The following is a 55,806-nucleotide window of genomic DNA, read 5'->3' on the forward strand; positions in this document are numbered from 1 at the left end:
CGAGACGGTCACGCCCGTGACCTGATGCTCGAATCGTGCGACGAGTTGCAGCCGCGCGCCGCCGTGGTGCTCGCTCGCGGCGACATCGCCCGTTGGGTCCTCTGCGAGCGCGGATTGCGCGACGAATGCAAATGCGAGGCTTGCGGCGGCGACACAGCGGCTCAGTCGGTACATGGTCGACTCCTGGTTAGTCAATAAGCGTCGCGCGTCTGGCGCACATAGCGCCGCGCCATCATCACGAGCAGCACGGCAGCCGCGCCGGTCAAGGCCGCGCGCGCGCCCGCCGGTTGCAGGCGCGCGCCGGTGTACAGGCTGAATTCGCGCACGCGGCCGTTCTTGCCGGAGCGTTCGCGCAGATCGCCGCCGCCTTCGTAAAGCGCATCGCCGCTTTGCTTCGGTTCGCCCTTCGATTGCGCCTTCACGCCCAACAGGCTCGCGATCGCGTCGTAGAGACGCGGCGCGCTCTGGCCGAAGCTCGCCATCGCCCGCGACGCGCCGCCGACATAGATATCGCGCTCCGGACGCACGGCCGCGTGAAGAATCGCCTTCGCGACGACGTCGGGCGCATAGACCGGCGGCGGCAGCTTCGGCTCTTCGTCGAGATAGTTCTTCGCGTGTTCGACGAATAGCGTGTCGATGCCGGCGGGCTTGATGAGCGTCACCGAGACCGGCACCTTCTCGTTCTTCAGTTCGAGGCGCAGCGAGTTCGTGAAGCCCTTTACCGCGTGCTTCGATGCGACATACGGACCTTGCAGCGGCACCGCGACATCGGATAGTTCGCTGCCCAGATTGATGAGCGCGCCGCCGCGTTCGCGCAAGTGTTTCACCGCCACGCGCGAGCCGTTCACGACGCCCCAGTAGTTCGTCTCGAAGAGCTTGCGCTGGTCTTCGAGCGAGACATCGGCGATGCGGCCGTAGACCGAGACGCCCGCGTTGTTGATCCACGTATCGAAGCCGCCGAAGCGGTCGATGGCGGCATCGGCGGCGGCCTGAAGCCGGCTTTCGTCGGCGACGTCGGCGGCCGTGTACGCGACAGCGGGCGCGCCGTCGCTCGTTAGTCCGTCGGCGAGAACGGCGAGCGCCGTTTCGTCGCGCGCCACGAGCATGAGGCGCGCGCCGGCCTTCGCCGCGCGCCGCGCGGTGGCAAGACCGATCCCGCTCGTCGCGCCGGTGAGGACAATCGTCTGTTGATCGAGAGGCTTGAGTTTGATTCGCATGGCATGTCCGGAAGGTTGGAGATCCGGTTGCATGCAGCATCCCGCGTTCCTTGGCGGGTCTGACGGTTGGCGCCTCAGCCCGCAATAAGTGCTGAAAATGCTTGGCGCATGTCGCTGACGAATGCATCGCATGCGACGGAGAGCGGCTGCGACGCGGGCGTGACAATGTAGAAATGATCCGGCACGGCGGGCTCGAACGGCTTCACGGCCACGCGTTGACGCGCATACGCGGCGGTGACCGGATCGATCAGCGCAACGCCTGCGCCGTTCGCCACTAGTGCGACGATGGCTTGCGAAAGCTGCGCCTCGATGACGAGGTCGCGGCTCACGTCATGATCGACGAAGACGCGGTCGATCGCGCTTCGCGCATCGAAGCTCAGTGGAAACGAAATGAAGCGCTCGCCGCGCAGATCGGCGGGGCGTAGCGCAGGCTTGCGCGCCAGCCGATGTCCGCGCGGCACGATGCAGCGCATGACGGCATCGGCAAGACGCTCGCTGCGTACCGCGTGATGCGGTATCGGCTCTGCGATAAGCCCGACATCGCACTGTCCGGACGCCACTTTGTCGACCACCGTGGTCGCGCTGTGCGCGAGCAGCGTCACGTCGATGCCCGGATGCGTCTCGACGAAGCGGGCGATCACGGCCGGCAGCAGATCGAGCGCGACCGCGGGCGACCCGGCCACGCGCAGCGACCCGCGCCGCATCGCGCGAATCTGCTGCGCCGCCTGCGTGATGCGGTCCAGTCCGACGAAGGCCCGCTCGACTTCCCCGAAAAGCACGCGCGCCTCGGCAGTCGGGACGAGCCTGCCCTGCTGACGCTCGAACAGCACGAACCCGACGCGGCTTTCCAGATCGGCGATCAGGCGGCTCACGGCGGGCTGCGAGACATGCAGCGATGCCGCGGCGCGCGTCACCGTGTGGCGCAGCATCACGGCGCGAAAGGCTTCGATCTGGCGCAGTCGGAGGTCAGAGGCGGTCATAACAGTGGATTATAGATGACGAAAAATTCGTCATTTGACGCCGATTTTTGCAGGCAGCACCCTTGCGTCCGACACATAACGGATGCGGGAACAAGCAGCGAATGCAGGAATCAACGCGCCATAACACCGGACGACTCGCCTTCGATGTCGTCGTGATCGGCGGCGGCCTCGTCGGCATGGCGATCGCCTACGGGCTCGCGCGTGGCGGCCAGCGCGTGGCCGTCTGCGATGGCGCGGATTCCGCGTTCCGCGCGGCGCGCGGCAACTTCGGCCTCGTCTGGGTGCAAGGCAAGGGCGGACGATGCCTGCCGTACGCGCAGTGGTCGCGCGAATCGTCCGAGCGCTGGGGCGCGTTCGCCGCGCAGTTGCACCGCGAAACCGGCGTCGAGACCGGTTTCGAGCGGCCGGGCGGCATCGAGCTATGCGAGACGGTCGAGGAACTCGAAGCCGGCCAGCGCCTGCTCGAATCGCTGCGTGCGCAGGACGCCTCGCTCGACTATCACGTGCTCGACCGCCACGCGCTCAAGCAGCGCATTCCGGCGGCATCGAGCGCGCTGGCGGGCGGCCTCTACTCGCCGAATGACGGCCACGCGAGTCCGCTCTACACGCTGCGCGCGATGCAGCAGGCGTTTCAGCGCCACGGCGGCGTCTACCTGCCGAGCAACGAAGTGCGCGAGATTCGTCCGCGTGCGGGCGGATTCGAGGTCGTCGCGGCGTCGGGCGGGCTGGACGCCGGGCGCGTCGTGCTCGCCGCGGGCCTCGACAATCTGCGCCTCGCGCCGATGGTCGGCATGCACGCGCCGATCACGCCGTTGCGCGGACAGATCATGGTGACGGAGCGCCTCGCGCCGTTTCTCGATTATCCGACGCTCGTCGTGCGGCAGACGCCCGAAGGCTCCGTGCTGCTCGGCGACTCGGCCGAGCACGCCGGCTTCGACGACGGCCAGACGCGCGCCGTCATGGCCGACATCGCGCGCCGCGCCCGCACGGCGTTTCCGGTGCTCGCGCACGCGCGCATTGTGCGGGCGTGGGGCGCGCTGCGGATCATGACGCCCGACGGCCTGCCGGTCTACGAGGAATCGCGCGTGCATCCCGGCGCGTTTCTCGCCATCTGCCACAGCGGCGTCACGCTCGCCGCCGCGCACGCCGACGTCATCGCGCCGTGGATCGCGGGCGGCGCAAAGCCGCCCGTCTTGCAGCCGTTCGTCGCCACGCGCTTGTCGAATTCGACCGATGCAAACCATGTTTGAAGCTCTCACCGCTCGCCCTGCCGCGACTGTCCGCATTCATATCGACGGCGCGGCGCGGCACGTTCCGAGCTACTACTCCGTCGCCGCCGCGCTGCTGGAAAGCGGGCAGGCAGCTTGCCGCGCGACGCCCGTCACCGGCGCGGCGCGCGGCCCGTTCTGCATGATGGGCGTGTGCTTCGACTGCCTTGTGGAAATCGACGACGTGCCGAACCAGCAGGCGTGCATGACCCGCGTGCGCGAAGGCATGCGCGTGCGCTCGATGGCCGGCCGCGCGAGGCTCGCATGACGCAGACGTCCTGCGATCTGCTGATCGTCGGCGCGGGGCCGGCCGGCATGGCCGCCGCCATTGAAGCCCGCGCGGCAGGCCTGTCCGTCGTCGTCGCGGATGAAGGCGAAGCGCCCGGCGGACAGATTTATCGCAATGTCGCCGAATCGCCGCTCGCCGACGCACGCGTGCTCGGCGACGACTACGCCGCCGGACGCGCGCTCGTCGAGCATTTCGTGGCAAGCGGCGCGCGGCATCTCGCGCGGTGCGTCGTCTGGCAGATCGCGTTCGAAGAGGGCATCGTCGCGATGCTCACGCGCAGCGCGAGCGGCGCGGAAGCGGGCGGCACGCTGGAACTGAAGGCCCGAGCCGTGTTGATCGCGACCGGCGCGCAGGAGCGCCCGTGGCCGGTGCGCGGCTGGACGCTGCCGGGTGTGATGGGCGTCGGCGCGGCGCAGACGCTTCTGAAATCGGCGGGACTCGCGCCTGCGCAAGACGCGGTGCTCGCGGGCAGCGGACCGCTGCTGTGGCTCTTCGCTTCGCAGCTGATCGCGGCGGGACGCAGCGTTCGCGCCATTCTGGATACGACGCCCGCGGGCGCGTTCCGGCGCGCGCTACCGCATGCCCTGCGCGCGCTCCGAGCCGCCGACTATCTCGCCAAAGGCGTGCGCATGATGCGCACGGTCGCGAAAGCGGGAATCGACGTGCATCGCGGCGTGAGCGAAGTGTCCATCGAAGGCGAGACCGAAGCGCAACGCGTGCAGTTTCGCGATGCACGCGGCGCGCGACATGCCATCGACACGTCGCCCGTGCTGCTGCATCAGGGCGTGATCCCGTCGACGCAACTCGCGCGCTCGCTCGGCTGCGAGCACGAGTGGGACGCGGCGAGCGCCTGCTGGCGTCCGCGCACCGATGCAAGCGGCCGCAGCAGTATCGACCGCGTGTGGATCGCCGGCGACGGCGCGGGCATCGGCGGCGCGAAGGCGGCCGCGCACGCGGGCACGCTCGCGGCGCTCGACATCGCGCGCCGGCTCGATGCCATCGACGACGCCACGCAGGCCGCGCGCAGCCGCCCGGCGCAACGCGCGCTGCGCCGCCATCTCGCGGTGCGCCCGCTGCTCGACGCGCTCTACACGCCGCCCGCCGCGCTGCGCCGCCCCGCTGACGACGACGTGATCGTCTGCCGCTGCGAAGAAGTGAGCGCGGGCGAGATCCGCCGCATCGCCGCGCTCGGCTGCCAGGGGCCGAATCAGATGAAAGCGTTCTCGCGCTGCGGCATGGGGCCGTGCCAGGGCCGCTGGTGCGGCACGACCGTGAGCGAACTGATCGCAGAGGTGCACCAGCGCGGCGTCGGCGATGTCGGCTATTACCGCATCCGCGCGCCGATCAAGCCGGTCACGGTCGAACACCTGGCCGATTCCATCACGCTCGACGACGACTTCGCGCGCGGCGATTTTCCCAGCTAGTCAACCACACCACACGGAGCCAACACGATGACCCCACACTCGAGGAAGATTCTCGTCGCCGCAGCGCTCGCCATGATGACGGCGGCCGCCTCGCTTTCCGCATCCGCGAAGGAATGGAGCACCATCCGCATGGGCGTCGATCCGACGTATCCGCCGTTCGAATCGGTCGCGAAGGACGGCGCCGTGCAAGGCTTCGACATTGACCTCGGCAACGCGCTGTGCGAGCGTCTAAAGGCGAAATGCGTGTGGGTGCAAAGCAGCTTCGACGGCCTGATTCCCGGCCTGCAGGCGCGCAAGTTCGACGTGATTCTCTCGTCGATGGCGGCGACCGCCAAGCGCCGCGAGCAGATCGACTTCACCGACCGGCTGTATCGCAATCAGACGCGCCTCATCGCCCGCGCCGACGCGCACCTGCTTCCCGAAGCCGCGAAGCTCGCAGGCAAGCGCGTCGCGGTCGAGCAAGGCACCGTGCAGGAAACCTATGCGCGCGAGAAATGGGCGGCCGCCGGCGTCGAAGTGGTGCCGTATCCGAGCTACGATCAGGCGTACGCCGACCTGGTCGCAGGCCGGGTCGATGCCGTGTTGATGGACGCCGTGCAGGGTCAGTTGGGATTTCTCGCGACGCCGAGCGGCAAGGGCTTCGCATTCGCGGGCGACGTGGTGTATGACCCGAAGATAATGGGCGACGGCGACGCCGCCGGCGTGCGCAAGTCCGACGCCGATCTGCGCGACGCGCTCAACGGCGCGATCGCGGGCATGCTGCGCGACGGCTCGTATCGCAAGATCGAGGCGAAGTACTTCGACTTCGACATGTACGGCAAATGAACCGGCGCGGCGCGCGTGGCGCGTTCACGCCAGCGCACCACTCTCCCCGAACCCGACCTGCGCCCGCCGCGGCCCGCCCGCGCGATGCATCGTCAGCGCGACGATCTCGCGCGTCGGAATGCTGGTCGCAAGGGTCGCGAGCTGCCTCGCGCTGAACCAGTCGCAGCGCGTGATCTCGTTGCGCGGCACCGGAATCGCCAGATCGCCGATAACCGCGCCGAATACGTGATGGTGCTTGTTCATGCCGCCGAACAGAAACAGGTACTTGAGTTCGCCGACGACCAGTCCGGTTTCTTCCTCCAGCTCGCGCCGCGCCGCCTCTTCCGGCGACTCCTTGCGCCAGATCGTGCCGCCCGGCAACGCCCAGCGGGAACGCTTGCGCGCGACGAGCAGAATCTTCGTGTCGCGCGTGCAGATGATGGTCGCTCTCTCTTTCATCGTCGTCGGGCGTTGCGGCTTGGCAGCAGCGCGCGGCAGCGCATTGGCGCCGCGCGGATTTCGTTGCAGAATCCGTTAGCCATAACCATGCCGCGACGCGCGGCGTCTGACTGAACGGGCCGCAAGCCATCGGCCGCGCGCCGGCTCGGACTAAACTAGCTGCATCATACGGAGACAGCATGGTCGAGCCTTCGCAGTGGGACGTTCTCGTAGTGGGCGGCGGCATCAACGGCGCGGGCATCGCGCGGGATCTGGCCGGGCGCGGCGCGCGCGTGATGCTCGTCGAACAGCACGACCTTGCGCAGCACACGTCGTCCGCGAGCACCAAGCTCATTCACGGCGGCCTGCGCTATCTGGAATACCACGAGTTCGGACTCGTCAGGAAGGCGCTCAAGGAACGCGAGGTCCTGCTGTCCATCGCGCCGCATCTCATCGCGCCGCTGCGCTTCGTGATGCCGCACGTTCCCGCGCTGCGCCCCGCATGGATGATCCGCGCGGGCCTCTTTCTGTATGACCACCTGAGCCGGCGCGCCGTGCTCGAAGGCTCGCGCGGCGTCGACTTGCGCACGCACTTCGCGGGCGCGCCGCTCGTCGATTCGATCACGCGCGGCTTCATTTATTCCGATGCCGCCGTCGACGACGCGCGGCTCGTCGTCCTCAACGCGCTGGACGCGCAAGAACGCGGCGCGCAGATCGCGACGCGGACGCGCTTCGTCGGCGCAACGCGCGGCGAGCGCCAATGGCGCGTCGAACTGAGCGATGCGTCCGGTCATCGGCGCGACGTGGCGGCGCGCGCCATCGTCAACGCGGCGGGTCCGTGGGTCGGCGCGCTCGCCGCCGGCGATTCCACCGCGCGCCCGATGCGGCTCGTGAAGGGCAGTCACATCGTCACGCGCAAGCTGTTCGATCACGATCACGCGTACATCCTCCAGAACGACGACCGGCGCATCGTGTTCGCGATTCCGTGGCAACGCGACTACACGCTGATCGGCACGACGGACGTCGACTATCAAGGCCCGCTCGCGGACGTGCGCATCGCGGATGACGAGGTCGAGTATCTGTGCGCCGCCGTGAACCGCTATTTCCGCCAGCCGGTGACGCCTGCGGACGTCGTCTGGTCGTATGCAGGCGTGCGGCCGTTGCTCGCGGACGGCGCGGATGACGCGGCTTCCGCCACGCGCGACTATCGGCTCGAACTGGATACGCGCGGCGCGCCGCTCGTCACCGTATTGGGCGGCAAGATCACGACCTATCGGCGGCTCGCGGAAGAAGCGGCGGAGCAGCTCGCCGCGCCACTTTCGCTGACAGCGCCTGCATGGACGCACGCCGCGCCGCTTCCCGGGGGCGACATGCCGGATGCGGATTTCGCGCGCTTCCTGCGAGCTTTTCGCGAGCGGCATCGCTTTTTGTCGGCGGAACTGGCCGAACGCTATGCGCGCGCATACGGCACGCGCGCCGACGCCATGCTCGATGGCATCGACACGATGTCCGTCATGGGAACGATGCTCGCGCCCGGGCTCTATGAAGCCGAAGCCGCGTATCTCGTCGCTCACGAATGGGCGCAAACGGCAGACGACATTCTCTGGCGCCGCACGAAGCTCGGCATGCGCGCGAGCCCGGCCGACGTCGAGCGGCTGAACGCGTGGCTCGCCGCGCGCAATCGAAATCAGCGCGATGCGCGGCGCAACAGTCCGGCGAGCGCGAAGCCCGCGCCGAGCGCGACGTAGGTGAGCGCGAGCCCCTGATTCGACAGATGCGCTTCGTATCCCGGCGTCAGGCGCTTGGGCACGACATGGTAGTCGACGACATACGCGACGGCGCTCGTCGTGGCCGCCGATGCCGCGATCTTCGCCGGCGACGGACGGCGGCCGCATAGCGTTTCGAACAGCACGCCCCAGAAGACTGCGCTGCCCAGGTGAATGCCCGCGCCGGTGCCCGTGTATTTCGCGCTGAGACGCTCCTCGCGCGGCGCGGAATCGGGCCACAGACAATGCGTGACCGCGTTCATCACGGCGTAGGGGCGATGCCCCGACTTCGCCGCCAGCGCCGCCGCGATCGCAGCCGACGCCAGTCCTGCCACGCCGCCCGACGCGAGCGCGCGCATCAGTGCGCTATCGGATGTGGAATTCATGCGCTTCGCCTCCGCTTTAGGCATGCCTAGCTGCTCTTGTTGCCCGGCTCGCGAACGCGCGTCGAGTAAGTATCGTTGCCGCATTTCGGGCACTTCGGAATGGTGTGGCCCTTCGTGACATGCGTCGAGTGATGGCACTTGGCGCAACGGAAATCGCCGGTTTTCTCAGCCTTCTCGCCTGAATGAGCTGACATGGTTGCCTCCGCTTCGGACTCCGTTCTTTCTATGTGCCCAGCAAGCGTTATTCCGAACTGATGGAGCCTCGCGGCACAGGGATTGCGCGTCAACGGATACGCGCGGTGAAGCGCGTTTCTCTCGACAAGGAGCACGTGATGACCGAACCCGCTGAACATTTGTTGGACTGGCTACGCGATGCGCACGCCATGGAGCAGCAAGCCGAACAGATGCTGCGCGCGCAATCCGGCCGCCTCGAAAACTATCCGCAATTGAAGGCTCGTATCGACCAGCATCTGGAAGAAACGCTCGGGCAGCAGAAGATCGTGCAGGAATGTATCGAGCGCCTCGGCGGCACGACCTCGATCATGAAAGACCTGACCGCGAAGATGATGGCGTTCGGGCAAGCCGCTGGCGGCATGACGCAAACCGACGAAGTGGTGAAGGGCGCGATCATGAGCTATGTATTCGAGAACCTGGAGATTGCGTCGTACACGTCGCTGATCGCGGCAGCCGAGCGTTGCGGCGACGCGCAGACGAAGGCCGCCTGCGAGCGCATTCTTCCGCAGGAGCAGGCCATGGCGCAGTGGCTGCTCGAACATATTCCGTCCATCTCGACGCAGTATCTGGAGCGTTCCGCCACCGGCCAGGAAGCGAAGAAATAAGTCGTGCATGCCGGGGCCGCCGCTCGGTGGCACGTCCGTTGCTGAATGGAAAACGCCCGCCCGTTCGTATGTCCGAGCATGCGACGGGCAGGTTTCCATCGATACCGCGGCACTCTTCGCCGCATCACGCCAGCGCGAATCTCCTGCGCTGAGGCTCGCAGCAGCACGACTGCAAGTGACGTCACGACGCCCTCACTGTCGCTGCGAGTAGAAGCCTCTTGAAACCTCGTTCGGGTGCCGCTTGCGCCGCAAGCGCCGCTCGTCCATAACCAGGAGCCGTTGATATGTTCGTACATAACAAACGCCTGCAATATACCGTCCGCGTGGCAGCCCCGAATCCCGGCCTCGCCAATCTGCTCCTCGAGCAGTTCGGCGGCCCGCAAGGCGAGCTTGCCGCCGCCATGCGCTACTTCACGCAAGCAGTGACCGAAGACGATCCGGGCCGCAAGGACATGCTGTTCGATATCGCGACCGAAGAGATGAGCCACCTGGAAGTGATCGGCAGCATCGTCGCGATGCTGAACAAGGGTGCGAAGGGCGCGCTTGCCGAAGCGGTGGAGCAGGAAGCCGAGCTGTATCGCTCGATGACGGGCAACGGCAACGATTCGCACACGACCGCGATCCTGTACGGCGCGGGCACGCCGCTCACGAACTCGGCCGGCGTGCCGTGGACGGCGGCGTATATCGACACCATCGGCGAGCCGACGGCTGACTTGCGCTCGAACATCGCGGCCGAAGCGCGCGCGAAGATCGTCTATGAGCGCCTGATCAACGTGACGGACGATCCGGGCATCAAGGACGCGCTCGGCTTTCTGATGACGCGCGAAATCGCGCATCAGAAGTCGTTCGAGAAGGCGCTGCATTCGATCCAGCCGAACTTCCCGCAAGGCAAGCTGCCGGGCGTGCCGGAGTTCACCAGCGTGTACTACAACATGTCGAAGGGTGAAGACGCGCGCGGCCCGTGGAACGAAGGCGGCGACTGGAAGTTCGTCGCGGACCCGCAGCCCGCAGTCGATGGCGGCGACGGTACGGCAACGGTGCAGGTGTCGGAGCAGGACGTCGAGACGCTGCAGGCAATGGCTGCCCGCACGGCATCCGACCCGACGGCCGATCCGACGACCGGCGCGGACCTCGGCGCCGGACAGGCAGTGAGCAAGTAACGGTTCTTGCAGGACGCCGGCGCCGCTGGAAGAGCGGCGCCGGCGAGATTCCAACGCCGTTCACGGACGGTGCATTCAATGTAGCACTTTTGTCAACGTGGAGTTTAGTTATGCCAACTGTCACTTCGAAGGGAACGGTCGCCGTTCATCGCAGCCCGGTGGACTGGCTTGCAGGCGCGCTCGTCATCATCGGCGCGCTGAACTGGGGGCTCGTCGGCCTGATGAATTTCGATCTCGTCGCGGCCATCTTCGGCGCGGGATCGCCGGGCGCGCGCATCGTCTATGTACTCGTGGGACTCGCAGGACTGTATTCGCTGATCCGGGCTTTCATGCCGGCGCGCGAGCATGGCCTTGCTCATCACTGAACGGCGCGCCGCGCGTGCGTCAGCGCGCGGCGCACCTTTCGCGTCACTTCGTCATCGCGCGGTACAGAGATGCGCGTTGACCTTGACGGGCGCCGCATTCTTCTCGAATGGCGGCTGCGGCACGAAGCTCTGAATCACGCCGGGCCTGAAAATCAGGCAATACGTGGAGCCGCCGTACTGGAAGTAGCCCAGTTCCTCGCCCTTTTTCACGCGCTGGCCGGGCAGTGCATCGATCATGCACGAGGACACGTCCGCCATGCCGATGAACACGCAGGCCACCTCGCCGATCGCGGGGTCGTCGCTCTCGATCACGATTACCGCCCGCGCCGCCACCGCGCTGATATAGCCTTGCGAGTCGTTCAGGCTGCTCGGCTCTTCCCCTTCGGATTCGGCGTCGGAATAGTAGGTGCCATCGACCAGATACGACTTCGTGATGGTCCCGCTCACCGGCGCGTGCCAGCGGTGATAGTAAAACGCGCTCAAGTACGCCTGATAGATGGTGCCGCCGACGAAGCGTTTCGCCAGTTCCATCTCCTTCGCGGTGAAGATTTCCTGTAGCGAGTAAGGCTGCGACTTGATCCAGAACGAGTCCTGGAGCTTGACGTCGTGCTTGATCGCATAAGGCGATGCCTCGCATGCGCTCACGATGACCTTGTCGTTCTCCGGCTCGGCGACGGGCCGCGCGCCCGGCTTGAACTCGCGCGTGAAGAAGTGGTTCCATGAAGAGAAGCCCCAATAGGGCTTGTCCCTGTCGCACTGAAACTGCGAGAGGCCGATTTGCTTGTCCGCCTCGGGACTGAACCATCCGTTCGGCGACGACGTGTTCAGATGCGTGCGCGAATACGGCCCGCTGAGAAAGCCCGACCACACGTTCAGAATACGCTTCAGGTGCCTGTTGAACGCGGGATCGCGAAAGAGCGAGTAGCCGGAAGGCATCACCATCGGCCAGTCGAGCAACGCGTTCACCGGACAATGAATCAGGCTCTTCTCGCTGAACGGCGGCGCGTAGGTGAGCATGGCATCGAGCAGAACCACGAATTCGTCGATGTTCGCGTAGGCGAGTTCGAAGCCTTCTTTCTTGGCCTGCTCGATGGCGCTCGTGAACTCCATCCGCACCACCGGGTCCTCGCGTATGAAGGCGGCGAATTCTTTCACCACGCTATGCATCTCGGCCTTGCCGGCGCGCTCGCGTGCATAGGCGGCGAAGTTTCTGCGAAAGCTCGCGATCGCTTCCTCGCCGTCGGGCAGCCAGCCGCCCAGTCGTTGCTTTTCTCGGCTCATGTGTCTTGCCTCCGTGGCTTGCTGTGAGTCTTCGCGAACGCAGCACCTCGCATGCCGCAATCTTTGGAGGCTTTACCACGCAAGCAAACCGGTCAGCTCGCGCAAGCGGATGGTTTCGAGTTGGCGGACGGCTTGCCGGATCGCGGTGGATCGGCCCGCGTCCAGTCGGTCGGCCGTCAGGCGCTCGAACTTGGCATCGACCGCGCTCCAGGTCATCGGACGCGTGTGGAAGCCTTCGTAGTCCGCTTGCTCGCCGTCGATGATCGCGCCATTCGTCATCACGATCTGCATCGACACCGGCATCTCATCCGGGATGCGGTTCGTATAGTCCGCGTTCGGCGCGACATTCACGCGTCGCAGAAGGCTTTGCACGTCGTTGCGCCGTATGCGCTCATCGGCGAACTGCTCGGGCCATACTTCGCCATCGAGCAAAGCAACGGCAATTAGATACTTCAGGTTGTGATCGGCCTGCTCCTTGGTCCAGCATTGATCCTTCGGGCCGTATGCGCCGCCGCCAAGCACCTGATACGCGCCATCCGACACCTGCACGTTCACCTCCGCGATTTTCCGCGCGTCGATGTCATGCTGGTTGCGCAAGCGGATGGCGAGATCCACGGCGCTTTGCGACTGAAATTCGGCGTCGTGCTTCTTGATGGACACGCGAAGCGGCACGTCGAGCCGTTCGCGGCTCCAGTCGAGCGGCGGCTTCGCGCCCGCCAGATGAAAGAGTCCCATCGGTCCTTCGAAGACGCCCATCGGCCCGGTAACGCCGTTGCGCGCGAGGAACGTGTTGAGAAGCGCGCGGCTCGCCGCTTCGCCCGATGCGAGCCCCTTCCACTCCGATACCGGCTCGGCCTGAATCGCGGCGAGCGACACCGCGCCGACGCCCGCGAGCGCGAGCGCCTGCGCGCAGCGCCATTCGTCGAGCGCGAAGAGGCTCGATGCGCCCGCCGCGACCGAAAAAGCCAGCGGCGTCGTGTAATTGATGCCCGCGCGCATCGTCGGTATGTCGAGCAGACGCGTCTGCACCTGATACGCGATGGCGAGCGCCGTGAGGAACGCGGCGCCGGTCGCGTCCGCATATTCCCCAGTTGCGACGAGCGCGCCGATATTGTCCGCGGGATGGCACACCTCGCCGCGAATCGCCGTGTTGTCCATGAAGTCGAGATAGCGGACGAGGCAGCCGTTATACAGCGCGGCGCGATCCGGCGCGCCGCTTCCGCCGCCGATGAACGTGACGAGCGGCGGCCCGCCGAACTCGGTCACGAGGCGGCGCACCTTCAGCATCGGCGGATGTCCGATCGCGCCGATCGCGCAGCCGAGCGCATCGACGATGCTGCGCTTGAGCCTGTCGAGCGCCGCATCGCCGAGATCGCCGATATGCACGCGGCCGATGAACGCGGCAAGCTGTTCTGTCATCGACGGTTGCTCTTCTCTGTCGTTCGCCGTCGCCACCATGACGGTTCCCCTCATCCTCTTGGCAATGGCTGCGTTCGAGCATTGCACGTACCACTCGTCACGGCGGAATGCGGTTTGCTTGAACGATCACGCTCAGGCGCCACGCGCGCCCGTGCGTCGCACCTTCCTCCGCTTCCTCAGAAGAGGTAAATCATGAGTGACCCCTTCCCCTTTCCGAAGTCTCCCGCCAACGACGTCTCGCGACGAAGCAAACCCGCCGCTATCGCGCGCGGTCTCGGCTGGTACAGCCTGGCGCTCGGCGCCGCTCAACTGCTCGCGCCGAATTCGGTCGCGCGCGCGGCCGGCGTGCGCACGGGCTCGACGTTGATGCGCCTCTATGGCCTGCGCGAAATCGCATGCGGCATCGGCATTCTCGTCTCGCGCGATCCCACGCCGTATCTGTGGGCGCGCGTCGGCGGCGACGCGCTCGACCTCGCGACGCTCGTCACCGCATCGGACAGAACGAGCCCGCGCGCGCTGACCGCGCTGCTGAACGTGGCGGGCGTCACCGCGCTCGACATTCATTCGGCCACGGCGCTCTCCTCGCACGCCGAAGACGAGCGTCGCGAAGCGCAGCTTCGAGGGCAGCGGTTCGCCTCGATGTATCGCAACCGCAGCGGCTTTCCGCGCTCGCCCGAAGCCATGCGCGGCACGGCGTTGCGCGACTTCGAAACGCCGCGCGACATGCGCGCGCCCGACGAGATGCTGCCGTACACGCATGCGCAGTACAAAAAGGCGAAAGGCGCCTGACGCCCGCCGGCAAGACAACTTTCCCCACCATCGAAGCACGCGCGAATACGCGAAGGAGTCATCGTGGACATGTCATCCTGCTCGCCCTCCATCACGACGATGATCCGCATGGATCACACGCACGTCATGGCGGCGTTTCATCGTTACCATGCCGATAGTGCGTGGTGGCGCAAACGCGCCATCGTCGAGCTGGCCTGCACGGCGCTCGAAATTCATGCGCAACTCGAAGAAGAGATCTTCTATCCCGCGCTCGCCGAAGCGATTCCGGGCGACGACACGCTGGAGAAGAGCAAGCCCGAGCACGACAAGATGCGCGAGGACATTGCCAAGCTGCGCGCGATGGGTCCGGACGACGCCTCCTACGATGCCCGCTTCATGCAGTTGATGCGGGAAGTCATTCACCACGTGGCGGACGAAGAGACCGTGCTGTTGCCGACGGCCGAGCGCGCGCTGGCTTCGCGTTTGTCGGAACTCGGGCAGCAGATGACCAAGCGCAGGATGCAACTGGTCGGGCAGAAGCGTCCCGCTTCGATTGCGGTGAACACGGTCGGCACGTTCCCGCTGGCTTCGCTCGCGCTGATCTCGCTCGGCGCGCTTGCCGTCGCGCAAATGCTCCGGCCCTCGCCCTCGCGCCGGGCGAGGGAGTACGCGTAAAGCGGTAGGGGCCCAAGCCGCGCGTCGGTCGGGCGCGCGGCGCTTGAGAGATAAAAAAAAGCGCGACGGGGGATGCGGCGCGCTCGTTCCTGCTCAGGTAGCGACGACGAGTGTGGGGATCTCGTCAGCCAGCCGCCTTGACTTCCTCGGCCATCTGCGTCTTCGCGAGTTGCGTGAGCTTTTCGTCGGTGGATTTCTCTTCCTGCAACGTCTCGAGCAGCAGGTTCATCGCTTCTTCCTGGCCGAGCTGCTTCGCCAGCGTCGCGAGCGTGCCGTACGTCGCGATCTCGTAGTGTTCCACCTTCTGCGCCGCGGCGATCAGCGCGGCATCGCGAATCGGGCCTTGTTCAAAGTCTTCGATCTGCTCCTGCCCTTCCTCGACCAGCCCTTCCATCGCCACGCACTTGATGCGCTTGAGCTTGACGCCGCACAGTTCGACCACCTTATCGATCCGTTCAATCTGACCGTTGGTTTCTTCCAGATGCTGCTGGAACGCCTGCTTGAGCTGCTCGTTGGTGCTCGCGCGTGCCAGCTTCGGCAGCGCCTTCGTCAGTTGTTTCTCTGCGCTATAAACGTCGGACAGTGCGTGAATGAACAAGTCCTGCATAGTCTTCGATGCCATCGATGCCTCCGTTTCAGGGTGAGTGGGTTCGCACCGGCCGGTGGGCCAGCCGCGCATGTCTATCGCGCAATCGCCATTCCAGTCTCAGACGCGCGGCACTTCGAGCGGCAGCGCGCGCTTGTGGCGCGTCGCCATGTAAAAGCGGCGTATGGTCGTAAGCACGTCTTCGCTCACGTCCTTGCCTTCCAGAAAATCGTCGATGTTCTCGTAGCTGATGCCGTAGCTGTCTTCATCCGGCTTCTGCGGCGTGAGCGTTTCGAGGTCCGCCGTCGGCACTTTCATGACGAGACGATCGTCCGCGCCCATCGAACGCGCGAGCGCGCGCACGCGGCGCTTCGTGAGTCCGGAGAGCGGCAGGATGTCCGCGCCGCCGTCGCCGTACTTCGTGAAGAAGCCCATCAGCGATTCCGCCGCGTGGTCCGTGCCGATCACGACGCCGCGCCGCGCGCCGGCAATCGCGTACTGCGCGATCATCCGCTCGCGCGCCTTGATGTTGCCGAGAACGAAGTCTTCCTGGAAATCGTCGGTGTATTGCGCGCCGCCTTGCTTGAGCGCCGCGATCATTTCGTCCGACGGTCCCTTGACGTTGACCGTCAGGGTCTCGTCCGGGCGCACGAATTCGAGCGCGGCCTGCGCGTCGTCTTCGTCACGCTGCGAACCGTACGGCAGCCGCACCGCGACGAAATGCGCCTCGTAGCGGCGCGCGCGCAGCCGCTCGACGGCAAGTTGCGCAAGACGCCCGGCCGTGGACGAATCCACGCCGCCGCTGATCCCGAGCACGTAGGTTCGCAGCCCCTGCGACGTCAGATAGTCGGACAAGAAGGCGACGCGCCGCTCGCGCTCGGTGTCGGCATCGAAGTCCTGGCTGACGCCCAGCTCTTGAGCGATCTGCTGCTGCCACTGCCTCCATTCGCTTTGGCTCTGATCCATGTTCGTCCCCCAACGGTTTTGATCAATGTCTCGGCAGACGGTCGAAGTAATGCTCGAGGCGCGAGATGGCGTAGAGCGCCGCCGCGCGCCGCACTTCGTTGCGTTCGCCATCGAAGACCTTCGTCTCGCTGAACGTGACGATCTGCCCGTCGCGCAGCTTGTACGACCATGCAAAGCATTGCGTGCCCGCCTCGGGGCCGTCGCCGGGCGGAGCATCGGCCACGCCCGTGTTCGACACCGAGACGGTCGCGGAGCAGCCTTCCTGCTTCAGCGCGCCTTCCGACATCTCGCGCGCCACTTCCTCGCTCGTGAGGCCGTATTGCTTCATCGTCTCCTCGCGCACACCGAGAAAGCCGGCCTTGCCCGAAGGCGAATAGGTGACGAAGCCCACGTCGAGGCAACTGCCGCTGCCCGGCACGGACGAGATGAGCGACGCGATGTAACCCGCCGTGCACGATTCGGCTGTCGCAAGCACCAGGCCACGCGAGGTCAGAAAAGAAACGACTTGTCGTGGTACGTCCATGTTTACTGTCTCCTTGTTCTCGCTGCCAATGACCTTGCAGGCAAGTGCAAAGCAATCGCTGCACCAAAGAGCAGCGGTCCGTCCATGGAATGTCTATTGCTTTAACCGACGAACACGTCCCCGAGCCGTATGAAAACCATAACTCCGCACAATCAAACAAACGGCCATGCAGAGCGCTCTTAGTCCGGCAGGCATCCAGGCAAGTCGCGTCCTGGAGCTATGGCACATCACGCTGACTGTCTGCTGCGTGGTGTTCGCCTGCGTGCTCCTCGCGTGCATGTTCGCGCTCTTGCGCGCCCCGCGCGGCAATCAGGCGACGCCCGCCGATATGAGCAAGCGCGAGCGGCCGGAGCGCGGCATTCACCGCTTCGTGATCGTGGGGACCGTTCTGTCGGCGCTGGGTCTCGTCAGCCTGCTGATCGCCGATGTCGTCACCGATCGCGCCTTGTCGCGGCTTCCGGTCGACAACGCGCTGCATGTGGAAATGACCGGCTATCAATGGTGGTGGCAGGCGCGCTATGCGCCCGAAGGCGGCGCCGACGGGTTCGCGGTGGCGAACGAGCTTCATGTGCCGGTCGGCCGGCCGGTGGTCGTGTCGTTGAAGGCCGCGGACGTTATACATACATTCTGGGTGCCTAATTTATATGGCAAGAAGGACATGATCCCCGGCCAGGACTCGACCATCACGTTCCGCGCCGACCGCGCGGGAACGTATCGCGGGCAGTGCGCGGAATTCTGCGGCTACGAACACGCGATGATGGCGTTCTCGGTCGTCGCCGACCCGCCCGCGCAATATGCAGCGTGGGCCGCGCAACAACGGCAGACAGCGAGCACGTCGAGCGACGCACTCGCGATGCACGGACGCGACGTCTTCCTGAACGGCGACTGCGCCCGCTGCCATACGGTACGCGGCACGCCGGCCAACGGCTCGGTAGGCCCGGACCTCACGCATCTGGCGAGCCGGCAGACCATTGCGGCCGGCACCTTCGTCAACAACGCGCACAACCTCGCGGCGTGGATCACCAATCCGCCCGCCCTCAAGCCCGGCGTCATGATGCCGGCGACGCAACTCGCCCCTGGCGATCTCCAGGCCCTCGTCGTCTGGCTCGGAACTCTCAAATGAGCGCGCCCGCTTCTTCCCGCTTCGGCCCGGCCGATGACAACGGCTCCCGTCCCGTCGACGGTCCGCACGCCTCGCCCGCCGTGCGCGAAACGCTTGCCGCGACGTGGAGCGATCCGCCCGGCTTCATCGGCGCGCTGTCGGCGATCAATCACAAGACGGTGGCGCGCCGCTTCATCGTGACGACGTTCGCCTTCTTCGTGCTCGCGGGCCTGCTCGCGCTCGCCATGCGCATGCAGCTCGCGCGGCCCGATCTGCGGCTGATCGGCCCGAATCTTTACAACGAACTCTTCACGATGCACGGCACGACGATGATGTTTCTCTTCGCCGTGCCGGTGATGCAGGCCGTCGCGGCGTACCTCGTGCCGCTCATGATCGGCGCGCGAAGTGTCGCCTTCCCGCGCATGAACGCGTACGCGTACTGGGTGTTTCTCTTCGGCGGCATCCTGCTGTTCGCCTCGCTCGCGGTGAACAGCGCGCCGGCCGCCGGCTGGTTCAGCTACGTGCCGCTCGCGGGCCCCGACTATTCGCCGGGCAAGGGCTCCGACATCTGGGCGCAGATGATCACGTTCACTGAACTCTCCGGCCTGATCGAAGCGGTCATCCTCATCAGCACCATCTTCAAGATGCGCGCGCCCGGCATGTCGCTCAACCGCATGCCGCTTTTCGTGTGGGCCACGCTGGTCACGCAGTTCATGGTGATCTTCGCGATGCCTTCGGTCATGCTGTGCAGCACCGCGCTCATTCTGGACCGGCTAGTCGGCACGCATTTCTATAACCCGGCGAAGGGCGGCGACGTGCTGCTCTGGCAGCATCTCTTCTGGTTCTTCGGGCACCCGGAGGTCTACCTCGTCTTCATTCCGCCGTTAGGCTTCATCTCGTCGATCATTCCTACCTTCGCGCGCCGCCCGGTGTTCGGCTATCCCGCGATGGTGCTCGCGCTCATCGCCACCGCGTTCCTCGCATTCGGGCTGTGGGTGCATCACATGTTCGCGACCAATCTGCCGGAGCTCGGCAAGAGCTTCTTCACGGCGGCGAGCCTCACTATCGCGATTCCATCGGCCATTCAAATCTTTTGCTGGATCGGCACGCTCTGGACCGGCCGCCTGAACCTGCGCACGCCGCTGCTCTTCGTGCTCGCGTTCTTCTTTATTCTCGTGATGGGCGGAATGACCGGCATCATGGTCGCCTCCGTTCCGCTGGACCTGCAAGTGCACGACACGTACTTCGTCGTCGCGCATCTGCACTACGTGCTGCTGGGCGGCGCCGTGTTTCCGCTCTTCGGCGCGTTCTTCTACTGGTTCCCGAAATTCGCGGGCCGCATGCTGTCCGAGCGGCTCGGGCGCTGGCAGTTTTGGCTGTTCTTCATCGGCTTCAACGTCACCTTCTTTCCGATGCATCTGCTCGGACTGCATGGCATGCCGCGCCGTGTCTGGACGTATCCGCACGGGCTCGGCTGGGACGGCATGAACCTGATGTCGACCATCGGCGCATGGATCATCGCGGTGAGCGTGCTGCTTTTTATCGTCAATGTGGTGCTGACGCTGCGAAGCAAACAACCCGCGCCTGCCGATCCGTGGGGCGCGGGCACGCTCGAATGGAGCATGCCGTCACCGCCGCCGCCGCATAACTTCGACGCGATTCCGGTCGTGCACGGGCGCGATCCGTTGTGGGAACCGGCGGGCGAGCCGCGCTTCGTCGGCGGTCTGGCGGCCGATGCGCGCGAAGTGCTGATGACGAGCGTGCTCGATGCGAAGCCGGACCATCGACCGCTCTTTCCGTCGCCTTCCATCTGGCCGTTCATCAGCGCGGTGGTGACGACGATTCTCTTCATCGGCTCGATCTATTCGCCGTGGGCCATCGTGTGGGGCTCGCCGCCGGTCGCCGCGGCGATGATCGCGTGGTTCTGGCCGAAGCGATCGAGCAATGCGTTCGCAGCCGCACGGGAGCAGCGCCCATGAGTACCGCCAGCAACCTTCGGAACGCGCAGACGCGCCCCGACGAAGCGAACGCTACCGAACTCGACGTGCGCGGGCTTCCGACCTTCGCGTTCGGGCATCGCAGCGTCATGTGGTGGAGCACGGCGGGGCTGATGCTGATCGAAGGCACGGTCTTCGGCATCGCCGTGATGATGTACTTCTATCTGCGCACGCATGCGCCCGCCTGGCCGATGGCCGCCTCCGCGCCCGAATTGCGCTGGGGCACGCTCAATACGGTGGTGCTGCTCGCGAGCATGCTGCCGAACCAGCTCGCCAAGCGCGCCGCCGAGCGCTTCGACCGCGGACGCGCGAAGCTATGGATGACGGTGTGTCTCATCGCGACCATCGTGTTCATGGTGCTGCGCGGCTTCGAATTCGCGACGCTCAACGTCAGCTGGTACACCAATGCGTACGGCTCGGTCGTGTGGCTGCTGCTCGGCCTGCACACGACGCACCTCGTCACCGATTTCGTCGATACCGCCGTGCTGACCGTGCTGCTTTTCACCGGCCCGTTCGAGGGCAAGCGCTTCGTGGACGTGAGCGAGAACGCCGTGTACTGGTACTTCGTCGTACTGAGCTGGCTGCCGATCTACGGCGTCATTTACTGGGCACCCCGCTTTTGACTCGCGATCATGCTGACCTGGCCCGCTCTCCTCTTCGCACCGTCCGTCCTCCTCGGCTTGTTGAGCCTGAACTACGCGCTCGTCGAGCCGTCGTGCCATTTGCAGAGCATGCTGCTGTTGCACGGCATGAGCGTGGCGAGTCTCGCGGTAAGCGTCCTCTCGACACTGCTCGCCTTCGGGCGCTGGCGCAGCGCGCGGCGCGAAGCCGACCCGTCCGCGCCCGCGCTGCGCTCGCGCGCAGGCTTCATGGCCCTCGTGGCGACGGGAGTGGGCACGCTCTCGTCGATCGGCATCATTTTCATCTCGTTACCGCAATGGCTGCTTTCCGCTTGCTGACAAGGACGGCGGCGGGCGTCGCCGCGATCGCGTTCGCCGATGCCGCGTGCGCTCACGCGGTCTCGCCAGGCGCGAGCAGCGTCCCCGCGAGCTTCGGCTGGACATTCGAGCCGTGGGTCGTCGTGTGTCTCGCGTCGAGCATCGGACTCTATCTCGCCGGTTATGCGCGGCTTCGCGTGCGCGGGGCGCGCGGACGGCGCGACCGCGCCCTGCGTCTCGTTTCATTCGTGACCGGCTGGATCGCGCTCGTCATCGCGCTCGTGTCGCCGCTGCATACGTTAAGCGAGGCGCTCTTTTCGGCGCACATGCTTCAGCATGAGATCTTCATGCTCGTGGCCGCGCCGTTGCTCGTGATCGGCAGGCCGCTCGCGGTGTGGCTGTGGGCGTTTCCTCCGCGCGCGCGGCAAGGCATCAGCGCCGTGACGCGCAGCGCGTGGATCAACACGCCGTGGCGCTGGCTGACCATGCCTGCCGTTGCGTGGGTGCTGCATGCGGCGGCCTTATGGTGCTGGCACGCGCCGCGCTTTTTCGAAGCCGCGCTCGCCAGCGAAGGGATTCATACGCTGCAACACACGAGCTTTCTCGGCACCGCGCTGCTCTTCTGGTGGACCGTGTTTCGTCCCGCCTCGGAGGACGGCTCGCGTTCCCACAGCGCGCACGCGATGCTGTCGCTCTTCACCACGATGGTCCATACCGGCGCGCTCGGCGCCCTGCTGACGCTCGCGCCCGAGGTCTGGTATCCGTCGTGCATCGAAAGCACGCTCGCGCTCGGCTTCGATCCGCTACAGGATCAGCAACTCGGGGGACTCGTGATGTGGGTGCCGGGCGGTCTCGCCTATCTTGTCGGCGGGCTACTGGTCGGCGCGCGCTGGCTGGCGAGGCGGCCGGCATCGACGCTCGCGCCCGCCACGTCCGCCACGTCCGCCACGTCTGCCGCGCGCCCGGCGGCGTCAACCACTCGCCTGCGGGCGCACGAGGAGTCCTGACATGCGCTCGTTCACGAGAGTCCGCCTGCGCCGATCGCTTACCATGCGAGGCATCGCGGCCGCATCGCTCGTCATGGTCATGACGGTGGCGGCAAATGTCGCGGATGCGGCGGAACAGGCGCCCTCGCCCGAACTGATCGCACGCGGCGCGTATGTCGCGCGAATCGGCGATTGCGCCGGTTGCCACACCGCGCCGAAAGGCGGCGCGCCGTACGCGGGCGGCCTCGGCGTGAACTCGCCGTTCGGCACCATCTACAGCAGCAACATCACGCCCGATCCCGAGCTCGGCATCGGCAAATACAGCTATGAAGATTTCGTCCGCGTGATGCGCGAAGGCGTCGCGCCCGGCAACAAGGGACTGTATCCCGCGATGCCTTATGCGTCCTTCGTGAAGATGAACGAAGACGACTTGCGCGCGCTCTACGCGTACATGATGCACGGCGTGCCGCCGGTGCATTACAAGCCGCCGCCGACGGACGTGTCGTTTCCGTTCAATCAGCGTTGGGCGCTGCGCGTGTGGCGCTGGGGTATCGCGCCGAAGAAGGTGTACGAGCCGCGGCCCGAGCGCGATGCCACATGGAATCGCGGCGCGTATATCGTGCAGGGACCCGGCCATTGCGGTGCCTGTCACACGCCGCGCGGGCTTGCGTATCAGGAGCGCGGCTACGACGAATCGTCCAAGACATATCTCTCGGGCGCGGTCACCGACAACTGGTACGCGATGAACCTGCGCGGCGATCCGGGCTCGGGTCTCGGGCGCATGTCGACAGAGGAGATCGCGTCGTTCCTGAAGACGGGGCATGGCGGCGACAAGACGATCGCGTTCGGCACCATGGTCCAGACCATCGAGGACAGCCTGCAGTATCTGAACGACGACGATCTCACCGCCATCGCCACGTATCTGAAGACGCTGCCCGCGACCGGCGCCGCCGATGGCACGTTCGATCCCTCGCTCGCGCCGCCGGGGCGCCTCAAGACGCGCGCGCCCGACAAGCCGCCCGGTCAGGGCGCGGCCGTCTACGCGACCTTCTGCGCGCAATGTCACCTCGATACCGGCAAGGGCGTGCCGAAGGCGTTTCCGAGGCTCGCGGGCAACCCCGCCGTCATCAGCGAGGACACGACGTCGCTCATTCGGCTGATCGTCGAAGGCGGAAACAGCCCGGACACCACTCACGGGCCGCCGCGGCAAAACATGCCGGGCTTCGCGGGCCGTCTGTCAGATTTGCAGATCGGGCAGGTGCTCTCTTACATCCGCTCGTCTTGGGGCAACGACGCGCGGCCGGTCACCACGAACGATGTCGCGTCCTTTCGTAGCAAGATACATAAGTAACGGCGGTTACATTCACGGGTAAATCGTGCAGATTCGTCGGACGCTTCGATAAGACATGGTTGCCGACCAACGATCGGACAAAAAGACTTCGTTCCACTAAATAGGACTTTCATTTCCTTACGTTTCGCTTTGAGCCTTCTCAAGCTTTTTGGCTTATCCTAAACTCTTGCTTACGAGTCAGAGCGAAACGTGGACCTGTGGATTCCGAGTTCGTCTTCGGGGGAAGATGACCACAGTTAGCGCACTCCTCGCCCTCGCCGCATCGCCTCACGGGTGACAGCCAGGGTGCCTCTAGAAGAACGACAATATCACTTCCAACGCCGTGAAAATTCTCATCGTCAACACGTTGTATTACCCGGACAAGGTCGGTGGGGCCGAGGTATCGACGCAACTTCTCGCCGAAGGCCTCGTGAGAGCCGGCATGGAAGTCAGCGTGGCCTGCGCGACGGGAACGGGCATGGACAGCATTTCCGAATTGAACGGGGTGAAGGTCTATCGTCTGCGTAACGCCAATCTGTACTGGCCGCATCGGCCAAAAAAACGCTCGCGCGTGGCGAGATTTGCCTGGCACGCGCTCGATGTCTATAACGTCGTGATGTCGCGCAAGCTCGCCGGGATCATCGCGCAGGAAAAGCCCGACGTCATTCATACCAGCAATCTCGCGTGTCTCTCGGTGGACGTGTGGCGCGTGGCGCGCAACGCGGGCGTGCCGATCGTGCATACCGCTCGCGACTATTACCTGATGTGTCCGTCCACGACAATGTTCTCGGACGCCGAGCCTTGCAAACGGCAATGCGCATCGTGCGCGCTGTATTCCGCGCCGAAGCGCGGCGCGTCGGCACGCGTGGAAGTGGCCATCGGCGTGAGCCGCTTCGTGCTGCAAAAGCATCTCGACAACGGATACTTCCCGCACGCGTCGCGCACGGCGGTCGTGAGCAACTGCTATATCCCGAGCGAGGATAGCGCGGCGCTCGTCAACAAGCGGCGCTATGAAGGCGGCCCGGTGCGGCTCGGCGTGCTCGGGCGCGTGGCGCGCGACAAAGGCTCGGAGGTCGTGCTCGAACAACTGTCGGCCGATCACACGCTCGACTGGACGCTCGCGTTCGGCGGCAATGGCGAGGCCGGCTACATCGCATCGCTCAAGACGAAGTATCGCGACCCGCGCGTGCAGTTTCTCGGACACGTGAAGGCGAGCGACTTCCTCAATAGCATCGACATTCTCATCGTCCCTTCCATCTGGCACGAACCGTTCGGGCGCGTGATCGTGGAAGCGTACTCGCACGGCTTGCCCGTCGTCGGCGCGAACCGGGGCGGCATTCCCGAAGTCATCGAACCGCGTTCCGGTCTCGTGTTCGACATGGATCGGCCGGAGACGCTCATCCAGAAGATCCGCGAAGCCATCGAACTGCTCAAAGAGCCGTCCGTGCACGACCGGCTCCGCAAACACGCCGATACCTTCAACCCCGACACGATGGTGAACGCGTATCTCGACATCTACCGCAGCGCGCTCGAAGGCGCGATGACGAGAAGCGCCGAGCCGGTCGCCGCCGCCATCACGCCCAAGGCACACATGGATTGATGACCGCGCAACGCGGTCATCGCTCATTGGCCATCAGTCATTGGCCATCGGTCATTGAAACTTCACGGGCACCGGACTCGTCAGCAGGTTCACGTAAAGATTGAAGAACCTGGCGTTGTCGTACTTCGTCACATAAGTGATCTTGAGCGGTGAAGCGCCGGGCGCGGGCGCGTCCGGATACACGCGCACGTGCCCCTGATTTTCGCCCGGCGTGGTGTCGATATCGAGGTACGCGCTCTGCGTTTCCGTCGCGTAAGTCGGGTCGAGGAAGTAAGGCATCGTCAGCGTGTCGTAGATATCGGTATGGCTCGCGAAAGCATTCGCGTTCTCCACCGCATAGACCTTCGTGACGGGCGTCTGTCCGGTCGGCGGATTGACGATCTGGTCATAGATGCTTTCGGTGAGCGGCACGGTGTTGGTCACATCGAGCGGAATCACGCGCTGCGGAATGGTCGTCTGCAACAGCGTGCGCACGGCCACCGGATCGAACCACCAGTTCAGTTCGCCCACGGCGTTCGCGTTGCCCGGCACGTTCATCGCGCCGCCCATGTAGACGATCTGCTTGATGAGCGGCACGATCTCGGGCGCCTTCTTCACGGCAGTGGCGAGGTTCGTCGGCGGTCCCACTTCGATGATCGTCACCTGGTTCGGATAGCGCTTGATGCTGTCGATCATGAAGTCCGCGGCGGCTTCCGTTTGCAGTTTGGTCGACTGCGCGAAGCCGTCGGGGGGCGCGGTGAGTTGCGACGCGTCGGTGGGCTCCGGGCGCATCCACGCGCCGAAGTACCCGTTCGGATTCGCGGCCTGCTGCGCGCGAATGCTCGCCACATCGTACTGAAGCGGATAGTTCGCGCCGGCGTACACGCCGACCCGGTTCTGCACGCCCATGCGCTCGACGGCCTTCAGCGCATCGGCTTCTTCCTGCAAGAGCCAGTCGTTGCCCGTCACGACGCACAAGCCGAGCAGATTCACCTTGCCCTGCCCCATCAACTGGCTCGTCATCGCGAAGAGCTGGCCGTCATCGCCCATCGTGTTGAAGTCGGAATCGATGATGACCTTCGGCGCGTCATTGTAGGCATCGTGATGATCGGAGCCGCCGCAAGCGGCCACGAGGCAGGACAGAAGCGGCGGAATCAGCGGAAGCAGTCTGCGGGGCGCCATGATTGTCTCCTTGTCGTTAAACGTTCTGAATGGCCGCGCTGGCAAGCGGCCTGATTCATTCTAGGAGCATTCACTGCGTTCGGAGGCACGATCGTCGATGCCTGCGGGAGCGCACTTTGCTGGCATCGCACACCGCGCAGTGAACGTCGACAGGTCCCGCCATGCTTCTTTCCCTTGCCGTGCTGCTGCTCTTCCAGTGTTTCGGGGAAGGCGTCTCGTATGTGTTCCGGCTTCCCGTGCCGGGGCCGGTCGTCGGCATGTTGCTGCTGCTCGCGTTTCTTATCGCGCGGCCGCGCGCCGCCGATACCATCGAGCCGACCGCGAACGAACTGCTGCGTCATCTCTCGCTGCTTTTCGTTCCGGCGGGCGTCGGCATCATGGCATCCGCGAGCGCCGTGCGCGGCGATCTCGTGGCGGTCGTGCTGGCGATCATCGTGAGCACGACGCTCGGCATCGGCGTGACGGCCATCGTGATGCGCGCGCTGATGCGCCGCCAGGCGGGAGACGAATCGTCATGAGCGCGATCCCACGGCTCAACGCGATATGGGTCTACCTCGCGGCCTCGCCGCTGCTCGGCCTGACCATCACGCTCTTTGCGTATCTGATCGCGCAGTCCGTCTATACGCGATGCCGCTTCAATCCGCTGGCCAACCCCGTGTTGATCGCGGTGGCGCTCATCGTCGCAGTGCTCCAGATCAGCGGCACGCCGTATCCGACGTATTTCGAAGGCGCGCAGTTCGTGCACTTTCTGCTGGGGCCCGCGACGGTTGCGCTGGCGTTGCCGCTCTACCGGCAACTGGGCAACCTCAGACGGCTCGCCGCGCCGCTTTTCGTCGCGCTGTTCGCCGGGTCGATGACCGCGATCGTATCGGCGGTCGCTATCGCGTTATGGCTCGGCGCATCGCGACAGACGATTGCATCGCTCGCGCCGAAGTCCGCCACCACGCCCATCGCGATGGCAGTGGCGACGTCCATCGGCGGCATACCGTCGTTGACGGCGGTGCTCGTCATCTCGACGGGCGTGTTCGGCGCCGTGTTCGCGCGCGTGATTCTCAACGCGCTGCGCGTCGCGGAGCCGGAAGCGCGTGGCTTCGCGCTCGGCGTGGCGTCGCACGGCATCGGCACGGCGCGCGCCTTTCAGGTGAGCCAGCAGATGGGCGCGTTCGCCGGTCTCGGCATGGGGCTCAACGGCATACTCACCTCGTTTCTCGTGCCGGTGCTGGTGCCCGTGCTGGCGCGCTGGCTCTGAACGAAGGCGACGAAGGAACGCGCCTTGCTCGCTGCGGCGCCATGAAGCCCTTCCGTTCACTGTCGCTCGCGCCGCTCGTTGTCGCGCTCGCGCTGGCATGCGCCGCGTGTTCGTCGTCCGACGATGCCGCCTCCGATGCCCGCATCGTGCTGTCGTATGCGCGCTCGGCGTCGCAGTGGATGGACTCGTGGCTCGACGGCAGCTCGCCGTCGTCGTACGCCAGACGCTCGGTCGATTCGGCCAGCGAACAGATCGGCAAGATAGCGGGCGACCTGCAACGCGCGCACGCGCCCGCCGATGCCGCCTCGCAGGTTCACGCGGTACAGGCCGCCTTCGATACGGCGCGCAATGCGCTCGAATCCGGCGACCGCGCGCGCGTCACCGAAGCGCGCTCGACGATGCATGACGCCGCCTCACGCCTCGACGCGTGGCTGCGCGCGCAAGCCGGTGACGCGTCATGAAGAAGCTGCTGGAGATATCGCTCGGCATCGTGACGAGCGTCGGCGGCTTCCTCGAAATGGGCGAGATGTCGACTGCCGCGCAGGCCGGCGCCGCGTTTCACTATCAATTGCTATGGACCGTCGTGCTCGGCACGGTCTGCATCGCGTTCCTCACCGAAATGTCGGGACGCTTCGCGGCGGTGAGCGGACACACCATCGTCGACGGCATTCGCGACCGCTTCGGCATCAAGCTGCTCGCGCTGCCGCTCATCTCGACGGTGATCGTGAGCTTTCTCGTACTGAGCGCCGAGATAGGCGGCGTTTCGGTGGCGCTCGAATTCGCGACGGGCATCTCGTATCGATGGTGGGCGCTGCCCGTCGCGCTGCTCTCGTGGCTTTTCTTGTGGCGCGGCACGTTCGGCATGCTGGAGAAAGGCATCTCGCTGCTCGGCCTCGTCACGCTGTGCTTCGTCGTCGCGATCATCCGGCTGCGGCCCGAATGGACGCAGGTGGCCGCCGCTGCGGTGCCGAGCCGCCCGCATGAACACGCCGCGACGTACTGGTTCATGGCCGCGAGCATACTGGGCGCGTCGCTTTCGCCCACGCTCTTCCTGTTCTATTCGTCGGGCGCAATAGAAGACCGCTGGGACCGCAGCTATCTCTGGCCCAATCGCGCGATTGCCGCACTGGGCATGCTGTTCGGCGGCGTGATCTCGGCGGCCGTGCTCCTCGTGGCGGCGCAGGTGCTCAACGGGCGCGGCATTCTGGATGTCGAAGACTTCCATCAACTGCCGCTGCTTCTCGTCGATGCATTCGGCATGTGGGGATTCGTGCTCTTCGTGGCGTCGCTCGGCATTGCATCGCTCGGCGCGGCGCTGGAAGTCGCGCTGCTCGAAGCGTATCTCTTCGCGCAGGCGTTCGGCTGGAACTGGGGGCAGGACTGCCCGCCGCGCGCCAATCCCGGCTTCAGCCTCGTCTATACCTGCGCCTTGCTGCTCGGCGCGTTGCCCATTGCCGCCGGCGCCGATCCGCTCAAGCTCACGGTATTCTCGATGGCGCTCACCGCCGTCAACTTGCCGTTGATGGTGGTGCCGTTCATCGTCTTGATGAACGACGAGCACTACATGGGCGAGCACTGCAACGGACCGATATCCAACGTGGCGGTGATCGCCATTACCGCGCTCGCGTTCGTGCTCGGCATCGTCACGATCCCGCTCGAATACTTCGGAGGCACATGATGGACGTCGTGCACGATATCCTCGACAAGCAGCTCGTCGACAAGAACGGCGTGCGCATGGGACGCGTGGATGGCCTCGTCGCCGAACTGCGCGACGGCGAATTGCCGAGGCTCGTGTTCATCGAAACCGGTATGATCGTCATGGCGCGGCGCTTCGGCAGGCGGGCGCATCGGCTGATGAGCGCGTTGCTCGCGCGTATCGGCGCGGGCCACAAGACCACACCGTATCGCATTGCGTGGAAGGACGTGCGCAAGGTCGCCGTGGATATCGAACTCGACGTGGATGCCGACGACACGCCCGTGCACGACTGGCAACGCTGGCTGCGCGAGCGGACCATCGACCGCATTCCCGGAGCGCGCTGATGCAGACCGTCAATCTCGATGAACTCGTCGGCCTGCGCGTCACCGCGATGGATGGCCGGCGCGTCGGCCGCATCTCCGCGCTGCTGGCCGAGAACCGCGGCGGCGACTGGGTGATCGCCGCGGTGCGCATCGAGACGCACGGCTTCGCGAGTCGCGTGATGCGCTGGATGGCGATGGCGCTTTCGCCTGCGTCCTTGCGAAAGAGGCTCGCGCAGAAGCCGCTCGATGTCGCGTGGGACAAGCTCGACTGGGCCGACCTGCGGCAGCCGCGCCTGCGCGAACAGGCGCGTTGATCGGCGTCACTCGATGGCCATGGCCTCGATGGCATCGGCGATGCGGCCCGCTTCATCATAGTGAAGCATGTGCCCGCGATTCGGCACCACGGTGATCGTGCTCTGCGCGATGTCTCCGTGCAGCCGTCCCGACTGCGAATCCGCATCGACGATCGTGTCGTCCTGGCCCGCGAAGATGCGCACCGGCACGCTTACTTCGCCGTAACGCCGCGACAAGTCATGCGCCGCCGGCACCATGTAGCCGGCGTCCTCGCCGATCGCGCGCATTTGCGACGGACGCAGCAGCAACTCGCGCGGCAGCATCTCGCGAAACACGTCCGGCACGGGCTGCGGCGCGAACATCAGGCGCAGGTTCGGATTGATCATCAGACGCGCGGCAATGGGCGAGACCGTGTAGCGCATCACATCGCCGATGACGGGTATCGCGGCGGGCGCGGTGAGCAGCACGTCGAAGCGGGCGCTCGGATAGAAGTAGCCGCTGATCAGCGCGAGCCCGCGAATGTCGATGCGCGGATCGAGCGCCATGGAAAGCGCGGCGAGACAGCCGAGCGACTGGCCGACCACGACCGCCCGCGTCAGTCCCATGCGCTTGAGCGCCTGTTGAAAGAGCGCCGCCTGCGCCTGCGGCGTCCATGCGCGATCGCGCGGACGTTCGCTGAAGCCGAAGCCGGGACGGTCGAACGCGATCACGCGATGCCGTTGCGCGAGCCGGTCGAAGAGTCCGCTCGCCACATAGTCTTGCAGCATGACGAGATTGCCGTGCAACAGCACGATGACCGGGCCTTCGCCTTCGTCGATGTAATGCAGACGCACGCCGTCCACGTCGATGAAGCGCCCGACCGGCGGATGATCGCGCTCGGCGCGGCGGGCGCGCAGCGCAGCCCACGCGGCCACGCCGAGCGATGCAGCCGCGACGGAGCCGGCAAGCAGTTTGCCCGATGACAAGGCGCTGGATGATGTCTGAGGCATGTTTCCCCGATGGTCTTGATTGAAGCGCGAAGCGCACGAAGTGAGTGGGCGAGCAAAGGCCGTGCCCCTCGCGGTTCTCAACTCTCGGAACGGTGCTTGCTGCCGTTGAACACGACTTCCACTCAGCGAGACCTGACCATGAACCAGAAAACGCAAGACCCGCAAAGCGCCGTATCGGAGGATGGCCACATCGAGAGCCAGCCGATTCCCGGCCACAACGAAAACATTCCGACGAACCCGGCGGATGACCCGAAGCGCGGCCCGACCGAAGACCGCGCGCCGGACGCGACGCCAGATACCAAACCCGGCACGCCGCCCGGCTCGCAAAGCGAGAACGATCGCCTGAAGACGCCGGAGGACGGCAATCCGCTGTAGATCGAACGGGCTAACGTGTCCTTATCTGTCGGGTACGGAAGGCGTCGAAATGGCCTGAATGGTCGAGGACACTTCCCCGTCGGAATAGATCGCGATATCACCCAGCGCGAGCATGCCGACGATGTTTTTTTCGCTGTCCACGACAGGCATGCGGCGAATCTGCAGCTGCTCCATTCTGCGCATGGCGTCGTGAATCTCGTCGTCTTCGAAGCACCATTCGACGGGTTCGCTCGCCACGTCCTGCACCGCGCACGACGACTCCTTGCCCACCGACACCGCGCGCACCACGATGTCGCGGTCGGTCACGACGCCCTTCAGGCGCGTGCCGTCGCACACCGGAAGCGCGCCGACGTTGAGTTCGTCCATCAGTTCGGCCGCGCGGCGAATGCTCTCGTTGGGCGCGATGGTCTGCACGCCGCGTGTCATTACTTCGGCTACCTTGGTCATGACTTCCTCCTCGTTGCATGGCGACTCCCGATGCAGCATGCAGCGTGCCGTTGTCTCGCCCGGCGCGCGCGCGTCGGCCTGCTGATTGCTAACCGAATCGCATACGGTCAATGCGGAACGCACAATGAAAATCGCACAGGTCGCACCGCTCTACGAGAGCGTCCCTCCTATCGCATACGGCGCCACCGAGCGCATCATTTCTTATCTGACGGAAGCACTGGTCGCCCTCGGGCATGAAGTCACATTGTTCGCCACGGCGGATTCGAGAACGCGCGCCCGCTTGCATGCGAGCGCGCCAACGGCGCTCTGGCGCGACGAACGCGTGTGGGATACGACGAGCCATCATCTGCGCCAGCTCGAAGCTGTCATCGAACGTTCATCGCAGTTCGATGTGATTCACTTTCACACCGAGCCCATTCATCTGCCGATGCAGCGCTTTCTCGCATGCGCATCGCTCACGACCATGCACGGGCGTCTTCTTCCCGCCGATCATGGTCCGCTCTTCGAGACCTTCGCGAATGCGCCGCTCGTCTCGATCTCCGACAGCCAGCGCCGCGGCGCGCCGCACGCGAACTGGCGGGCCACCGTGCATCACGGCCTTGCGCTCGATGAGATGCGCTATTCGCGCGAAGGCGGCGACTATCTGCTCTTCGTCGGCCGCGTGATGCCGGAAAAGCGCATCGACCGCGCGATAGAGATCGCGCGTCGCGCGGGGCTGCCGCTCAAGATCGCCGCTGCCGTGCATCCCGGCGAGCGCGCGTACTTCAAGGAGACGATCTGGCCGCTCATCGCGGAATCGGAGTCTTTCGTCGAGTATCTCGGCGAAGTGGGCGGCGAGACGCGTCGCGCGCTCTTCGCGAACGCACGTGCGCTCGTCTTTCCTATCGACTGGGAAGAGCCGTTCGGTCTCGTGATGATCGAGGCGATGGCCTCCGGCACGCCGGTCGTCGCGTTCAGGCGCGGCGCGGTGCCCGAAGTCATCGAGCATGGCGTGAACGGCTTCATCGTCGACGATGTGGACGAAGCCGTGCGCGCCGTTCGCGACATTGGCGCGATAGACCGCGCGCGCTGCCGCAAGACGTTCGAGCAGCGCTTTTCGTCCGAACGCATGGCGCGCGACTATCTCGCGGTGTATCACGATCTGCTGCAAAGCCGCGCGAGCGCAGACGCCTTTATCGCCGCCGCCGATACCGACCCGCTGGAAGCCTGACCTTCGACACGAACCACCATGCGCATCGCTCAAGTCTCAACGCTCTATGAAAGTGTGCCGCCACGACGTTACGGCGGCATCGAACGGATCGTCTCCTATCTCAGCGAAGAACTCGTGGCATTGGGTCACGACGTGACGCTTTTCGCGAGCGCGGACTCGCGCACGAGCGCGAAGCTGGTCGCGGGAAGCGATTGCGCCGTGCGGCTCGTCGAGGACACCGCCGATCCGCAAGCCTTCCACTTCGCGATGCTCGAAGACGTGGTCGCCGCGTCGAAGCACTTCGATATCGTGCATTTCCACACGGATTACCAGAGCTTTCCGTTCGCGCGCCGCATGCAGTGCGCGCATGTCACGACGCTGCACTGGCGGCTCGACGTGCCGGGACTCGAACCCATGTACCGCCGCTTCGCCGATATTCCGCTCGTCTCCATCTCGAACGCGCAGCGCGCGCCGCTGCCGTGGCTCGCGTGGGCGGGCACCGTATATCACGGCTTGCCGGACACACTCTATCCGTTCCATGAACGCGCGGGCGACCATCTCGCGTTCGTCGGACGGATCGCGCCAGCCAAGGGACCGGATGCGGCCATTCGCATCGCGCGTCGCGCGGGCATGCCGCTCAAGATCGCCGCGAAAGTGGATGAAGCCGACCGCCCGTACTTCGAGAGCGCGGTCGCGCCGCTCGTCGAAGCGCCGCTGATCGAATACGTCGGCGAGCAGGACGATGCGGGCAAGAGCCGAATCATCGGGCAAGCGCGCGCGCTGCTTTTTCCGATCGACTGGCCGGAGCCGTTCGGCCTCGTGATGATCGAGGCGCTCGCATGCGGGACGCCCGTGATCGCGTTCGGGCGCGGCTCGGTGCCGGAGATCATCGAGGATGGCGTGAACGGCTTCGTCGTGCGCAACGAGGACGAAGCTGTAGAAGCGCTCGCGCGTCTGCCGCAAATCGATCGCCGCCGCTGCCGCGAAACCTTCGAGCGGCGCTTCACGGCAGAGCGCATGGCGCGCGATTACGTCGATGTGTATCAGCGTCTCGTCGATGCCCGCGCGGCGCGTTGCGCGCAGCCATCGCTCATCGAACAGGACGCTTAACGAGAGGACACGCGCATGCGATTCATGGTGCTTGCCAGCGATTACGACAACACGCTCGCCGAGAACGGCCGCGTCTCCGAGGCTACGTGGGACGCCATCGACCGCCTGCGCGCGTCGGGGCGTCACATGATTCTCGTCACGGGCCGTGAGCTCGACGATCTGCTCACGTTGTGCGACCGCGTCGACCGTTTCACGTTGATCGTCGCGGAAAACGGCGGCGTGATCTATTCGCCCGTCACGCGCGAGCGCAAGCTGCTCGCGCCGCCGCCGCCGCCCGCGTTCGTCGAGGCGATGAAGAAGGCCGGCGTGCGCCATCTCGGCGTGAGCCAGACGCTCGTCGCGACCGTGCGGCCTTACGACGAACAGGCGCACGCCGCCATCCGCGATCTCGGGCTGGATCTGCACGTCGTCTATAACGGCGACGCCGTGATGGTGCTCGCGCCCGGCGTCAGCAAGGCGAGCGGCCTGCTCGCCGCGCTCGATGAACTCTCGCTGTCGCCGCGCAATGCCGTGGGAGTCGGCGACGCGCAGAACGATCACCCGCTGCTCGATGCGTGCGAGATGTCGGCGGCGGTGAGCAACGCGATTCCCGCGCTGAAGTCGCATGCGGATATCGTGCTGAAGAGCGAATGCGGCGCGGGCGTGACCGAACTGATCGACGCGATTCTGGCCGACGATCTGGCCGCCGCGAGCGAGCGCGTCACGCGGCGCAACGTGCTGCTCGGAGAGCGCGTCAACGGCGATTCGCAGCAAGAAGGGGGCGAAGCTGAAACGCTCGCGCCGCAGCGGACCGTCGCGCTGATCGCCGGGCAATCGGGCGGCGGCAAGTCCACGCTCATCACGGGTCTCATGGAGCGGCTCGTGGCGGCCGGCTACCAGTTCTGCGCGCTCGATCCCGAAGGCGACTTCGATACGTTCGAGAACGCGCTGCCCATCGGCGATGCCGAGACCGCGCCGAAAGCCGACGACATCACGCGGCTTTTGCATCAGCCGAGCCAGTCCGTGCTCGTGAACCTCATGCGCGTCACGTTCGCGGACCGGCCCGCGTACTGCGCGAGCGTGCTCGCGCACATGCAGAAATCGCGCGCGCTCACCGGCCGCCCGCACTGGATGCTCTTCGACGAGGCGCATCACTTCTTTCCCGCCAGCATCAATCCGGCCGACGAAGTGCTGCCCGACCAGCTCGCGCCCGCGCTTTTCGTCACCGTGCATCCGGAGCAGCTTTCGCCGCGTCTCCTGGATCGCGTGACGGTGTTCATCGGCGCGGGTCCGGGCGCGCAGACTTCGCTCGAAGAGTTCGCGCGCGCGGCGGGCCACGATGCGCCCGGCGCGCTGCCCGACGATATCAAGCCCGGCCAGGCGCTCGTGTGGCGTCGCAAGGCGGACGACGGCGGCTGGGACGAGCCGGTCGTCGTGCATGTGGAGCCCGCGAAAACGCAGCGCCGCCGTCATGTGCGCAAATATGCGGAAGGCATGCTGATTCCGGAGCGCAGCTTCTACTTCCGCGGCCCCGAGGACAAGCTGAACCTGCGCGCGCACAATCTCGTGCTCTTTCTCGAACTCGCCGAGGGCGTCGATGAGGAGACCTGGATGTTCCATCTGCGCCAGGGCGACTATTCGACGTGGTTTCGCGACGTGATCGGCGATACGTCCCTTGCGGACGAAGCGCAAGCCGTCGAAGCCAACGAGGGCCTTTCGGCGAAGGAGAGCATCGAAGCGATTCGAAAGGCCGTCGAAGAGCGCTACACGCAGCCGGAGAATCCGGTGCTGCCGAACATCCTTGCGCCGGGATCGAAAGACGGCGATGGCGCATAGATTGCTGCACTGCGTCGCGTAACGCGTATTGCGCTTGGCATCGGATAAACGTTCGATGCCAGCCGCCGTTCGCGTCGCATGTCCCTGAAGGTGCTCTAAGCAGAGGTGTTGAATGAATACGAACTCGCCGCCAGCGCGGTCGCCCGCTGATCCGTCGTCGCCATCGCCATCGAACACGCGATCGCCGTCGCCTGTCGTCAAATGGCTTACCGTGTTGTTTCTCGCGTTGTCGGGGCTGTATCTGGTCGGCGTCGGCATATGGCTCGTCGCCATCGGCGGCTCGCCGTATTACGTCGTCGCGGGCATTCTCATGCTCGCCGTCGCGTGGCTCATCTGGCGGCGCAATACGCTGGCGCTGATCGTGTACGCGGTGCTGCTCTTCGGCACGCTGATATGGGCGGTCGCCGAAGCGGGCTTCGACTTCTGGGCGCTCGCGCCGCGTCTGGACGTGCTCGTCATCGTTGGAATCTGGTTGCTGCTGCCCTTCACGTATCGCCTGTATACGAACCCGGTGCGCCGCGGCGGGCTCGCGCTCGGCGCCGCGCTCGTTCTGACCGGCATCGCGCTCGTGTACGCCGTGTTCAACGATCCGCAAGAGGTCAGCGGCACGGTGTCGGCGCAGGCGTCGAGTGCGGCCGGTGCGGCGGCTGCGCCGGCGGCGACCGGCGGCCGTCCGGGCGACTGGCTCGCATACGGCAATTCGCAGCACGGCACGCGCTATTCGCCGCTTTCGCAAATCAACGACAAGAACGTCGGCAATCTGCAAGAAGCGTGGACCTTCCGCACGGGCGACATGAAAGGCCCGCACGATCCGCTCGAAATCACCGATGAGGTGACGCCGCTCGCCGTCGACGGCACGCTCTTTTTCTGCACGCCACACCAGAACGCCATCGCGCTCGACGGCGCGACCGGCAAGGAGAAATGGCGCTTCAATCCGGACCTGAAGCCGGACCCGAGCTTTCAGCACGTGACTTGCCGGGGCGTCTCCTACTACGAGACGCCTGCCGCCGCGCAGGCGCGTCAGACGAACAACCTGTCGTCGCTGCCGGCGTGCGCGCGCCGCGTGATCCTTCCGGTGAACGATGGCCGTCTCTTCGAACTCGATGCCGCGACCGGCCAGCGCTGCGCGGGCTTTGCCGCGAACGGCATGCTCGACTTGCAGCACTTGCAGCCGGTCAAGACGCCGGGCATGTACGAGCCGACCTCGCCGCCGATCATCACGTCGAAGGTCATCGTCATGGCCGGGTCGGTGACGGACAACTACGGCACCCGCGAGCCCTCGGGCGTGATTCGCGGCTTCGACGTGGACACGGGCAAGCTGCTCTGGGCGTTCGATCCGGGCGCGCGCGACCCGAACGCGATTCCGAGCGATCAGCACGGCTACACGATGAACTCGCCGAACTCGTGGGCGCCCGCTGCCTACGATGCGCAACTCGACATCGTGTATCTGCCGATGGGCGTCTCGACCCCGGACATCTGGGGCGGCAATCGCACGCCCGAACAGGAACGCTACGCGAGCGGTCTGCTCGCGCTGCATGCATCGACCGGCAAGCTCGCGTGGTTCTATCAGACCGTGCACCATGACCTGTGGGACATGGACTTGCCCGCGCAGCCGACCATCGCGGATATCAAGGATTCGAACGGCAACATCGTTCCCGCGATCTATGCGCCGGCGAAGACGGGCAACATCTTCGTGCTCGACCGCCGCACCGGCAAGCCGATCGTTCCGGCGCCCGAGCAGCCGGTGCCGCAGGGCGCGGCACAGGGCGATCGCCTGTCGCCGACGCAGCCGTTCTCGCAACTCACCTACCGGCCGCAGAAGAACCTGACCGGCGCGGACATGTGGGGCGCGACGATGTACGACCAGCTCGTGTGCCGCGTGATCTTCCATCGGCTGCGTTATGAAGGGCCGTTCACGCCGCCGTCTGAGCAAGGCACGCTCGTGTTCCCAGGCAATTTGGGCATGTTCGAATGGGGCGGGCTTGCCGTCGATACCGACCGACGCATTGCGATTGCGAACCCGATTGCGCTGCCGTTCGTCTCGAAGCTGATTCCGCGCGGGCCGAACAACCCGATGGAGCCGCCGCAGGCCGGACAGTCGGGCACTGGCGCGGAAACCGGCATTCAGCCGCAGTACGGCGTGCCGTTCGGCGTGACGCTAAATCCGTTCCTCTCGCCGCTGCGTCTGCCGTGCAAGCAGCCGGCCTGGGGCTATGTGTCGGCGCTCGATCTGGAGACGAACAAGGTGATCTGGAAGAAGCGCATCGGCACGACGCGCGATGCATCGCCGATTCCGCTTCCGTTCAAGATGGGCATGCCGATGCTCGGCGGCCCGATGACGACGGCGGGTCACGTGTTCTTTATCGGCGCGACGTCGGACGACTATCTGCGCGCATTCAGCACCGATACCGGCGAGGAGTTGTGGCACACGCGTCTGCCGGCAGGTGGACAGGCGACGCCGATGACGTATGAGGCGAACGGCAAGCAGTACGTGCTGATCGCGGCCGGCGGGCATGGGTCGTTTTTGACCAAGCTCGGGGATTATGTGATCGCTTATGCGTTGCCGGAGAAGCGGTGAGGGGTGTTGTGCGCGGTGATGGGCGACAGCGATTCGTGGACGGTTGGGCGTTGCACGCGCTGATGGATTGGGGCCTGCACGGGCGCAGCGTGTAAATGGATGTGCAAGCTGCCTGCCGGCTTGTTGTGCCGCGCAGAGCAGCTTGCCAAGGCCACCAAGTCGGCCGACAACGCGCTGTCGCTCGTCAAACGGATCCTACGAATTGCTAGGTTACCGACGCGGCAGCTAACGATGGTGTGCCAGCCCGTTAGGATGGGGCACTTTCTAAGCTGGCGATGCGGTAGCCATCATCAGTTGCTTGTGAAGAAGCCATTTGCCACTCTTTGGAGTTGTCTGCGCGGCAGTGAATGCGGCGGATGAATGTATGCGTGTGCGTCGCCTTCTAACCTGCCCACGCAGCAATGAACCGGTCACGTCCGCAATGACGTCCAGCACCTTTGTTTCTATGCCTACGCACGAGCAACTGGAAGTGAAAGGCAACAAACCCCTGGTTCGCAACAGGGTCCCTTTCGACGCGGCTAGACACCCGAAATCACTCCAGCGTCGCAATTGTCTAATACCGAGCGCAAGACGGGCTCAGTGCAAAGAAGGGAGAAAGCTCCATCTCTCGGCTATTGACCCGGTGTCGAGTTCTGCCTGACCGACGCGCGGCTGACAAACTGACGCGCCGGGGCGCAGCATACTAGCGCGCCATTTCTTTGACGGCTCGCTCTTCACCGTCCAGATTGATCGCGCTGTCTTGCAGCGATTCATGACCGGCACATCTCGGGACGACCGACTGCATCTTAACGATGTGCACGCGCCGTCTTTGCGTGTGAACCCGAACTGCACCGCCATGCGGCTCGTGTTGCGCCACGCTAACGTGGCGACGTCGACAGCGCTTCCGCAGATGCGATCACCGCGATCGTGAACGAGTCGGCGCCATCGATCTCCGGGCGCTCCATCGGCCCGGATGTAACCGCAACCGGGCGTTGTCCATCTTCGCGCACGCCAGCGTCCTATCACCTGCGAGCGGTTGCGCGCCGCGCGTCGCCGTGACGACGACGGGCGCGAGGGTCATTCGGGCAGCCTCAGCCGCCCGTCTCATCCGCTCGGACAACGCCAGCCCGCCTACACCTTCACCGACCGATGATGCCGCCCCGGCGTCCGGCTCGACCCTTTCGCGAACACGAAGAGACTCGCGCCCGCGCCCGCAGCCGCGATCGCGAGCCGCATCGGATTGGCCTTCACCGTATGGACGCCCTTTGCAACGGCATTCGCCCACGGCGACGAGCGCGTGCTGCCCGAGGTCGACCGCGGAACAGGCGAAACAGGCGGAACAGGCGGCAGCGGCGCGGGCGCGACCGGCTGCGCGTGCGCCGCGCTCGCGAGCACCGGCGCGTGCGGCGCGCCGTGAACGCCTTCGTGAGACCCATGGTTCGATGCGCCGGTCCCCGGCGCGGGCATCGCGGGCGCGCCCGGCTGATCGGCTGCGCTCGATTCCTTCGTCGGCTTGCCCTCGCGCGCTTCCGCTCGCGCGGCCGCGGCTTCCGCGCCGAGCAGCAGCACGGCGGCGGCGAAGTACAGCCACATCATGAGCACGGCGAGCGATCCGGCCGCGCCGAAAGCGTTGGCCGTGCCCGCGTGCGTCAGATACAGCGCGAAGAGCTTCTTGCCAACCGAGAACAGCACGGCGGCAATGACGCCGCCCACGAAGGCATCGCGCCAGGCGACGTGGCCATCGGGCAGATACTTCATCAACGCAGCGAAGGCACAGGACAAGATCACAAGGCCGAGGAGGAACTGCGCGATATCGCCGATGACGACGAGCGGCGATTCCCCGAACACCCATTTGCCGGCCGCCTGCACCGCCGTATCCAGCACGAGCGAGATGATCAACAGGAACGCGACGCCCATCACGAGGCCGAACGAAATCAGCCGCACCTTGACGAGCGTGGCGACGCCCGACTTCTCTTTGTCCTCGGCGGGCCATACGACGGAAAGCGCCGTATTGAGCGACGAAAAGGTAGCGGACGCGCCCACGGCCAGCAGCACGAACGAGATGACCGCCGCGATGCCGCCTCCGCCGCTGCGGTGCGCGTGCTCGACGATGGTCTGCACGCTCGCGGCGGCGTCCTTGCCGAGCATGCCGCTCACCTGATGGAAGATCTGCCCGCGCGCGGCCTCTTCGCCGAAGACGAGTCCGGCCACGGCAATCACCATGACGAGCGTCGGGGCGAGCGAGAAGGCCGAATAGAACGCGATGCTCGCGGCCATCGGCGCGGAACGGTCGGCGCTGAAGCGTTTGAAAGTGCGGACGGGCCACGCGATCGCCCGGCTCATGAGGGATGTCGAATCCCGCGCGGATGTCTTGTTCATCGCTATTCTCCTGGGAAGTGCTGCTTGCCTTTAGCATCGCGGATGCCAGCCGGCAGAACGAGGGTGCGAAAACGCGGGAGTGCTGATGATGGGCGCAGGCGCCCGGCCGCCTCTGTGCCGGGCCGCGGTGCGCATCGCGTGTGAGTTTTAGCCGTCCGCGCCGGGCTTCGAAATGTCGGGCGTGCCGCGCACGGGGTTCTGGTCCGGCTGGAGATCGGTGTTGTCAGGCAGCGTCTCCGGCGTGCGCGCGGGCGGCGTGCCGCTCGCGATTTCGGTTTGCTCGGGGGTAGGTCTTTGGGGTTGGGTCGGGTCGGACATGGGGGCTCCTTGGGGCGTCGGTATCGGAGTCGTTAGCAAGGGACGTACTCGCGCGTTGCGCGTCGCGCTGCACACGGAATGCGACGCTGAATGACGCTGCGCCCTGGAAAGCCGACCTCCGCATCGCTGAACTCGACCCGACGATCCTGAGCCTCTCCATCGACATTGACGGTCAGAACGCGCTCTACCAGCACGGCCCCGTCGCGCCAACGCGCATCAGCTGGCCCGGCCCGCGCGGCGGCGTCCATGCGGAACTGACAGCGAGCCCGCGCATCCGCGCCGATACATCGACGATCGCAGCCGACGGCCCGTGGGCGCTCATGCGCCTGATGCGTCTTGGCGAAGTCGTGCCGACGGCGACGCCGGGCCGCACGCGCGTGGTCTTCGGCTTCGAGGGCCGCAAGGCCGTGCTCGATATCGCGACGGCCGGCAGCGTGGCGAACCCGCTCACGAGCGATTTGCTCACCACGTTCCGCTGCCCGAGTTCCATGCCGTTCTTCAACTTGCCCGACAGCGGCCCGCCGCCCGGATTGCCGGCATTGCCGTCGCAGACAGCCTCCGCCGCCGGAACAGCAACCACAACCGCCGCGGCGGCCGATCCCGCTCCGGCGGCTTCGGCGAGCCGTCAATAAGCATCGCCGCTTTGGCAGACGGGCGCACGGTCGACAAACGTAGCCGGCGCTCGCCGATAGCGGTATCGGCCGCAGTTTTCCGGCACATATTTCCGCTTTCCCGCCGGGTCAAGCAAACGTTGGCGGCCCGGCTCGTTCAGTGCGCGCCGTCCGCGCAAATTTGACGACACCGGACCCTAAAGTCCCGCCCTTTCCGGCCGTAGTTACGTCCGAACACCAAGCGGGACAGCGTCTCTCATCCCGCCGCACTTTCCCTTTGCATCGCCGATCGGGCTGGCCGCGCGATGGTCCGCTCATCCATCCGTTGTCTTTTGGACATTCGGCTCGCGCTTTCGCGTTGGGCGATCGCGGCCTCGATCAGCATTCCTAAGTGACATCATGATGACGATCAACTCGAATGCACGCGCTCTTTTCCAGGCGCGCCCGTGCGCCCTGTTCGCCGTAGCGCTGGCGATCACCGCGCTCCTGACGGCGTGCGGCGGCGGCGGCGGAGCCGACGGCACGGCGGGTGCAGCGAAAAGCGCCGCCACCGGCACCGCCGTCAGCAATCCGGGCAGCGATGCGGCTTCCGCGGCTTCATCGGCTTCGTACTCGGGAAGCGGCGCTGCCGTCGCGTATCCAAGCAGCACAACCACCACGCAGTCCGCAGCGAATTCCACGGCGGCTACCGCGGCGAGCACTTCGGCGAACAGCACGGCGACGCCAAGCAACGCGGCGCCCGTTAGCCTGAACAACTCGACAGGATCGAGCGCGAGCACGCCGGTAAGCGCACCCGCGCCGGTCAATGCGTCTGCATCGATCTTCTATGGCGCCAATGGCCACAACAACGAAGGCGGCGCCTACGACATCTCGACTCCCGCGCGCCAGCTTTCGCAATTGCAGGATCTCGGCGCGAAGCTGTACCGCAACGAGGTGTATAGCCAGGCCACGGCCACGAAGCTGGCGGGCATCGCAAGGTCGATGGCCGCCGGCGGCGTGACGGTGTTTCCGGTGCTGTTGTCCGACCCGCGCACGTTCAACAGCGAGACGGACGCGTACAGCGCGGGCTTTGCGCTCGGCCAGCAGACGGCGACGTCGTATCGGTACCCGTACTACGAGGTGTCGAACGAACTGGGCGCGATGACGCTGGTCGGCAACGTGGACGGCGTCTATCCGCAACAGTTCGACAATGCGCTCTTCCAGAAGGCGCGCGGCGTGATACGCGGCATGATCGCCGGCATCAAATCGGTCGATACGAACGGCAAGATCATCATCGGCGGCGATACGTGGCTGCACTACGGCTTCGACGACATGCTCTGGAACGGCACGCAGCCGGACGGCACGGCGGGGCATCCGAAAGTCACGTGGGACATCACCGGCTGGCATTGGTATTCCGAGCAGGGCGACATCACGCGCGCGTGCGGCGGCACCGGCTGCCACGACGTGCTCGCCGCATTGCAGGCGTTCGGCAAGCCCATCTGGCTGACCGAGTTCGGCGTGCGCCCGTCCTACGGCTCGGACGCGCAGATCGCGTCGTACATGGTCGGCAACACGATGATGGCGCAGTTCGTCGCGGTGGCGTCGCGCTACAACCTTCAGGCGATCCAGGTCTACGAGCTCTACGACGATCCGGTCGGCGGCGAAGGCAACTACGGTCTCTTGATGAACGACGGCGTCACCCAAAAGCCGGTGTATGCGGCGTTCAAGAATTTCGTCGCCGCGCATCCGATGTAACTTCTCATCGCGTGATCTCGACGATGGACGGCGTAGCGAACGGTACAGGCGAGCTCGACGCGCTACCATAAGCCGCACCATCAGCGATTCAAGCGAGCCGGAGAAGCGACGAGCGTGCGAAATCCAGAGACTTTCGACAGCGGCGCAGGACCTCGAGCGCAGCCGCAGCTCGCGAGCGCATCGACAAGCCGTTCGCACGCGCGGCGGCTCGCCGTCGCCTTGTCGCTCGGCAGCGCGATCGCGCTCGGGTTCGCACGCTTCGCCTATGCCTTGCTTCTGCCTCCGATGAAGCTCGACCTCGGATGGAACTTCGCGCAGGCCGGCGCGATGAACACGGCCAACGCGCTCGGCTATCTGCTCGGCGCGTTTGCGTTCTGGCGGCTGTCGCAACGGCCCGCGCCGCGAACGCTCTTCGTCGCCGGCTGTTTCGCGACGGCGGTGTTGATGGCATTGAGCGGCGCGGTCACGCAGACCAACGGGCTGCTTCTGCTGCGGGTCGTGACCGGCGCCGCGAGCGCGCTCGTCTTCGTGAGCGGCGGGGTGCTGGCGGCCCGCCTCGCGTCGCTTTCGCCTCGCGATTCGGGGCTCATCATCGGCTTGTATTACGGCGGCACGGGTTGGGGCATCGCGGTTTCGTCGATACTCGTCCCGCTGACGATATCGTCCGATACGCACGGCTGGCGCTACGCCTGGTTCGCGCTCGCGGCAGCGTGCGCGCTCTGCGGAATCGCCGCAGTCTGGGCCGCGCGGCGTATCGACTCCGCATCTGCGCCACCGATGGCACCACGCGGAGCGCCAGTCGCGGCGCATCGGCCGGTGCGGCACAGGCGCTATATCCTCGCGCTCGCGGGATATGGGTGCTTCGGCGTCGGCTATATCGGGTACATGACGTTCATCGTCGCGTTGTTGCGCACGGCGGGCATGACCGCGACCGTCGTCAGCGGCTTTTACGTGGTGCTCGGCTTGGCGACGGTCGTCTCGGCGCGCGTGTGGTCGGGACTGCTCGACCGGGTGCGCGGCGGTCAGGCGCTCGCGTTGCTCAACGCGCTGCTTGCCGTGGCGACGCTCGTCCCCGCCCTGCTCGCGCATCCGGTGGCCGCGTTCGCATCGGGTCTGCTGTTCGGCGCGACGTTCTTATCCGCCGTGGCGTCGACGACGGCCTTCGTCCGGCACAACCTTGCTGCGAGCCAATGGGCGAGCGGCATCAACGCGTTCACGATCGTCTTCGCGGTCGGGCAGATCGTCGGTCCCACGGTAATCGGGCGCATTTCGGACAGCGGCGGGCTCAGTCGCGGTCTCGTCTACTCGGCGGCCATGCTTGCGCTCGGCGCTGCGCTTGCGGCGTGCCAGAAGCCGCTGAGCGACCCGGCACCGCCGACAGAATGAAGCCGGCGCGGCGAGTCAGTTCGACCGCGCCTTCTTCATCTTGACGTACACGTGCGAGCAGAACGCATCGGCGACGACGCGATTGACCGTCAGGATGTTGTCCGCGCTCAACGATTCGCGCGACAGGCCTTGTTTCTCGATGAGCCGTTGCGGAATCAGCTGGCTGACGAACGAATGGCACAGCTCCTTGCGTGACTGCGCATCCGCGGACTCGAAGAACTCCCGCCCTGCCCTGATTTCTTCGCTGATCTTCGCTTTCGCGGAATCGTTCTGCGCCTGAATGGTCGCTTCGAGTTGCGCCTGCGCGGCGTCGCGCTCGCGCCGGCCTTTCTTCTCTTCTTCGAGTTGCCGGGCCTTGATCGCGGCCATCTTGCGGTCGGCATCGCCGATACGATAGTTGCCTTCCAGCGCCTTGAAGAGATAGCCGCGCGGGCTCACGGTGACCTTGCCTTCGTTCAGCTTGAAGCGCGTGTACTCGATCGCCTGTTCGAGACGCTCGTCCGTCCACACATCGCGGCGCTTGGCGAGGCGCTCGAAGTCCGGCGTGTCGAACGCGAATTCGTTGTGCAGAAGCAGGTACATCTCGTCGGCGATGCCAGCCCGCGCCGCATCCGCGCCCTGCTTCTTCGTGAAGCGAAAGCGAATCTTGAGTTTGTCGCGCGTGGCGCGGTCGGCGTTGGCTTCCCAACTCACGTCGAAGTCCGAGACTTCATTGAGTTGGTCGATAGCCGGCTCCAGGAACCGCTTCTTGAATTCCTTCACTTCCTTGCGCGACTCGCCCACCTTGCCCGGCCATTCGAGCACCTCTTCGAACGGGAACCATTCGGTCACGCCGTGACCTTCGCACGGGATCAGCCGGTCATAGATCGCACGCGCGAGCGACAGCGAAAAGGCCGTCGAGGCGCGCAGGCTCAACCAGTGGGCCTTGTAGGGGCTGATCAGATACTTGATGACGCGCCCTGAAAGCAGCACGCAGACAACGTTCCGCTCGATGTAGCAGTCACCCAGCAAACTGATGGTGCCCCACGAGTCCTTTTCCGTCAGTTCCTCGATGGACGGCGCCGTCATGATTTCGACGCGCGCGCGCGCGGCCGCTCTCATTTGCGCGATCAGGTGACTGTGATTGCGGCTGTCGTAACGCATCAGCCACTTGAAGTAGTTCACGTCTGCGGTGAAGGTGTAGACCTTGTCGTCGATCAGTTCGTCGGGCGCTTTTGTCGCGACGATGAAATACGCGGCGTCGAGCACGCGCCGCGCCGCGATCCCGAGGCCGCCGACGCGCGTAAAGATGTTGTTGCGCAGAAAACCGATGTCGCGCGTCGCCTCGCAAATAGCCGCGCCTTGTCCGGACATATCTTCGTAGATGTCCAGCGCGAGTTGCTGAGGGGTGACGGTGAAATCTTGATTGTCCATTCTTCGGTTCGGCTACTGTCCCGGCACTCTAACAGGCGCGAAAAGCGTGTCAACACAAAAACCGCCCCGGTTTCATCCCGTCGGATTGCACAAAAACCGCCCCGCAAAAAGCGCGCGCTGCCCAAATTCCGCCCCGATGCACACAAAAACCGTCTCCAGCCGCCCAGTTTGCGACTCAGCCCGCACAAAAACCGCCCCGCGCTTCACAAAAACCGTCCCTATTCACAGGGGCGGGCATTGATTAGAAAGGATTTTTGCCGCGCTGTTAGTGGGTTTGTGGGTCAGGGTTTACAAAAAAGCGGAACAAACCAAGATTGCACGGCGGCCGATTGGCTATTCGCTATCGCTAAGTCGTTGATTTGCCGAGCATTTGGCTAAACACAAAAACCACCTCCGGGACGGTTTTTGTGCGGGACGCGTTTCCGCGTGGCAATAACGCGTTTTAAACGTTGGCTCTTAGATGGTGAGGTCGGCAATTCAAGAGCCGAAACACCACGCTTCAGGCCCCTTTCGCCACAAGAAACTGCGAAATTTCACCGCTTTGCAAGCCTGTTTACGCATATTCGTGTATTCTGCGCTTCAGCGTCAATACAGGGAGAAAGCGCAGAATGGCCAACGTAGGTAGCTTACCAATGGAAGATCGCAAGGTGTCGCTCCGGGAAGTCGCGGAGTTTGCGGACAACCTCGAACCGTTTTCGGACAACCTTCGCGAGCAGATTCTCGCGCCGCGCCCGCGCAAGACTGCGCCCTTCTATACCATCAGCGAGCTCGCCGAGATGTGCAATCTCACTCGCCAGCAGATTCAATATCTTGTGACCAAGGGCGAAGGCGGTCTGCCGAGCGGCACGCTCAACGGGAACGGACGCAGCCGCACGTTCACGCTACCCGAGGTTCGTCTGTGGGTGAAGATGGCGTCCGATATCTATCAGACGCGGCTCGACGATGCCGACGGCACGTTCCGCGGCAAGGTGCTTACCACGGCTCAGTTGAAGGGCGGCTCGGCAAAGACTACGACAACGGTCTGCCTCGCACAAGCGCTGACGCTGCTGGGTCGAAAAGTCTTGCTGATCGATCTTGATCCGCAGGCGTCGGCGTCGGAGTTGTGTGGACTCTATGCCGAGAAGGAAATCTCGGGGGACGACACGGTGCTGCCTTATATCTATGACCAGAACGTGGAGGGCGGGCTGGGCGCGAGCGTTCAGTCGACTTACTGGGATGGCCTCGACATCATCCCCGGCCACACATTCTTGTACGGAGCGGAGTTCCTACTTCCGGCACGCCAGAAGACGATTCAGGGCTATCGGTTCTGGGCTGTGCTGCGGGAAGGCCTCGAGCCGCTGCGGGCGCAGTACGACTACATTCTGATCGATACGTCGCCCTCGCTGTCGTACATGAACCTCAACGCGTTGCTGGCCGCGGACGCGCTCGTCATGCCGATGATTCCCGAGAATCTCGACTTCATCAGCTCGTTGGCATTCTGGCGGCTTTTTTCCGATGTCGCTGAAGACTTCTTGCCGTACGAGGAAGACAAGGTGTACGACTTTATTTCAATCCTGCTGTCGAAGGTCGACTACGGTAAGACATCGTCGGCGCCGGTGGTCCGGCAATGGGCGCAGAGCGCATATGGACGCTGGCTTGATCCCTTCGAGATTCCGGCAAGCTCTGTGATGAGTGGCGGTGCGTTGTCGTTCTCCACTGCGCTGGATGTAGTCAGCACGCACTCGACGGCGAAGTCGTTGCAACGGGTTCGGCAGCCGATGATGCAGTACGCGAAGTGGCTTGACGATATGTTCGTTAAATCCTGGAAGGAGGCGGCGTGAGTAACAACATCAGAGAACAACTCATGGCCAAGACGGCCAACCTTCCGAAGCCGGCCGACTTCAAGGGCGAGGCGAAGAAGGATCGCAACGCCCGCGGTCCGCAGACGATGCCGGGCATCACGAGCGCGCTTGCGGCGGCGCAGCTGCGGATTCAGGAGTTGGAGTCAAAGGGCGTCGAGACGGAGATTCCCCTGGACGCGATCGTGCCGAATCCGTGGCAACCGCGTCGTCAGTTCAACGAGAGCAAGCTGTCGGAACTGGCTCGCTCCATCGATGAAGTCGGGTTGCTGCAAGCGGTTACCGTCCGACGGATCGGAGAGTCGTTCCAGTTGGTAGCCGGCGAGCGTCGACTGCGCGCGCACAAGCTTATCAATAAGGAGACGATACGGGCGGTTGTGATTGATTGCTCGGATCAGGACATGGCGGCGCTTGCGTTGATGGAAAACGTCACGCGCGACGATCTGTCGGACTATGAGATTGCCATTGCTATCAGACGTGCGGAAGCGGAGTTTCCTAATCGGACGCGATTGGCTGAGGCGATGGGGATCTCGCGCAGCGATCTCTACAGGTTCTTGGCTTTCGACGCGCTGCCTGATTTTGTGAAGCGCGATCTGGATTTGACGCCTTCTGTTTTGGGAGCGTCGTCGGCACAGGACGTTGCGAATGCTTTGAAGAAGTCGGGGGACGCTGGATTGAAGGCGTTGCAGGAACTGTGGCCTCAGGTCTTGTCGGGCGACCTTGTGCAGACGAAGCTCGCCGCGAGTTTGGGCGCGCATGTCAGTCGCGGTGGTGCGACTACGGACGCCGGAGGGCGCAGTATTCTGAAGATATTTGCCGGGAAGGTGCAGGCCGGGAGTATCACGAAGGATGTTAAAGGTTTGACGTTCAAGTTTAAAGCAGGCGTGGTCACTGAAGAGCAGGAAAACCAGCTGAGAGAACATATAGGGAAGATGTTCTCTATCAGATCGGAATGAATCGATTGGCCCGCGACGCGGGCTTTTTTTTCGGCTGTGCCGGGCACTCTTCGTTGACCCGTTTTCCGGTGGCGCGATCCGCGTGCTGATGTAACCGGTGCGTCGGGGCGGCAAGCGCCGCGACGTTGCGTGGGCTGTCTTATTCTGAAAAGCTGGCAAGTGAGCCCGTAGTGGAGTGTCCGAATTCGGACACAATTCAAGGTGGCGCCGGGAGTCGGCAGTTTGTGGCGCCGTAGCTGATTGCGTATTGCTACGCGCTTCCGAACGGCGGAGGCTGCTCTGCTTCCGGTTGCTTCGTGTCCGAATTTGGGCACTATCAGCTATGAATCTTCCCGCGCCGGCTATTCCGCTCTTGGCGCAGCCAAAGCCGGCAGCGGGTTAGCGGGCCGAAAAGCCTGGCGCGACTAAAGGCGCAACAGGGGCGGTGCCACGGTTCGCGCACTCGCATGCATCCGTGCGGCAAGCAGCCCCACGCTGCGGCCTGCCGCAACGCAGGTGCTTGCAAACGGGGATTGCTAACGTGAGTTCTGATGGCCGCCGGAGTGTCAGTGGTTGGTGTCGATCGACTCGTGTTCAGAAGTCGATCGGCGGCGACGAGCAGGAGGTGCCAATTGCGTGGCCCGATGCGAAGTAGCGAGAGAACGGACCCGGTGCCTCAATATGACGCGCAGAAATCAACGGCTGGGCGTGCCTTTATTCGCAACCGTTTCGAGCGCATATCGGCGAACCCTCGCTCGCTAACGCGCGCCCGATCAGCGAACCACAAGTGTCCGAATTCGGACACCGTCCAAGATGTACAAGCCAATCCGAGAGCTTCGGATTAACGGCTGGGTGTGCCTCAATCGCAACCATCTCTGATGCGTGTCGCCGATCCCCCGCTCGCTGATACGCGCCTGACCAGCGAACCACAAGTGTCCGAATTCGGACACCGTCCAAGACGTACTAGCGAATCCAAGAGCTTCGATTAGCCGCTCATGAAGCGGCTGTGAGCCAAGTTACACACGACTGTGAGTTGCCATCCTCACAGCGTTCCGGGCCTGGCAGACCTTCATCCGTCCGACCGTGACTCTCAGCCGTTTGTGGCTTGGCACCGCAGCGAAAACCGCATTACGACGTCGCGGAAAAGCTCGCATTCACTTTATCCGCCCTCGAGCGCAATCGCCACTAGCGTGGCATTTCTTGCGTTTAAAGGGCTGTCATTAGGACGGTCCCGGTCCAACAGCGTTGGATCGGTAGTCATGTGAACGATCGAATGCAGGTAACCCTCCCTCGTAGTTAAAGTTTAGGTGACCGTTGCCGGGAGTGCCCACGTGTCCATAGTGCCATCGACGTCAGCCTGTGAAGTGGGAACGCGGTGGTTACGTGACTAGATCGCTGGCCTAACTGGAGTTCGACGGGGTAGCAACCGTTTATGAGCCTCACCATTCGTAGCAGACCACGTATGTTGGCGCTTCTACCATTGAGGTTCGTCGCAACAATCAAGGCTTAGACACAGCCTGCCAACTAGCAGACGCGGGTAAAGTCCTGCGAGCAGTGCGGGGCGACGCCAGCCATCAGGGCGAAGTTGATGGGCGAAGGCAAGCGGCTGTGTTCCAAGTAAAGCCGGCGCGGCGGTGAGGCGCTCGCGGTGTACCAACCGCCCTCCACATCGTCCGCGCAGCGGGACGGCTTGCAATCATCGAGGGGAATCTAGCGGATCGCGTCAAACTTTGGAGACAAGCGGCGCCTACAATTTGCCGCATCGGAACCGTCGGGCCCGCTTCGCGTTGCTCCGAGCGTTCCGACGTTCGATGGGCCAAACGGCGAGCGAACCAGCGGAGGGGCTGCGGAGATGGGCCGCATTTCCGTTGGCCGGAAGTTGGGCTTTCGGACTAATCAGTATGTGAATCGGGGCAGCGCGACTGCCGCATGCGGGCGGGGTTCGAGCCGGCGCGTCAATGGTGCAACGTCGTACAGCATCATCTCGAGCCGCTCCAAGCACCCGACAACGCTCATAGCGAATCACACCGATAGCAAGGGCAGAGTGCGCCAGACGCACTGTCGGGAACAAGTCAGCGACGTTCGGCGCGTGCATTGCCGGCTACAGCGCTCACTTCATGCGCGTCGCGTGGCGGCACGACTCTTACAACAAGCAGTCCATTGAGCGCTTCACTTGGACGCGCAGTGACGGTCGTATCGACAGCCGTGGAACACTATACAACCGTCATCCACCTCGGAAAACAGCGAAGAATCAATGCCTTCCGAAGACTTGCTAAACTTGTTTCACGCGTCGAGTCCGCCGCGCCGCTAACGGCGGCGAAAACAAGCCGTTACATTAGAAGAATTTGCCCCTTTCCAGGCCCGACCCCGCCGTATCGTAACAAACGATACATTATCGGCCCCAATGGCGCCCGCCGCTAATCACCCACCAGCGCCCGAACCCTCACCCTCAAGCCCGCTTCTTCCGCAATCCCTGATACGGCTCTCCCGCCTTGAACCGCTCGAGCCGGTCGCTCGCCGCAGTCAACGCGCCAAGCGTCGCGCGTTTCAGTTGATGATCGTAGAGCGACACGATCGCCGCCAGCCGATCGACTTCATCGGCGCGAATGCACCACGAGCCGCCTTCGCGCCCGCCGTCGAACACGCGCGCAATCGTTTGATCGGCTTCGATGAGGGCTTCGTCCGGGAAGTTGCCATGCCCTGCATCCGCGAGAAACTTAGCGAGCAGCATGACTTCGGCCACATGCTGAGCCGGCCCGATATCCGGCGATCCCGCGCGCAGCGTCTCGAGTGCGAGATGGGCGTGAAGAGCGAGCTCATCTGCCACGCCGCGAGCGATGGGCAGCAATTGAGCTTTCGAGAGCCGCGTGTGCGTCGCGTGAGCCGAGCGGCGAAAAGGAAGAGTGGAGGACATGCGTCGGTCGTTGGTTGGCTTCCTCTTGTTAACGAACAGGCGAAGCCGTTCTTGAGGGCTCAAACGCATTGGCGCAACACCACCAATACGCAACTAACGGTCCTTCCGCATCGCACCCACCAAAACGGCAGAGTACTTACTAACACAAACAGCGGTGCGGGCAACAGTCGCTACAAAGCCCTCACCAAAGACCCGCCCGCCGCTCCTTAGCCCTGTACCGCCCCGCGCGTCCCCATCACCGCCTCGAACATCAACGCAAAAAACTCCGCCGCGTGCGCCGAGTCGAGCCATCGCACGATCAACGCGATCCGCGACTCGGGCTCGATCCACATGAACGAACTTCCCGCGCCGATGCCGAAGTAGCTCGTCTCCGGCACCCCCGGAAACATCTTCCGCCCGGTGTTCAGCCAGACGAGGTAGCCATAGAACGATGCAAGCGGGCAGGGCGCGCGCATCCGCGCGATCCACTCGGATGAGAGCACATGCTTGCCATCGCGCACGCCGTCATCCAGCAGCATCTGCGCAACCTTCAATTGATCGTTCGCGCTGATCGACATCCCGCCGCCCCAATGAGTGCCGCCCGGCACGGACTGCATGCGCTTGCCATCGATTTCGACCCACGCGTGGTCATAGCCCGCCCAGTTCCAGTTGTCGCTCAAACCCAGCGGCCGCGCGATAGCATCGCGGAAAACGTCGGGCAGCGGCTCCCGGAACAGATGCAGCAGCGCGAGCGAAAGCTGATTGATGCGAACGTCGTTGTATTCCCAGTACGTGCCGGGCGTGCGCAACGGCCGCAACTCGCCCTTCTTGCCTGTGGGCGGCTCGCCGAACGTGACCGCGCGGTAGTGGTCGGCCTGATCCGAAAGCCCGAAGCACTCGCCCTGCCATTCGCTCGTTTGCTGAAGCAGATGCGTCCACGTGATCGGCGCATTATGCGGATCGTCGAAGCCGATGCCCGGTACACGCACGCGCACCGCTTCGTCCGGATCCGGCAACAACCCGCGATCATGCGCGACGCCCGCGAGCAGCGCGAGATACGTCTTCGCGATGCTGAACGTCAGGTCCGCGCGGTCCGGCTCGCCCCACGTCGTGATCACGCGACCATCGACGGCAAGCGCGCCCGAAACCGGCCCGCGATCATGCACCGGCCCGAGCAGCCGATTCCACGGCGGCGGATCGTTGACGTGCACGCCCCAGTTGCCGTGTACTTGCCGATCCCAAGTCGATTCGTGATCGACGGAAAACTGGATCGCACGCTGCAATGCTTCATTCATGTGAGAACTTCCTGGCTGAATTCGAAACGTTCAACGCACATCCAGGCGCTTTCGCGCCCAGACAAGCGTGAAGAGACTCACGACCGCCGCGATCATCAGATACAGTCCCGGCGCGAGATTGTTATGCGTCAACGCGATGAGCGACGCCACCGCCAGCGGCGTAAAGCCGCCGAACACAGTGGTGCCGATGTTGTAGCCGAACGCCATGCCGGTCGTGCGCGTGGCGGTCGGGAAAAGCTCGGACATCAGCGCAGGAATCGGCGCGAAGTACGTCGCCTTGAGAAGCGCGACCCAAATCACGGCGGCGAGCAGCGTCGGCAGCGACGGATGCGCGTTCATGAACATGAAGGCCGGATAGACGGTCAGGAAGAAGATCACGCCGGTAATCAGCATGATGCGCGTGCGCCCGTACTTGTCCGAGAGATGCCCGACCACCGGTACGAGCACCATCATGATGAAACCGGCCGTCAAGGTCGCGATGAAGCCGGAGGAGGGCGCGAGTCCCAACTGCCGCGCGGCATACGTCGGCATGTAGAGCAGCATGTAGTTGGCGGTCGTCGTCAGCACGAGCGATCCGATCGACACAAGCAGGCGCTCCTTCTGCGTCGCGAGCAGTTCGCGCACGGGCGACGCGACTTTCTCCGCGTGCTCGAACTCGGGCGTTTCGTCGATGCGTCGCCGGATATAAAGCCCGATCGGTCCGATCAGCACACCGAAGAGAAACGGAATGCGCCAGCCCCAGCCTTCGAGCTGCGCGGGCGTCAGCGAGCCGGTCAGCACCGCGCCGAACAGCGACGCGAGGAGCGTGCTCGCGCCCTGACTCGAAAACTGCCAGCTCGACATGAAGCCGCTGCGCTCGGGCGCGTGCTCGACCAGAAACGCCGTCGAGCTGCCGAACTCGCCGCCGGCCGAAAAGCCCTGCAACAGCCGCGAGACGAAGATCAGCACCGGCGCGGCGAGCCCGATGGTCGCGTAAGTCGGCATCAGCGCGACCATGGCGGTGCCGAGCGTCATCATCGCGATGGAGAGCGTGAGCGAAGCCTTGCGTCCGCGGCGGTCGCTGTACGAGCCGAGCACGAGCGCGCCGACCGGCCGCGCGAGATACGAGAGCGCGAACGTGCCGAGCGTGAGCAAGAGCGAGACGGTGTGATCGTGCGTCGGGAAAAAGAGCTTCGACAACGTCCCGGCGAAATAGCCGTATACGACGAGATCGTAGAACTCGAGCGCGTTGCCGATCGACGTCGCGACGATCAGGCGTGCGACGCTGCGCTCCTTGCCGTGCGCTTTGGGCGCCGTCGAAATGGTGGCGGAATCACTCATGGCGAAGCCCTCCGTTCGTCTTGCGCGGCAGATGGTCGGCCGGATTGCCGTTGGCGGCATCGCCTTCGCGCGTGCCGAGATCCCAGAAGAGGCCCGCCATGATGCGCAGCCCTTCGCTCGCGACCGACCCGAGCAAGTGCTCGTCCGGCGCGTGCTGCGAGCAGCCGGGATACGAATGCGGCACCCACAGCGTCGGCATGCCGAGCACATCGGCGAAGACGTCGTTCGGGAGCGTGCCGCCGAGATTCGGCAACAGCACGGGCCGCGTGCCCGTGGTTTGCGTGAGCGAGCGCAGCGCCCACTTGACCCACGGATTGTCCGGATCGACGCGCGTCGCGGGCATGCCGCGCTCCACTTCGACATCGACCATCGGGAAGCCGTGCGCATCGAGGTGATCGCGCACGATCTGCTGCAGATTGCGCCAGTCCGTGCCGACCACGAAGCGGATCTGCATATGCGCGAACGCGGTCGCGGGAATGGCGTTCACCGGCTTGTCGGGATTACCCGTGCGAAAGGCCAGCACTTCGATGTTGTTCCAGCCGAACACGCGCTCCGCGGGCGTGAGTCCCGGCTCGCCGTAATCGGCGTCCACTTCCGGTTCGCCCGGATTGCCGCCGACGGTAATGTCCGCGAGCGCGCGAACCACCGAATCGGGAATCGGCGGCGGGCGCAAACCTTCGATCAGAATCTTGCCGTTTTCGTCGACCATCGTCGCGATCGCGTTGGCCAGCACGATGCCCGGATTGCGCAGCAGGCCGCCCCAGTTGCCCGAGTGATGCGCGCCGTCGCGCAGCTTAACGTCGAGCCGGAAATTGATGACGCCGCGCGAGCCCAGAAACAAGGTTGGGCGGTCGGCGGCGAGGCGCGGTCCGTCGGAGGCGATCAGCGCGTCGGCGGCGAGTTCGTCGCGCAACTGCTCGGAAATGGCGGAAAGGCCGGGCGAGCCGACTTCCTCGCCGGTCTCGAAGAGCAGCTTCAGATTGAAGCCGAGCTTGCCGCCGCGCGCGTCGAGCACCGCCTTCAACGCGGCGAGGTTGATGCTGTGCTGCCCTTTGTTGTCGGCGGTGCCGCGGCCGTACCAGCGGTCGCCGTCGACCGTCACGCTCCACGGCGACAAGCCTTCGCGCCATTGTGCGTCGTAGCCGCGCACGACATCGCCGTGGCCGTAGGTCAGCACCGTCGGCAGGTCGTCGCCTTCATGGCGATGCGCGACCAGAAACGGCCCCGCGCCAGCCGCAGGATTCTCGACCACGCGGCAGCGAAAGCCCCACATCGTGAGCGTCGGCGTCAGTTCCTCGGTGAGATAAGCCATGAGCCGCGCGGCGCTATCGGCCTCCTGACTTTCGGTGCGATACGCGACGCGCCGCTGCAA

At 64.8% G+C, this 55,806-nt stretch carries 53 protein-coding genes and 1 pseudogene (2 of these 54 cut by a window edge); 33 read left to right on the forward strand and 21 right to left on the reverse strand.

Features of this window, described 5'->3' with window-relative positions; genetic code table 11:
• From LDZ24_RS23490 to LDZ24_RS23500, 3 genes are all read right to left on the reverse strand, one after another.
• Positions 1-174, reverse strand: the start of a protein-coding gene (locus tag LDZ24_RS23490; RefSeq protein ID WP_248323612.1) for a major royal jelly family protein. The gene continues 966 nt to the left of window position 1, outside the view; 174 of the gene's 1,140 nt are visible here — the first part of the coding sequence; the start codon lies at positions 172-174; the stop codon falls past the left edge of the window.
• A gap of 17 nt (positions 175-191) precedes the next feature.
• Positions 192-1,217 carry an SDR family oxidoreductase gene (locus tag LDZ24_RS23495; protein ID WP_248323613.1) on the reverse strand — a complete coding sequence of 342 codons (1,026 nt, stop codon included), beginning with the start codon at positions 1,215-1,217 and terminating at the stop codon, positions 192-194.
• Positions 1,218-1,291: 74 nt separating this feature from the next.
• The gene (locus tag LDZ24_RS23500) at positions 1,292-2,197 is read right to left on the reverse strand and encodes a LysR substrate-binding domain-containing protein (protein WP_248323614.1); all 906 of its coding nucleotides are present in this window, start codon (positions 2,195-2,197) and stop codon (positions 1,292-1,294) included.
• 101 nt (positions 2,198-2,298) lie between these two features.
• Here LDZ24_RS23500 and LDZ24_RS23505 point away from each other — a divergent pair, with 101 nt between their 5' ends.
• From LDZ24_RS23505 to LDZ24_RS23520, 4 genes are read left to right on the forward strand one after another with little or no spacing between them, the layout of a single operon-like run.
• Entirely contained in the window at positions 2,299-3,447 is a 1,149-nt protein-coding gene (locus LDZ24_RS23505; protein WP_248323615.1) for an FAD-binding oxidoreductase, read from the forward strand.
• Positions 3,440-3,733, forward strand: coding sequence for a (2Fe-2S)-binding protein (locus LDZ24_RS23510; protein WP_248323616.1), 294 nt, complete (start codon positions 3,440-3,442; stop codon positions 3,731-3,733). The genes LDZ24_RS23505 and LDZ24_RS23510 overlap by 8 nt, the downstream gene beginning before the upstream one ends.
• Positions 3,730-5,178: an NAD(P)/FAD-dependent oxidoreductase gene (locus LDZ24_RS23515; protein WP_248323617.1), complete on the forward strand. Its 1,449-nt coding sequence runs from the start codon at positions 3,730-3,732 to the stop codon at positions 5,176-5,178. The genes LDZ24_RS23510 and LDZ24_RS23515 overlap by 4 nt, the downstream gene beginning before the upstream one ends.
• A 27-nt stretch (positions 5,179-5,205) precedes the next feature.
• On the forward strand, positions 5,206-6,003 hold the full coding sequence (locus LDZ24_RS23520; protein ID WP_248323618.1) for an ABC transporter substrate-binding protein: 798 nt from the start codon (positions 5,206-5,208) through the stop codon (positions 6,001-6,003).
• 24 nt (positions 6,004-6,027) lie between these two features.
• On the opposite strand, the gene LDZ24_RS23525 is transcribed toward LDZ24_RS23520, so the two are convergent.
• Complete coding sequence (locus LDZ24_RS23525) at positions 6,028-6,441, reverse strand: NUDIX domain-containing protein (RefSeq protein ID WP_248323619.1); 414 nt, start codon at positions 6,439-6,441, stop codon at positions 6,028-6,030.
• 179 nt (positions 6,442-6,620) lie between these two features.
• On the opposite strand from LDZ24_RS23525, the gene glpD reads away from it, so the two are divergent.
• Positions 6,621-8,168, forward strand: a complete 1,548-nt coding sequence (gene glpD, locus LDZ24_RS23530; protein ID WP_248323620.1) for a glycerol-3-phosphate dehydrogenase — start codon at positions 6,621-6,623, stop codon at positions 8,166-8,168.
• Here the strand turns inward: glpD and LDZ24_RS23535 are convergent.
• Positions 8,108-8,572, reverse strand: a complete 465-nt coding sequence (locus LDZ24_RS23535; protein ID WP_248323621.1) for a hypothetical protein — start codon at positions 8,570-8,572, stop codon at positions 8,108-8,110. The genes glpD and LDZ24_RS23535 overlap by 61 nt on opposite strands.
• 26 nt (positions 8,573-8,598) lie before the next feature.
• Positions 8,599-8,766: a zinc ribbon-containing protein gene (locus LDZ24_RS23540; RefSeq protein ID WP_244140183.1), complete on the reverse strand. Its 168-nt coding sequence runs from the start codon at positions 8,764-8,766 to the stop codon at positions 8,599-8,601.
• Positions 8,767-8,904: 138 nt separating this feature from the next.
• On the opposite strand from LDZ24_RS23540, the gene LDZ24_RS23545 reads away from it, so the two are divergent.
• From LDZ24_RS23545 to LDZ24_RS23555, 3 genes are all read left to right on the forward strand, one after another.
• Positions 8,905-9,411, forward strand: a complete 507-nt coding sequence (locus LDZ24_RS23545; protein ID WP_248323622.1) for a ferritin-like domain-containing protein — start codon at positions 8,905-8,907, stop codon at positions 9,409-9,411.
• 284 nt (positions 9,412-9,695) lie between these two features.
• Positions 9,696-10,571, forward strand: a complete 876-nt coding sequence (locus LDZ24_RS23550; RefSeq protein ID WP_248323623.1) for a manganese catalase family protein — start codon at positions 9,696-9,698, stop codon at positions 10,569-10,571.
• 110 nt (positions 10,572-10,681) lie between these two features.
• Entirely contained in the window at positions 10,682-10,936 is a 255-nt protein-coding gene (locus LDZ24_RS23555; protein WP_175943701.1) for a DUF378 domain-containing protein, read from the forward strand.
• Between the two features lie 51 nt (positions 10,937-10,987).
• Here LDZ24_RS23555 and LDZ24_RS23560 read toward each other — a convergent pair whose 3' ends face one another.
• Positions 10,988-12,217 (reverse strand): phosphatidylserine decarboxylase family protein, encoded by a 1,230-nt coding sequence (locus LDZ24_RS23560; RefSeq protein WP_248323624.1) that lies wholly within the window; start codon positions 12,215-12,217, stop codon positions 10,988-10,990.
• 72 nt (positions 12,218-12,289) lie between these two features.
• Positions 12,290-13,636, reverse strand: coding sequence for an MmgE/PrpD family protein (locus LDZ24_RS23565; RefSeq protein ID WP_248323625.1), 1,347 nt, complete (start codon positions 13,634-13,636; stop codon positions 12,290-12,292).
• Positions 13,637-13,828: 192 nt separating this feature from the next.
• Between LDZ24_RS23565 and LDZ24_RS23570 the strand changes: the two genes are divergently transcribed.
• Entirely contained in the window at positions 13,829-14,425 is a 597-nt protein-coding gene (locus tag LDZ24_RS23570) for a hypothetical protein (protein WP_241270029.1), read from the forward strand.
• Between the two features lie 69 nt (positions 14,426-14,494).
• Positions 14,495-15,079: a hemerythrin domain-containing protein gene (locus tag LDZ24_RS23575; protein ID WP_248324213.1), complete on the forward strand. Its 585-nt coding sequence runs from the start codon at positions 14,495-14,497 to the stop codon at positions 15,077-15,079.
• Positions 15,080-15,203: 124 nt separating this feature from the next.
• Here the strand turns inward: LDZ24_RS23575 and LDZ24_RS23580 are convergent, their stop codons facing one another.
• The 3 genes from LDZ24_RS23580 to LDZ24_RS23590 all read right to left on the reverse strand — a co-directional run bounded on the left by LDZ24_RS23580 (position 15,204) and on the right by LDZ24_RS23590 (position 17,154).
• Positions 15,204-15,701, reverse strand: a complete 498-nt coding sequence (locus tag LDZ24_RS23580) for a ferritin-like domain-containing protein (protein WP_175943707.1) — start codon at positions 15,699-15,701, stop codon at positions 15,204-15,206.
• A gap of 84 nt (positions 15,702-15,785) precedes the next feature.
• Positions 15,786-16,631: an ammonia-dependent NAD(+) synthetase gene (gene nadE, locus LDZ24_RS23585; RefSeq protein ID WP_175943709.1), complete on the reverse strand. Its 846-nt coding sequence runs from the start codon at positions 16,629-16,631 to the stop codon at positions 15,786-15,788.
• 22 nt (positions 16,632-16,653) lie between these two features.
• Complete coding sequence (locus LDZ24_RS23590) at positions 16,654-17,154, reverse strand: CinA family protein (RefSeq protein WP_248323626.1); 501 nt, start codon at positions 17,152-17,154, stop codon at positions 16,654-16,656.
• A gap of 166 nt (positions 17,155-17,320) precedes the next feature.
• Here LDZ24_RS23590 and coxB point away from each other — a divergent pair, with 166 nt between their 5' ends.
• From coxB to LDZ24_RS23625, 7 genes are all read left to right on the forward strand, one after another.
• Positions 17,321-18,277 (forward strand): cytochrome c oxidase subunit II, encoded by a 957-nt coding sequence (gene coxB / locus LDZ24_RS23595; protein WP_248323627.1) that lies wholly within the window; start codon positions 17,321-17,323, stop codon positions 18,275-18,277.
• Positions 18,274-20,235 (forward strand): cytochrome c oxidase subunit I, encoded by a 1,962-nt coding sequence (gene ctaD / locus LDZ24_RS23600; RefSeq protein WP_248323628.1) that lies wholly within the window; start codon positions 18,274-18,276, stop codon positions 20,233-20,235. The genes coxB and ctaD overlap by 4 nt, the downstream gene beginning before the upstream one ends.
• Positions 20,232-20,876 (forward strand): cytochrome c oxidase subunit 3, encoded by a 645-nt coding sequence (locus LDZ24_RS23605; protein ID WP_248323629.1) that lies wholly within the window; start codon positions 20,232-20,234, stop codon positions 20,874-20,876. The genes ctaD and LDZ24_RS23605 overlap by 4 nt, the downstream gene beginning before the upstream one ends.
• 9 nt (positions 20,877-20,885) lie before the next feature.
• A complete protein-coding gene (locus tag LDZ24_RS23610; protein WP_248323630.1) occupies positions 20,886-21,212 on the forward strand; it encodes a hypothetical protein in 327 nt (108 codons plus the stop codon).
• Complete coding sequence (locus LDZ24_RS23615; protein WP_248323631.1) at positions 21,191-22,198, forward strand: cytochrome c oxidase assembly protein; 1,008 nt, start codon at positions 21,191-21,193, stop codon at positions 22,196-22,198. The genes LDZ24_RS23610 and LDZ24_RS23615 overlap by 22 nt, the downstream gene beginning before the upstream one ends.
• A gap of 43 nt (positions 22,199-22,241) precedes the next feature.
• The gene (locus LDZ24_RS23620) at positions 22,242-23,528 is read left to right on the forward strand and encodes a cytochrome c (RefSeq protein WP_371747474.1); all 1,287 of its coding nucleotides are present in this window, start codon (positions 22,242-22,244) and stop codon (positions 23,526-23,528) included.
• 322 nt (positions 23,529-23,850) lie between these two features.
• A complete protein-coding gene (locus LDZ24_RS23625) occupies positions 23,851-25,107 on the forward strand; it encodes a glycosyltransferase family 4 protein (RefSeq protein ID WP_248323632.1) in 1,257 nt (418 codons plus the stop codon).
• A 51-nt stretch (positions 25,108-25,158) separates the two neighbouring features.
• Here the strand turns inward: LDZ24_RS23625 and LDZ24_RS23630 are convergent, their stop codons facing one another.
• The gene (locus LDZ24_RS23630) at positions 25,159-26,268 is read right to left on the reverse strand and encodes a nucleoside hydrolase (protein WP_248323633.1); all 1,110 of its coding nucleotides are present in this window, start codon (positions 26,266-26,268) and stop codon (positions 25,159-25,161) included.
• 161 nt (positions 26,269-26,429) lie between these two features.
• On the opposite strand from LDZ24_RS23630, the gene LDZ24_RS23635 reads away from it, so the two are divergent.
• From LDZ24_RS23635 to LDZ24_RS23660, 6 genes are read left to right on the forward strand one after another with little or no spacing between them, the layout of a single operon-like run.
• A complete protein-coding gene (locus LDZ24_RS23635) occupies positions 26,430-26,786 on the forward strand; it encodes a CidA/LrgA family protein (RefSeq protein WP_248323634.1) in 357 nt (118 codons plus the stop codon).
• Complete coding sequence (locus LDZ24_RS23640; RefSeq protein ID WP_248323635.1) at positions 26,783-27,517, forward strand: LrgB family protein; 735 nt, start codon at positions 26,783-26,785, stop codon at positions 27,515-27,517. The genes LDZ24_RS23635 and LDZ24_RS23640 overlap by 4 nt, the downstream gene beginning before the upstream one ends.
• A gap of 41 nt (positions 27,518-27,558) precedes the next feature.
• Entirely contained in the window at positions 27,559-27,978 is a 420-nt protein-coding gene (locus tag LDZ24_RS23645) for a hypothetical protein (RefSeq protein WP_248323636.1), read from the forward strand.
• The gene (locus LDZ24_RS23650) at positions 27,975-29,195 is read left to right on the forward strand and encodes an Nramp family divalent metal transporter (RefSeq protein ID WP_248323637.1); all 1,221 of its coding nucleotides are present in this window, start codon (positions 27,975-27,977) and stop codon (positions 29,193-29,195) included. Before LDZ24_RS23645 ends, LDZ24_RS23650 begins: the two co-directional genes overlap by 4 nt.
• A complete protein-coding gene (locus LDZ24_RS23655; RefSeq protein ID WP_248323638.1) occupies positions 29,192-29,557 on the forward strand; it encodes a hypothetical protein in 366 nt (121 codons plus the stop codon). The genes LDZ24_RS23650 and LDZ24_RS23655 overlap by 4 nt, the downstream gene beginning before the upstream one ends.
• Positions 29,557-29,850, forward strand: coding sequence for a PRC-barrel domain-containing protein (locus tag LDZ24_RS23660; protein WP_248323639.1), 294 nt, complete (start codon positions 29,557-29,559; stop codon positions 29,848-29,850). Before LDZ24_RS23655 ends, LDZ24_RS23660 begins: the two co-directional genes overlap by 1 nt.
• 6 nt (positions 29,851-29,856) lie before the next feature.
• Here the strand turns inward: LDZ24_RS23660 and LDZ24_RS23665 are convergent, their stop codons facing one another.
• Positions 29,857-30,819 (reverse strand): alpha/beta fold hydrolase, encoded by a 963-nt coding sequence (locus tag LDZ24_RS23665; protein WP_248323640.1) that lies wholly within the window; start codon positions 30,817-30,819, stop codon positions 29,857-29,859.
• A gap of 138 nt (positions 30,820-30,957) precedes the next feature.
• Here LDZ24_RS23665 and LDZ24_RS23670 point away from each other — a divergent pair, with 138 nt between their 5' ends.
• The gene (locus LDZ24_RS23670; RefSeq protein ID WP_248323641.1) at positions 30,958-31,194 is read left to right on the forward strand and encodes an MARCKS-like protein; all 237 of its coding nucleotides are present in this window, start codon (positions 30,958-30,960) and stop codon (positions 31,192-31,194) included.
• A 21-nt stretch (positions 31,195-31,215) separates the two neighbouring features.
• Here the strand turns inward: LDZ24_RS23670 and LDZ24_RS23675 are convergent, their stop codons facing one another.
• Positions 31,216-31,641, reverse strand: coding sequence for a CBS domain-containing protein (locus LDZ24_RS23675; RefSeq protein WP_175943742.1), 426 nt, complete (start codon positions 31,639-31,641; stop codon positions 31,216-31,218).
• Between the two features lie 124 nt (positions 31,642-31,765).
• Here LDZ24_RS23675 and LDZ24_RS23680 point away from each other — a divergent pair, with 124 nt between their 5' ends.
• From LDZ24_RS23680 to LDZ24_RS23695, 4 genes are all read left to right on the forward strand, one after another.
• Complete coding sequence (locus LDZ24_RS23680) at positions 31,766-32,851, forward strand: glycosyltransferase family 4 protein (protein ID WP_248323642.1); 1,086 nt, start codon at positions 31,766-31,768, stop codon at positions 32,849-32,851.
• Positions 32,852-32,869: 18 nt separating this feature from the next.
• Complete coding sequence (locus tag LDZ24_RS23685) at positions 32,870-33,940, forward strand: glycosyltransferase family 4 protein (protein ID WP_248323643.1); 1,071 nt, start codon at positions 32,870-32,872, stop codon at positions 33,938-33,940.
• Between the two features lie 15 nt (positions 33,941-33,955).
• Positions 33,956-35,755 carry an HAD family hydrolase gene (locus tag LDZ24_RS23690; protein WP_248323644.1) on the forward strand — a complete coding sequence of 600 codons (1,800 nt, stop codon included), beginning with the start codon at positions 33,956-33,958 and terminating at the stop codon, positions 35,753-35,755.
• Positions 35,756-35,867: 112 nt separating this feature from the next.
• Entirely contained in the window at positions 35,868-38,333 is a 2,466-nt protein-coding gene (locus tag LDZ24_RS23695) for a glucose/quinate/shikimate family membrane-bound PQQ-dependent dehydrogenase (protein ID WP_248323645.1), read from the forward strand.
• Positions 38,334-39,443: 1,110 nt separating this feature from the next.
• Here the strand turns inward: LDZ24_RS23695 and LDZ24_RS23700 are convergent.
• Positions 39,444-40,691: a YihY/virulence factor BrkB family protein gene (locus LDZ24_RS23700; RefSeq protein WP_248323646.1), complete on the reverse strand. Its 1,248-nt coding sequence runs from the start codon at positions 40,689-40,691 to the stop codon at positions 39,444-39,446.
• A 147-nt stretch (positions 40,692-40,838) separates the two neighbouring features.
• Positions 40,839-41,009 (reverse strand): hypothetical protein, encoded by a 171-nt coding sequence (locus tag LDZ24_RS23705; protein ID WP_248323647.1) that lies wholly within the window; start codon positions 41,007-41,009, stop codon positions 40,839-40,841.
• Positions 41,010-41,113: 104 nt separating this feature from the next.
• Between LDZ24_RS23705 and LDZ24_RS23710 the strand changes: the two are divergent.
• From LDZ24_RS23710 to LDZ24_RS23720, 3 genes and pseudogenes are all read left to right on the forward strand, one after another.
• A pseudogene (locus LDZ24_RS23710) lies at positions 41,114-41,641 on the forward strand (type VI secretion IcmF C-terminal domain-containing protein); the annotation flags it as partial.
• Between the two features lie 798 nt (positions 41,642-42,439).
• The gene (locus tag LDZ24_RS23715; RefSeq protein ID WP_248324215.1) at positions 42,440-43,354 is read left to right on the forward strand and encodes a glycosyl hydrolase; all 915 of its coding nucleotides are present in this window, start codon (positions 42,440-42,442) and stop codon (positions 43,352-43,354) included.
• A gap of 114 nt (positions 43,355-43,468) precedes the next feature.
• Positions 43,469-44,740, forward strand: a complete 1,272-nt coding sequence (locus tag LDZ24_RS23720) for a YbfB/YjiJ family MFS transporter (RefSeq protein ID WP_371747475.1) — start codon at positions 43,469-43,471, stop codon at positions 44,738-44,740.
• Between the two features lie 15 nt (positions 44,741-44,755).
• On the opposite strand, the gene LDZ24_RS23725 is transcribed toward LDZ24_RS23720, so the two are convergent.
• Complete coding sequence (locus LDZ24_RS23725; protein ID WP_248323648.1) at positions 44,756-46,153, reverse strand: RepB family plasmid replication initiator protein; 1,398 nt, start codon at positions 46,151-46,153, stop codon at positions 44,756-44,758.
• Between the two features lie 608 nt (positions 46,154-46,761).
• On the opposite strand from LDZ24_RS23725, the gene LDZ24_RS23730 reads away from it, so the two are divergent.
• Entirely contained in the window at positions 46,762-47,973 is a 1,212-nt protein-coding gene (locus tag LDZ24_RS23730) for a ParA family protein (protein ID WP_244851785.1), read from the forward strand.
• Entirely contained in the window at positions 47,970-48,947 is a 978-nt protein-coding gene (locus LDZ24_RS23735) for a ParB/RepB/Spo0J family partition protein (RefSeq protein ID WP_248323649.1), read from the forward strand. Before LDZ24_RS23730 ends, LDZ24_RS23735 begins: the two co-directional genes overlap by 4 nt.
• A 2,428-nt stretch (positions 48,948-51,375) precedes the next feature.
• Here LDZ24_RS23735 and LDZ24_RS23740 read toward each other — a convergent pair.
• The 4 genes from LDZ24_RS23740 to LDZ24_RS23755 all read right to left on the reverse strand — a co-directional run.
• Positions 51,376-51,933: a hypothetical protein gene (locus LDZ24_RS23740; RefSeq protein ID WP_371747476.1), complete on the reverse strand. Its 558-nt coding sequence runs from the start codon at positions 51,931-51,933 to the stop codon at positions 51,376-51,378.
• Between the two features lie 113 nt (positions 51,934-52,046).
• Positions 52,047-53,114, reverse strand: coding sequence for a serine hydrolase (locus LDZ24_RS23745; RefSeq protein WP_248323650.1), 1,068 nt, complete (start codon positions 53,112-53,114; stop codon positions 52,047-52,049).
• Between the two features lie 30 nt (positions 53,115-53,144).
• Positions 53,145-54,434: an MFS transporter gene (locus LDZ24_RS23750; protein WP_248323651.1), complete on the reverse strand. Its 1,290-nt coding sequence runs from the start codon at positions 54,432-54,434 to the stop codon at positions 53,145-53,147.
• Positions 54,427-55,806: the 3' portion of a M20 family metallopeptidase gene (locus LDZ24_RS23755; protein ID WP_248323652.1), read on the reverse strand. Its footprint extends 66 nt past the window's final position; the window shows 1,380 of its 1,446 coding nt (coding positions 67-1,446); its start codon lies beyond the right edge, outside the window; the stop codon is at positions 54,427-54,429. Before LDZ24_RS23755 ends, LDZ24_RS23750 begins: the two co-directional genes overlap by 8 nt.

Source organism: Caballeronia sp. Sq4a, assembly GCF_023170545.1.
Classification (GTDB): Bacteria; Pseudomonadota; Gammaproteobacteria; order Burkholderiales; family Burkholderiaceae; genus Caballeronia.

Bases quoted from the DNA above. Each gene is read 5' to 3' on its own strand.
- LDZ24_RS23495 (WP_248323613.1), bottom strand. From the start codon at position 1,217: ATGCGAATCAAACTCAAGCCTCTCGATCAACAGACGATTGTCCTCACC.
- LDZ24_RS23500 (WP_248323614.1), bottom strand. From the start codon at position 2,197: ATGACCGCCTCTGACCTCCGACTGCGCCAGATCGAAGCCTTTCGCGCC.
- LDZ24_RS23505 (WP_248323615.1), top strand. From the start codon at position 2,299: ATGCAGGAATCAACGCGCCATAACACCGGACGACTCGCCTTCGATGTC.
- LDZ24_RS23510 (WP_248323616.1), top strand. From the start codon at position 3,440: ATGTTTGAAGCTCTCACCGCTCGCCCTGCCGCGACTGTCCGCATTCAT.
- LDZ24_RS23515 (WP_248323617.1), top strand. From the start codon at position 3,730: ATGACGCAGACGTCCTGCGATCTGCTGATCGTCGGCGCGGGGCCGGCC.
- LDZ24_RS23520 (WP_248323618.1), top strand. From the start codon at position 5,206: ATGACCCCACACTCGAGGAAGATTCTCGTCGCCGCAGCGCTCGCCATG.
- LDZ24_RS23525 (WP_248323619.1), bottom strand. From the start codon at position 6,441: ATGAAAGAGAGAGCGACCATCATCTGCACGCGCGACACGAAGATTCTG.
- glpD (WP_248323620.1), top strand. From the start codon at position 6,621: ATGGTCGAGCCTTCGCAGTGGGACGTTCTCGTAGTGGGCGGCGGCATC.
- LDZ24_RS23535 (WP_248323621.1), bottom strand. From the start codon at position 8,572: ATGAATTCCACATCCGATAGCGCACTGATGCGCGCGCTCGCGTCGGGC.
- LDZ24_RS23540 (WP_244140183.1), bottom strand. From the start codon at position 8,766: ATGTCAGCTCATTCAGGCGAGAAGGCTGAGAAAACCGGCGATTTCCGT.
- LDZ24_RS23545 (WP_248323622.1), top strand. From the start codon at position 8,905: ATGACCGAACCCGCTGAACATTTGTTGGACTGGCTACGCGATGCGCAC.
- LDZ24_RS23550 (WP_248323623.1), top strand. From the start codon at position 9,696: ATGTTCGTACATAACAAACGCCTGCAATATACCGTCCGCGTGGCAGCC.
- LDZ24_RS23555 (WP_175943701.1), top strand. From the start codon at position 10,682: ATGCCAACTGTCACTTCGAAGGGAACGGTCGCCGTTCATCGCAGCCCG.
- LDZ24_RS23560 (WP_248323624.1), bottom strand. From the start codon at position 12,217: ATGAGCCGAGAAAAGCAACGACTGGGCGGCTGGCTGCCCGACGGCGAG.
- LDZ24_RS23565 (WP_248323625.1), bottom strand. From the start codon at position 13,636: ATGACAGAACAGCTTGCCGCGTTCATCGGCCGCGTGCATATCGGCGAT.
- LDZ24_RS23570 (WP_241270029.1), top strand. From the start codon at position 13,829: ATGAGTGACCCCTTCCCCTTTCCGAAGTCTCCCGCCAACGACGTCTCG.
- LDZ24_RS23575 (WP_248324213.1), top strand. From the start codon at position 14,495: ATGTCATCCTGCTCGCCCTCCATCACGACGATGATCCGCATGGATCAC.
- LDZ24_RS23580 (WP_175943707.1), bottom strand. From the start codon at position 15,701: ATGGCATCGAAGACTATGCAGGACTTGTTCATTCACGCACTGTCCGAC.
- nadE (WP_175943709.1), bottom strand. From the start codon at position 16,631: ATGGATCAGAGCCAAAGCGAATGGAGGCAGTGGCAGCAGCAGATCGCT.
- LDZ24_RS23590 (WP_248323626.1), bottom strand. From the start codon at position 17,154: ATGGACGTACCACGACAAGTCGTTTCTTTTCTGACCTCGCGTGGCCTG.
- coxB (WP_248323627.1), top strand. From the start codon at position 17,321: ATGCAGAGCGCTCTTAGTCCGGCAGGCATCCAGGCAAGTCGCGTCCTG.
- ctaD (WP_248323628.1), top strand. From the start codon at position 18,274: ATGAGCGCGCCCGCTTCTTCCCGCTTCGGCCCGGCCGATGACAACGGC.
- LDZ24_RS23605 (WP_248323629.1), top strand. From the start codon at position 20,232: ATGAGTACCGCCAGCAACCTTCGGAACGCGCAGACGCGCCCCGACGAA.
- LDZ24_RS23610 (WP_248323630.1), top strand. From the start codon at position 20,886: ATGCTGACCTGGCCCGCTCTCCTCTTCGCACCGTCCGTCCTCCTCGGC.
- LDZ24_RS23615 (WP_248323631.1), top strand. From the start codon at position 21,191: ATGGCTGCTTTCCGCTTGCTGACAAGGACGGCGGCGGGCGTCGCCGCG.
- LDZ24_RS23620 (WP_371747474.1), top strand. From the start codon at position 22,242: ATGCGAGGCATCGCGGCCGCATCGCTCGTCATGGTCATGACGGTGGCG.
- LDZ24_RS23630 (WP_248323633.1), bottom strand. From the start codon at position 26,268: ATGGCGCCCCGCAGACTGCTTCCGCTGATTCCGCCGCTTCTGTCCTGC.
- LDZ24_RS23635 (WP_248323634.1), top strand. From the start codon at position 26,430: ATGCTTCTTTCCCTTGCCGTGCTGCTGCTCTTCCAGTGTTTCGGGGAA.
- LDZ24_RS23640 (WP_248323635.1), top strand. From the start codon at position 26,783: ATGAGCGCGATCCCACGGCTCAACGCGATATGGGTCTACCTCGCGGCC.
- LDZ24_RS23645 (WP_248323636.1), top strand. From the start codon at position 27,559: ATGAAGCCCTTCCGTTCACTGTCGCTCGCGCCGCTCGTTGTCGCGCTC.
- LDZ24_RS23650 (WP_248323637.1), top strand. From the start codon at position 27,975: ATGAAGAAGCTGCTGGAGATATCGCTCGGCATCGTGACGAGCGTCGGC.
- LDZ24_RS23655 (WP_248323638.1), top strand. From the start codon at position 29,192: ATGATGGACGTCGTGCACGATATCCTCGACAAGCAGCTCGTCGACAAG.
- LDZ24_RS23660 (WP_248323639.1), top strand. From the start codon at position 29,557: ATGCAGACCGTCAATCTCGATGAACTCGTCGGCCTGCGCGTCACCGCG.
- LDZ24_RS23665 (WP_248323640.1), bottom strand. From the start codon at position 30,819: ATGCCTCAGACATCATCCAGCGCCTTGTCATCGGGCAAACTGCTTGCC.
- LDZ24_RS23670 (WP_248323641.1), top strand. From the start codon at position 30,958: ATGAACCAGAAAACGCAAGACCCGCAAAGCGCCGTATCGGAGGATGGC.
- LDZ24_RS23675 (WP_175943742.1), bottom strand. From the start codon at position 31,641: ATGACCAAGGTAGCCGAAGTAATGACACGCGGCGTGCAGACCATCGCG.
- LDZ24_RS23680 (WP_248323642.1), top strand. From the start codon at position 31,766: ATGAAAATCGCACAGGTCGCACCGCTCTACGAGAGCGTCCCTCCTATC.
- LDZ24_RS23685 (WP_248323643.1), top strand. From the start codon at position 32,870: ATGCGCATCGCTCAAGTCTCAACGCTCTATGAAAGTGTGCCGCCACGA.
- LDZ24_RS23690 (WP_248323644.1), top strand. From the start codon at position 33,956: ATGCGATTCATGGTGCTTGCCAGCGATTACGACAACACGCTCGCCGAG.
- LDZ24_RS23695 (WP_248323645.1), top strand. From the start codon at position 35,868: ATGAATACGAACTCGCCGCCAGCGCGGTCGCCCGCTGATCCGTCGTCG.
- LDZ24_RS23700 (WP_248323646.1), bottom strand. From the start codon at position 40,691: ATGAACAAGACATCCGCGCGGGATTCGACATCCCTCATGAGCCGGGCG.
- LDZ24_RS23705 (WP_248323647.1), bottom strand. From the start codon at position 41,009: ATGTCCGACCCGACCCAACCCCAAAGACCTACCCCCGAGCAAACCGAA.
- LDZ24_RS23725 (WP_248323648.1), bottom strand. From the start codon at position 46,153: ATGGACAATCAAGATTTCACCGTCACCCCTCAGCAACTCGCGCTGGAC.
- LDZ24_RS23730 (WP_244851785.1), top strand. From the start codon at position 46,762: ATGGCCAACGTAGGTAGCTTACCAATGGAAGATCGCAAGGTGTCGCTC.
- LDZ24_RS23745 (WP_248323650.1), bottom strand. From the start codon at position 53,114: ATGAATGAAGCATTGCAGCGTGCGATCCAGTTTTCCGTCGATCACGAA.
- LDZ24_RS23750 (WP_248323651.1), bottom strand. From the start codon at position 54,434: ATGAGTGATTCCGCCACCATTTCGACGGCGCCCAAAGCGCACGGCAAG.